Source organism: Mangrovactinospora gilvigrisea (genome assembly GCF_001879105.1).
Classification (GTDB): domain Bacteria; phylum Actinomycetota; class Actinomycetes; order Streptomycetales; family Streptomycetaceae; genus Mangrovactinospora; species Mangrovactinospora gilvigrisea.
In genome coordinates this window covers 1-54,624 of sequence record NZ_MLCF01000017.1, presented here as the reverse complement: position 1 = coordinate 54,624, position 54,624 = coordinate 1, and the positions used below count along the sequence as shown (strand labels likewise).

53 protein-coding genes and 1 pseudogene (1 of these 54 only partly in view) are annotated in these 54,624 nt (G+C 73.5%); 29 read left to right on the top strand and 25 right to left on the bottom strand.

All coding sequences use genetic code 11. The features are described from left to right. The 3 genes from BIV57_RS05085 to BIV57_RS05075 form a co-directional block, all read right to left on the bottom strand. A protein-coding gene (locus BIV57_RS05085) for a dipeptidase (RefSeq protein ID WP_071655423.1) crosses the window boundary here: on the bottom strand, positions 1-369 show its beginning. Its footprint begins 816 nt before the window's first position; 369 of the gene's 1,185 nt are visible here — the first part of the coding sequence; its start codon is at positions 367-369; its stop codon lies beyond the left edge, outside the window. Positions 370-435: 66 nt separating this feature from the next. After that, on the bottom strand, positions 436-900 hold the full coding sequence (purE, locus tag BIV57_RS05080) for a 5-(carboxyamino)imidazole ribonucleotide mutase (protein ID WP_071655459.1): 465 nt from the start codon (positions 898-900) through the stop codon (positions 436-438). Between the two features lie 73 nt (positions 901-973). Continuing rightward, the gene (locus BIV57_RS05075) at positions 974-2,122 is read right to left on the bottom strand and encodes a 5-(carboxyamino)imidazole ribonucleotide synthase (RefSeq protein ID WP_071655422.1); all 1,149 of its coding nucleotides are present in this window, start codon (positions 2,120-2,122) and stop codon (positions 974-976) included. 143 nt (positions 2,123-2,265) lie between these two features. Here BIV57_RS05075 and BIV57_RS25820 point away from each other — a divergent pair. Next, positions 2,266-2,826, top strand: a pseudogene (locus tag BIV57_RS25820) (GtrA family protein); the annotation flags it as partial. Here BIV57_RS25820 and BIV57_RS05065 read toward each other — a convergent pair. Next, the gene (locus tag BIV57_RS05065; protein WP_079170017.1) at positions 2,780-4,132 is read right to left on the bottom strand and encodes an ATP-binding protein; all 1,353 of its coding nucleotides are present in this window, start codon (positions 4,130-4,132) and stop codon (positions 2,780-2,782) included. The pseudogene BIV57_RS25820 and the gene BIV57_RS05065 overlap by 47 nt on opposite strands. A gap of 10 nt (positions 4,133-4,142) precedes the next feature. Then, the gene (locus BIV57_RS05060) at positions 4,143-4,826 is read right to left on the bottom strand and encodes a response regulator transcription factor (protein WP_071655419.1); all 684 of its coding nucleotides are present in this window, start codon (positions 4,824-4,826) and stop codon (positions 4,143-4,145) included. A 196-nt stretch (positions 4,827-5,022) separates the two neighbouring features. Between BIV57_RS05060 and BIV57_RS05055 the strand changes: the two genes are divergently transcribed. Next, positions 5,023-6,540 carry a peptide MFS transporter gene (locus tag BIV57_RS05055; RefSeq protein ID WP_071655418.1) on the top strand — a complete coding sequence of 506 codons (1,518 nt, stop codon included), beginning with the start codon at positions 5,023-5,025 and terminating at the stop codon, positions 6,538-6,540. A 65-nt stretch (positions 6,541-6,605) separates the two neighbouring features. Here the strand turns inward: BIV57_RS05055 and BIV57_RS05050 are convergent, their stop codons facing one another. Together BIV57_RS05050 and BIV57_RS05045 are read right to left on the bottom strand one after the other, a co-directional pair. Further along, on the bottom strand, positions 6,606-7,085 hold the full coding sequence (locus BIV57_RS05050) for an ATP-binding protein (RefSeq protein ID WP_071655417.1): 480 nt from the start codon (positions 7,083-7,085) through the stop codon (positions 6,606-6,608). Positions 7,086-7,207: 122 nt separating this feature from the next. Continuing rightward, positions 7,208-7,591: an STAS domain-containing protein gene (locus tag BIV57_RS05045; protein ID WP_071655416.1), complete on the bottom strand. Its 384-nt coding sequence runs from the start codon at positions 7,589-7,591 to the stop codon at positions 7,208-7,210. Positions 7,592-7,753: 162 nt separating this feature from the next. Here BIV57_RS05045 and BIV57_RS05040 point away from each other — a divergent pair, with 162 nt between their 5' ends. Both BIV57_RS05040 and fdhD read left to right on the top strand, forming a co-directional pair. Further along, positions 7,754-8,671, top strand: coding sequence for an RNA polymerase sigma factor SigF (locus tag BIV57_RS05040; protein ID WP_071655415.1), 918 nt, complete (start codon positions 7,754-7,756; stop codon positions 8,669-8,671). 114 nt (positions 8,672-8,785) lie between these two features. Then, on the top strand, positions 8,786-9,613 hold the full coding sequence (gene fdhD, locus BIV57_RS05035) for a formate dehydrogenase accessory sulfurtransferase FdhD (RefSeq protein WP_071655414.1): 828 nt from the start codon (positions 8,786-8,788) through the stop codon (positions 9,611-9,613). Positions 9,614-9,665: 52 nt separating this feature from the next. On the opposite strand, the gene BIV57_RS05030 is transcribed toward fdhD, so the two are convergent. Then, positions 9,666-10,568 carry a YceI family protein gene (locus BIV57_RS05030; protein WP_079170016.1) on the bottom strand — a complete coding sequence of 301 codons (903 nt, stop codon included), beginning with the start codon at positions 10,566-10,568 and terminating at the stop codon, positions 9,666-9,668. A gap of 139 nt (positions 10,569-10,707) precedes the next feature. Here BIV57_RS05030 and BIV57_RS05025 point away from each other — a divergent pair, with 139 nt between their 5' ends. After that, entirely contained in the window at positions 10,708-11,169 is a 462-nt protein-coding gene (locus BIV57_RS05025) for a PPOX class F420-dependent oxidoreductase (RefSeq protein ID WP_071655413.1), read from the top strand. Between the two features lie 56 nt (positions 11,170-11,225). Here the strand turns inward: BIV57_RS05025 and BIV57_RS05020 are convergent, their stop codons facing one another. The 4 genes from BIV57_RS05020 to BIV57_RS05005 all read right to left on the bottom strand — a co-directional run bounded on the left by BIV57_RS05020 (position 11,226) and on the right by BIV57_RS05005 (position 16,416). Next, positions 11,226-12,662 (bottom strand): GGDEF domain-containing protein, encoded by a 1,437-nt coding sequence (locus tag BIV57_RS05020; RefSeq protein ID WP_071655412.1) that lies wholly within the window; start codon positions 12,660-12,662, stop codon positions 11,226-11,228. 79 nt (positions 12,663-12,741) lie between these two features. Continuing rightward, complete coding sequence (locus BIV57_RS05015; protein ID WP_071655457.1) at positions 12,742-13,521, bottom strand: enoyl-CoA hydratase/isomerase family protein; 780 nt, start codon at positions 13,519-13,521, stop codon at positions 12,742-12,744. Positions 13,522-14,139: 618 nt separating this feature from the next. Beyond that, positions 14,140-15,375, bottom strand: coding sequence for an adenylate/guanylate cyclase domain-containing protein (locus BIV57_RS05010; protein WP_071655456.1), 1,236 nt, complete (start codon positions 15,373-15,375; stop codon positions 14,140-14,142). A gap of 171 nt (positions 15,376-15,546) precedes the next feature. Beyond that, positions 15,547-16,416 (bottom strand): biotin--[acetyl-CoA-carboxylase] ligase, encoded by an 870-nt coding sequence (locus tag BIV57_RS05005; protein ID WP_071655411.1) that lies wholly within the window; start codon positions 16,414-16,416, stop codon positions 15,547-15,549. Between the two features lie 153 nt (positions 16,417-16,569). Between BIV57_RS05005 and BIV57_RS05000 the strand changes: the two genes are divergently transcribed. The 4 genes from BIV57_RS05000 to BIV57_RS04990 all read left to right on the top strand — a co-directional run bounded on the left by BIV57_RS05000 (position 16,570) and on the right by BIV57_RS04990 (position 19,292). Beyond that, on the top strand, positions 16,570-18,156 hold the full coding sequence (locus BIV57_RS05000) for an acyl-CoA carboxylase subunit beta (protein ID WP_071655410.1): 1,587 nt from the start codon (positions 16,570-16,572) through the stop codon (positions 18,154-18,156). A gap of 11 nt (positions 18,157-18,167) precedes the next feature. Then, the gene (locus BIV57_RS04995; protein ID WP_071655409.1) at positions 18,168-18,380 is read left to right on the top strand and encodes an acyl-CoA carboxylase epsilon subunit; all 213 of its coding nucleotides are present in this window, start codon (positions 18,168-18,170) and stop codon (positions 18,378-18,380) included. 59 nt (positions 18,381-18,439) lie between these two features. Next, a complete protein-coding gene (locus tag BIV57_RS24905; RefSeq protein WP_175548668.1) occupies positions 18,440-18,580 on the top strand; it encodes a hypothetical protein in 141 nt (46 codons plus the stop codon). Between the two features lie 115 nt (positions 18,581-18,695). Then, positions 18,696-19,292 (top strand): nucleoside triphosphate pyrophosphatase, encoded by a 597-nt coding sequence (locus tag BIV57_RS04990; RefSeq protein WP_071655408.1) that lies wholly within the window; start codon positions 18,696-18,698, stop codon positions 19,290-19,292. Here BIV57_RS04990 and BIV57_RS04985 read toward each other — a convergent pair. Continuing rightward, positions 19,276-19,743, bottom strand: a complete 468-nt coding sequence (locus BIV57_RS04985; RefSeq protein ID WP_071655407.1) for a hypothetical protein — start codon at positions 19,741-19,743, stop codon at positions 19,276-19,278. The two genes, BIV57_RS04990 and BIV57_RS04985, sit on opposite strands and share 17 nt — an antisense overlap. 292 nt (positions 19,744-20,035) lie before the next feature. On the opposite strand from BIV57_RS04985, the gene BIV57_RS04980 reads away from it, so the two are divergent. The 6 genes from BIV57_RS04980 (at position 20,036) to BIV57_RS04955 (ending at position 30,071) form a co-directional block, all read left to right on the top strand. After that, a complete protein-coding gene (locus BIV57_RS04980) occupies positions 20,036-21,796 on the top strand; it encodes an acetyl/propionyl/methylcrotonyl-CoA carboxylase subunit alpha (protein ID WP_071655406.1) in 1,761 nt (586 codons plus the stop codon). A gap of 157 nt (positions 21,797-21,953) precedes the next feature. After that, complete coding sequence (locus BIV57_RS04975; protein WP_079170013.1) at positions 21,954-23,477, top strand: peptide MFS transporter; 1,524 nt, start codon at positions 21,954-21,956, stop codon at positions 23,475-23,477. A 51-nt stretch (positions 23,478-23,528) separates the two neighbouring features. Next, positions 23,529-25,586 carry a CocE/NonD family hydrolase gene (locus BIV57_RS04970; protein ID WP_071655405.1) on the top strand — a complete coding sequence of 686 codons (2,058 nt, stop codon included), beginning with the start codon at positions 23,529-23,531 and terminating at the stop codon, positions 25,584-25,586. A 273-nt stretch (positions 25,587-25,859) separates the two neighbouring features. Continuing rightward, positions 25,860-26,345: a MarR family winged helix-turn-helix transcriptional regulator gene (locus tag BIV57_RS04965; RefSeq protein ID WP_071655404.1), complete on the top strand. Its 486-nt coding sequence runs from the start codon at positions 25,860-25,862 to the stop codon at positions 26,343-26,345. Between the two features lie 80 nt (positions 26,346-26,425). Then, on the top strand, positions 26,426-29,134 hold the full coding sequence (locus BIV57_RS04960) for an MFS transporter (RefSeq protein ID WP_245797431.1): 2,709 nt from the start codon (positions 26,426-26,428) through the stop codon (positions 29,132-29,134). A gap of 97 nt (positions 29,135-29,231) precedes the next feature. Then, positions 29,232-30,071: a YceI family protein gene (locus BIV57_RS04955; protein WP_071655402.1), complete on the top strand. Its 840-nt coding sequence runs from the start codon at positions 29,232-29,234 to the stop codon at positions 30,069-30,071. A gap of 31 nt (positions 30,072-30,102) precedes the next feature. Here the strand turns inward: BIV57_RS04955 and BIV57_RS04950 are convergent, their stop codons facing one another. Further along, a complete protein-coding gene (locus BIV57_RS04950) occupies positions 30,103-30,954 on the bottom strand; it encodes a DeoR/GlpR family DNA-binding transcription regulator (protein ID WP_107409452.1) in 852 nt (283 codons plus the stop codon). 215 nt (positions 30,955-31,169) lie between these two features. Then, positions 31,170-32,603, bottom strand: coding sequence for an NAD(P)H-quinone dehydrogenase (locus BIV57_RS04945; RefSeq protein ID WP_071655401.1), 1,434 nt, complete (start codon positions 32,601-32,603; stop codon positions 31,170-31,172). A 138-nt stretch (positions 32,604-32,741) separates the two neighbouring features. On the opposite strand from BIV57_RS04945, the gene BIV57_RS04940 reads away from it, so the two are divergent. The 4 genes from BIV57_RS04940 to BIV57_RS04925 all read left to right on the top strand — a co-directional run bounded on the left by BIV57_RS04940 (position 32,742) and on the right by BIV57_RS04925 (position 36,071). Continuing rightward, positions 32,742-33,182 (top strand): gamma-glutamylcyclotransferase family protein, encoded by a 441-nt coding sequence (locus tag BIV57_RS04940; RefSeq protein WP_071655400.1) that lies wholly within the window; start codon positions 32,742-32,744, stop codon positions 33,180-33,182. Between the two features lie 108 nt (positions 33,183-33,290). After that, complete coding sequence (locus BIV57_RS04935) at positions 33,291-34,115, top strand: purine-nucleoside phosphorylase (protein ID WP_071655399.1); 825 nt, start codon at positions 33,291-33,293, stop codon at positions 34,113-34,115. Positions 34,116-34,117: 2 nt separating this feature from the next. After that, positions 34,118-35,716, top strand: a complete 1,599-nt coding sequence (locus BIV57_RS04930) for a phospho-sugar mutase (protein WP_071655398.1) — start codon at positions 34,118-34,120, stop codon at positions 35,714-35,716. Positions 35,717-35,795: 79 nt separating this feature from the next. Then, positions 35,796-36,071 (top strand): hypothetical protein, encoded by a 276-nt coding sequence (locus BIV57_RS04925; RefSeq protein WP_071655397.1) that lies wholly within the window; start codon positions 35,796-35,798, stop codon positions 36,069-36,071. 31 nt (positions 36,072-36,102) lie between these two features. On the opposite strand, the gene BIV57_RS04920 is transcribed toward BIV57_RS04925, so the two are convergent. Beyond that, positions 36,103-36,798, bottom strand: coding sequence for a PH domain-containing protein (locus BIV57_RS04920; RefSeq protein WP_071655396.1), 696 nt, complete (start codon positions 36,796-36,798; stop codon positions 36,103-36,105). 78 nt (positions 36,799-36,876) lie between these two features. Between BIV57_RS04920 and deoC the strand changes: the two genes are divergently transcribed. From deoC to BIV57_RS04905, 3 genes are read left to right on the top strand one after another with little or no spacing between them, the layout of a single operon-like run. Beyond that, the gene (gene deoC, locus BIV57_RS04915) at positions 36,877-37,839 is read left to right on the top strand and encodes a deoxyribose-phosphate aldolase (RefSeq protein ID WP_071655395.1); all 963 of its coding nucleotides are present in this window, start codon (positions 36,877-36,879) and stop codon (positions 37,837-37,839) included. A gap of 24 nt (positions 37,840-37,863) precedes the next feature. After that, positions 37,864-39,354 carry an aldehyde dehydrogenase family protein gene (locus BIV57_RS04910; protein WP_079170011.1) on the top strand — a complete coding sequence of 497 codons (1,491 nt, stop codon included), beginning with the start codon at positions 37,864-37,866 and terminating at the stop codon, positions 39,352-39,354. Then, complete coding sequence (locus tag BIV57_RS04905; RefSeq protein WP_071655394.1) at positions 39,347-40,165, top strand: aldehyde dehydrogenase family protein; 819 nt, start codon at positions 39,347-39,349, stop codon at positions 40,163-40,165. The genes BIV57_RS04910 and BIV57_RS04905 overlap by 8 nt, the downstream gene beginning before the upstream one ends. An 84-nt stretch (positions 40,166-40,249) precedes the next feature. Here the strand turns inward: BIV57_RS04905 and BIV57_RS04900 are convergent, their stop codons facing one another. From BIV57_RS04900 to BIV57_RS04880, 5 genes are all read right to left on the bottom strand, one after another. After that, on the bottom strand, positions 40,250-41,044 hold the full coding sequence (locus BIV57_RS04900) for a hypothetical protein (RefSeq protein ID WP_079170010.1): 795 nt from the start codon (positions 41,042-41,044) through the stop codon (positions 40,250-40,252). After that, the gene (locus BIV57_RS24900; RefSeq protein WP_071655393.1) at positions 41,041-41,961 is read right to left on the bottom strand and encodes a hypothetical protein; all 921 of its coding nucleotides are present in this window, start codon (positions 41,959-41,961) and stop codon (positions 41,041-41,043) included. The genes BIV57_RS04900 and BIV57_RS24900 overlap by 4 nt, the downstream gene beginning before the upstream one ends. After that, the gene (locus tag BIV57_RS23930; protein WP_071655392.1) at positions 41,958-42,677 is read right to left on the bottom strand and encodes a hypothetical protein; all 720 of its coding nucleotides are present in this window, start codon (positions 42,675-42,677) and stop codon (positions 41,958-41,960) included. Before BIV57_RS23930 ends, BIV57_RS24900 begins: the two co-directional genes overlap by 4 nt. 157 nt (positions 42,678-42,834) lie before the next feature. After that, the gene (locus BIV57_RS04885; protein WP_071655391.1) at positions 42,835-43,194 is read right to left on the bottom strand and encodes a lipase chaperone; all 360 of its coding nucleotides are present in this window, start codon (positions 43,192-43,194) and stop codon (positions 42,835-42,837) included. Between the two features lie 341 nt (positions 43,195-43,535). Next, positions 43,536-44,288, bottom strand: a complete 753-nt coding sequence (locus BIV57_RS04880) for a SigE family RNA polymerase sigma factor (RefSeq protein ID WP_245797430.1) — start codon at positions 44,286-44,288, stop codon at positions 43,536-43,538. Positions 44,289-44,553: 265 nt separating this feature from the next. On the opposite strand from BIV57_RS04880, the gene BIV57_RS04875 reads away from it, so the two are divergent. The 4 genes from BIV57_RS04875 to BIV57_RS04860 all read left to right on the top strand — a co-directional run bounded on the left by BIV57_RS04875 (position 44,554) and on the right by BIV57_RS04860 (position 48,330). Continuing rightward, entirely contained in the window at positions 44,554-45,231 is a 678-nt protein-coding gene (locus BIV57_RS04875) for a response regulator transcription factor (protein ID WP_107409456.1), read from the top strand. After that, positions 45,228-46,961, top strand: coding sequence for a sensor histidine kinase (locus tag BIV57_RS04870; protein WP_071655390.1), 1,734 nt, complete (start codon positions 45,228-45,230; stop codon positions 46,959-46,961). Before BIV57_RS04875 ends, BIV57_RS04870 begins: the two co-directional genes overlap by 4 nt. Next, positions 46,958-47,512, top strand: a complete 555-nt coding sequence (locus tag BIV57_RS04865) for a hypothetical protein (protein ID WP_071655389.1) — start codon at positions 46,958-46,960, stop codon at positions 47,510-47,512. The genes BIV57_RS04870 and BIV57_RS04865 overlap by 4 nt, the downstream gene beginning before the upstream one ends. A gap of 179 nt (positions 47,513-47,691) precedes the next feature. Beyond that, entirely contained in the window at positions 47,692-48,330 is a 639-nt protein-coding gene (locus BIV57_RS04860) for a VanZ family protein (protein WP_079170009.1), read from the top strand. Between the two features lie 30 nt (positions 48,331-48,360). On the opposite strand, the gene BIV57_RS04855 is transcribed toward BIV57_RS04860, so the two are convergent. After that, positions 48,361-48,939 (bottom strand): NADPH-dependent FMN reductase, encoded by a 579-nt coding sequence (locus BIV57_RS04855; RefSeq protein ID WP_071655388.1) that lies wholly within the window; start codon positions 48,937-48,939, stop codon positions 48,361-48,363. 248 nt (positions 48,940-49,187) lie between these two features. Here BIV57_RS04855 and BIV57_RS04850 point away from each other — a divergent pair, with 248 nt between their 5' ends. Then, a complete protein-coding gene (locus BIV57_RS04850) occupies positions 49,188-49,406 on the top strand; it encodes a PspC domain-containing protein (RefSeq protein ID WP_071655387.1) in 219 nt (72 codons plus the stop codon). A gap of 229 nt (positions 49,407-49,635) precedes the next feature. On the opposite strand, the gene BIV57_RS04845 is transcribed toward BIV57_RS04850, so the two are convergent. From BIV57_RS04845 to BIV57_RS04835, 3 genes are all read right to left on the bottom strand, one after another. Then, positions 49,636-50,211 (bottom strand): hypothetical protein, encoded by a 576-nt coding sequence (locus tag BIV57_RS04845; RefSeq protein WP_071655386.1) that lies wholly within the window; start codon positions 50,209-50,211, stop codon positions 49,636-49,638. A 221-nt stretch (positions 50,212-50,432) separates the two neighbouring features. Next, the gene (locus BIV57_RS04840) at positions 50,433-51,623 is read right to left on the bottom strand and encodes an adenosine deaminase (RefSeq protein WP_071655385.1); all 1,191 of its coding nucleotides are present in this window, start codon (positions 51,621-51,623) and stop codon (positions 50,433-50,435) included. A gap of 15 nt (positions 51,624-51,638) precedes the next feature. After that, positions 51,639-52,487: a hypothetical protein gene (locus tag BIV57_RS04835; RefSeq protein WP_071655384.1), complete on the bottom strand. Its 849-nt coding sequence runs from the start codon at positions 52,485-52,487 to the stop codon at positions 51,639-51,641. Positions 52,488-52,641: 154 nt separating this feature from the next. Between BIV57_RS04835 and BIV57_RS04830 the strand changes: the two genes are divergently transcribed. Further along, positions 52,642-53,907: an RNA-guided endonuclease InsQ/TnpB family protein gene (locus BIV57_RS04830; protein ID WP_071655383.1), complete on the top strand. Its 1,266-nt coding sequence runs from the start codon at positions 52,642-52,644 to the stop codon at positions 53,905-53,907. 75 nt (positions 53,908-53,982) lie between these two features. Further along, the gene (locus BIV57_RS04825; protein ID WP_079170008.1) at positions 53,983-54,621 is read left to right on the top strand and encodes a hypothetical protein; all 639 of its coding nucleotides are present in this window, start codon (positions 53,983-53,985) and stop codon (positions 54,619-54,621) included. Positions 54,622-54,624 lie beyond the last annotated feature (3 nt).

Here is a 54,624-nt window from a genome sequence, read left to right as displayed (position 1 = left end):
CGAGGCGATCCGGCCCTCGGCGCGGGCCGTCTCCATGTCGGCGGCGGTCAGCGCGCGGGCCAGGTGGTCGGGGTAGCGGTCGATCAGCGCCCGGACGCAGTCGATCTGCTCCAGCGTGGCGCTCACCGCGTCGTCCCCGGCGAGCGAGCACGGCACGAAGACCGACCAGAACTGCGCGCCGACGCCGCCCTCGGCGAGCCGGGCGAGGTCGGTGTGGGTGCGGTCCGAGGTGTCCTCGGCGATGTCCAGCCGGTCCAGGTCGTAGCCGACCTGCTCGCGCAGCGCCCACGGCAGGTCATTGTGGCCGTCCACCACCGGGAACTCGCTCAGCAGGGTCTTCGCGGTCTCAAGAGCCTCGTCGTCAACCATGCCGATCAGTCTCTCAGCGGGGGTGCGCCTACCGCGAGGCAGCCACCGCCGCGCACCGCACGGCGGTCACTCCCCGCGCAGCCTCGCCCCCTTCGCCTCGGCCTGGGCCTTCAGCTCCGCCTGGAACTCCGCCATCCGCGCCCGCAGCTTCTCGTCCGCGACGCCCAGCATCCGCACCGCGAGCAGCCCCGCGTTGCGGGCCCCCGCCACGGAGACCGTCGCCACCGGGACCCCGGCCGGCATCTGGACGATGCTCAGCAGCGAGTCCATCCCGTCCAGATACTTCAGCGGGACCGGCACGCCGATCACCGGAAGGGCCGTCACCGAGGCCAGCATGCCCGGCAGATGGGCCGCGCCGCCCGCGCCCGCGATGACGACGCGCAGGCCGCGGGACTCCGCCTGCTCGCCGTAGGCGATCATCTCGCGGGGCATCCGGTGCGCCGAGACGACGTCCTTCTCGTAGGGGACGCCGAACTCCTCCAGCGCCTTCGCCGCGGCCTCCATGACCGGCCAGTCGGAGTCGGAGCCCATCACGATCCCGACCAGAGGGGTGCTCACCTGTCTGACTCTCCTTCTCGGTTCTTCGGTCTTCCCGGTGCCTGCGTCACTCGGTGATGTCGCCGCGCAGATACGCGGCCGCGTGCAGCGCGCGCTCCCGGACCTCGTCCAGGTCGGAGCCGCAGACCGTGACGTGCCCGACCTTGCGGCCGGGCTTCACGTCCTTGCCGTACATGTGCACCTTCAGCCCGGGGTCGCGGGCCATGACGTGCAGATAGGGCCGGTACATGTCGGGGTAGTCGCCGCCCAGCACGTTCACCATCACCGTCCACGGCGCGCGCGCCGACGGCTCGCCCAGCGGGAGGTCGAGCACCGCCCTCAGGTGGTTCTCGAACTGCGAGGCGACCGCCCCGTCGATCGACCAGTGCCCGGAGTTGTGCGGGCGCATCGCCAGCTCGTTGACGAGCACCCGGCCGTCGGCGGTCTCGAACATCTCCACCGCGAGGTGGCCGGTGACGCCCAGCTCGCCGGCGATCCGCAGCGCGATCTCCTGGGCCTCGGCGGCGCGCCCCGCCGACAGGCCGGGCGCGGGGGCGGTCACCTGGAAGCAGACGCCGTCCACCTGGAGGCTCTCCACCACCGGGTAGGCGACGGCCTGCCCGTGCGGGGAGCGCACCACGCTCGCGGCCAGCTCGCGGACGAAGTCGACCTTCTCCTCGGCGAGCACCGGCACCCCGGCGCGGAACGGCTCGGCGGCCTCCTCCGGGCCGCGGACCACCCAGACGCCCTTGCCGTCGTAGCCGCCGACGGTGGTCTTCAGGACGACGGGGAAGCCGGCTGCGCCCTCGTCCTCCTCGGCGAAGCGCACCACGTCGGCCGGGTCGGCGACGATGCGGTTGCGCGGGCACGGCACGCCCAGCTCCGCGAGGCGCTTGCGCATCACGCCCTTGTCGTGGGCGTGCAGCAGCGCGTCCGGGCCGGGGCGGACGGCGACGCCGGCCGCCTCCAGGGCGCGCAGGTGCTCGGTGGGGACGTGCTCGTGGTCGAAGGTGACCACGTCGCAGCCCGCCGCGAAGGCCTTGAGGGTGTCGAGGTCGCGGTAGTCGCCGACCACCACGTCCCCGGCGACCTGGGCCGCCGAATCGCTGGAGGTGTCGGCCAGTACGCGGAAGCGGACGCCGAGGGGAATGCCTGCCTGATGGGTCATGCGTGCGAGCTGGCCGCCGCCGACCATGCCGACTACCGGGAAAGTCACGCTGGACAGGGTACCGATGGCCGAGCAAGGCAACCTCAGGGTGCCTCCCGCTCGTTATGGTGGGCAGGGCGACCGGACCCTGCCCACGGGCCGGGTCGCCGCTTCCCCGTTCCCTCTGAGTCCTCTCCGAACGGACGCGATCGATGACCTCCTCCGAGTCACCCGAAGAACCCGCAGCACCGCGCGGGCCCGTCCCGGGCGGCCTCGCCGGCCTGTTCCGGCGGGGCGGGATGGGCCGCGAGATGACCAAGTTCGCGATCGTCGGGGCCATCGGCACCGCGGTCAACTTCCTGGTCTTCAACCTGGCCATGCACGCCTTCGGATGGCAGACCGTCCGCTCCAGCGTCTTCGCCACCGTCGTGGCGATCGTCACGAACTACATCGGCTACCGCTACTGGGTCTACCGCGACCGCGACCGCAGCTCCCGCACCCGGGAGATGGGGCTCTTCCTCTTCTTCAGCCTCATCGGGCTGGTGATCGAGAACGGTGTGCTGTACGCCACCCACTACTGGGTGGGCTGGGACACCGCGCTGGAGGACAACGTCTTCAAGTTCGCCGGCATGGTGGTGGCGACGGCCTTCCGGTTCGCCTCCTACCGCACCTGGGTCTTCCGGGTGGTGCCGGCCGAGCAGCAGGACGGGGCGACGACGGCCCCGGCTACGCCCGCGGCCCCGAGCCGCCTCGAGGAGCCCCCCCAGGCCCCGTCCCCGGCTCCGGCTCCGACGTCGCCGTCGACGCATCCGCCTCGGTCTCAGGATCGGGCTCCGGCTCGGAATCCGGCTGGCGACTGAGGAACATCGCGAAGACCGGCGGCCGCATGCTGACCAGCTCCAGCCGGCCGCCGTCCGCCTCGGCGAGGTCCCGGGCCACCGCGAGCCCCAGGCCCGTCGAGTTCCGGCCGCTGACGGCGCGTTCGAAGACCCGCGAGCCCAGCTCCGGGGAGACCCCGTCGCCCTCGTCGGAGACCTCCAGCACCACCGAGTTGCCGGCGGTGCGGGTGCGCAGCACCACCGTCCCGTCCCCGTGCATCAGGGCGTTCTCGATGAGCGCGGCGAGCACCTGGGCGATCGTCCCCGGGGTGCCGACCACCCGCAGCCGGCCCTGGCCCTCGCGCTCCAGGGCGCGTCCGGCGGCGGCCGCGGCGGGCCGCCACTCCTCCATCTGCTGCTTGATGACGTCGTCGAGGTCGAAGGCGATGCCGGTGTCCCCGCGGTGGTCGCGGCTGTTGGTGAGGAGCCGCTGCACCACGTCCGTCAGCCGCTCGACCTGGCCGAGGGCGATGGACGCCTCCTCCTTGACCGTCTCCTCGTCGCCGGCCGTCTCGATGATCTCCTCCAGCCGCATGGAGAGCGCGGTGAGCGGGGTGCGCAGCTGGTGGGAGGCGTCGGCGGCGAGCCGCCGCTCCGCGGTGAGCATCCGGGCGATCCGCTCGGCGCTGGCGTCCAGCACCTGCGAGACCCGGTCGAGTTCGGGGACGGCGTAGCGGCGGTCGCGGGGCGTGGCGTCGCCGGAGCCGAGCCGCTCGGCGGTCTTGGCGAGGTCGACGAGCGGGCCGGAGAGCCGGTTGGCCTGGCGGACGGCGAGCACCACGGCGGCGGCCACCGCGGCGGCCGCGATCCCGACGATCACCAGCAGGATGTCGTAGATCTGCTTGTGGACGGTGGACTGCGGCTGCACCACCGTCACCGAGACGCCCTGGGTGCCCTGTTCGGTGTCCTTGAAGACGGAGGTGCCCGCGGGCACGGCGGGGCCGATCCGCTCCGCCGGGCGCCCCGGGGTGCGCACCCAGGCGGTGCGGTCCTCCCCGATCTGCGCCTCCAGCGAGGAGGCGTCGAGGTCGCCGCCGCCGCGGGTCTCGACCACGGTGAGCAGCCGGACGGCGTCCGCGGTCACCTGGTCCCGGGCGTTGGAGGTGATCGAGTTCACCTCGACGACGGCCAGCGGAATGCCGAAGACGGCCACCACCACCAGCACCACCGCCAGGGTGGAATTGATCATCCGCCGTCTCATCGGGCCGCCCTCACTGGACGGTGCGGCTCTTCTCGAAGCGGAACCCGACGCCGCGCACGGTGGCGATGTAGCGGGGGTGCGCCGCGTCGTCGCCGAGCTTCTTGCGCAGCCAGGAGATGTGCATGTCGAGGGTCTTGGTGGAGGACCACCAGGTGATGCCCCACACCTCGCGCATCAGCTGGTCGCGGGTGACGACCCGTCCGGCGTCCCGCACCAGCACCCGCAGCAGGTCGAACTCCTTCGCGGTGAGCTGGAGCTCCTCGTCGCCGAGCCAGGCCTGGTGGCCGACGGCGGAGATGCGCACCGGCGGGGCGCCGGGCGTCGTCTCCACGGGGCCGCGCCGCAGCAGGGCCCGCACCCGGGCGAGCAGCTCGGCGAGGCGGAACGGCTTGGTGACGTAGTCGTCGGCGCCGGCGTCCAGGCCGACGACCGTGTCGACCTCGTCGGCGCGGGCGGTGAGGACGAGCACCGGGAAGCCGTGGCCCTCGCTGCGGAGCCGGCGGCACACCTCGAGGCCGTCCATCCCCGGCAGGCCGAGGTCGAGGACGCACAGGTCGACGCCGCCCTCCAGGCCGGCGGCGAGGGCGGTCGGTCCGTCCTCCCGGATCTCGACCTGGTAGCCCTCGCGGCGCAGGGCACGAGCCAGTGGTTCGGAGATCGAGGCGTCGTCCTCGGCGAGCAGCACACGGGTCATGGGGCGATCGTAGTCCGATCACGCCGCCGCTCGGGAGCGTGTGGAGGTACCGCTCGCGATCGGCCCACCAGGGTGATTACGCAAATACGCCATTCATATGGCACTATTTCCCGACTCTGACCCGGAGACAGGCGCCGAACTGCAATATCGCGCCTTCCGGCAGGGCCTCCGACACCGACAGCAAGCGAGCACCACCATGCCGTCCACCAGCCTGACACCGGAAACGCCCGCCTCCGCGGCGACCGGGAACTCATCGGCCCCCGGCGCAACTTTCTTCGGCCACCCGCGAGGCCTGGCCACACTTTTCCTGACGGAAATGTGGGAGCGCTTCAGTTTCTACGGCATGCGCGCCCTGCTGGCCCTGTTCCTTGTGACTCCCGTCTCGCACGGCGGAATGGGCTTCGCCCTCGCAACGGGCGCCGCGGTCTACTCCGTCTACAACGCGATGGTGTATCTCCTCACCCTGCCGGGCGGCTGGGTGGCGGACCGGCTGTGGGGCCCGAAGAAGACGGTCGCCGTGGCCGGCGGCGTCATCATGGTCGGCCACTTCCTGCTCGCCGTGCCGATGACCGCGACGTTCTTCGTCGGCCTGTGCTTCATCGCGGCGGGCTCCGGGCTGCTCAAGGCGAACATCTCCACGATGGTCGGGCATCTGTACCCGGACCGGACGGACGCCCGCCGGGACTCCGCGTTCACGATCTTCTACATCGGCATCAACCTGGGCAGCTTCTTCGCCCCGCTGGCGATCGGCACGGTCGGCCAGCAGGTCGACTGGCACCTGGGGTTCGCGCTCGCCGGCATCGGCATGGCGCTCGGCCTGGTCATCTATCTGATCGGCGGACGCAGCCTCGCCGCGGAGAGCGACGTCGTCACCAACCCGCTGCCGCGCGCCGAGCGCAATGCGGTGCTGCGCAAGTCCGGGTTCTGGGCGGCGCTGGCCGCCGTCTTCTACGCGGTCGTGCTCTTCACCGGGTCGTTCACGGTGAACTGGGTGATCTGGCCGCTGACCGTGCTCGGCCTGGTGCTGCCGGTGCTGCTCTTCGTCCGCATCAAGCGGGACCGCGATCTCGACACGGACGAGCAGAAGAAGATGTCCGGCTACATCTGGATCTTCGTTGCCGCGGCGCTCTTCTGGATGATCTACGACCAGTCCGGCTCCACGCTGAACGTGTTCGCCGCGGACTCCACCAAGGGCACGCTCTGGGGATTCCACTTCCCCTCGACCTGGTTCCAATCCCTCAACCCGCTGTACATCATGGCGCTCGCCCCGGTGTTCGCCTGGCTGTGGATGTGGCTGAAGGGCCGCAATCCCTCCACGATGACCAAGTTCTCGCTCGGCCTGCTGGGGATCGGCATCTCCTTCGGCGTGATGATGATGGCTCAGGCGGCGGCCGCGGGCGGCGTCAAGGTCACCCCGCTGTGGCTGGCGCTCGTCTACTTGGTGCAGACGGTGGCGGAGCTGTGCCTGTCGCCGGTGGGCCTGTCGGTGACGACGCGGCTGGCGCCGCGGAAGTACTCCAGCCAGATGATGGGCATCTGGTTCCTCGCGGTGACCGCGGGGGACTGCGTGGCGGCGCTGATCCAGCAGGTGATGGGGAGCGCGACGGGCGGCGAGGTGTACTTCGCCATCCAGGGCGCGATGGCCGTCGCGGCCGGCGTCGCGGTGTTCTTCGCCCGCGGCCGGATCAAGCGGCTGATGGGCGACGTGCACTGACCCTGCGGGGCGGGGCGCCGGGGCGCGGGGCGGCGAACCGGGCCTCGCCCCGCGCCCGAGAGCGCTCAGCGCCGCCGGACGACCGCCCACACGGTCTTGCCGTCGCGGTCCGGGGCCACGCCCCACGCCGCGGAGAGCCGCTGCACGATGAAGATCCCGTGCCCGCCCGGCCGCCCGCTCCGATGCGGCCGGCTCGCCTCGGGACGCTCCTCCGTCCCGTCGGCGACCTCCACACGGATCTCGTCGTCACCGCCCCCGACGAGCCGCAGCTCCCGCGGGCCCCCCGCGTGCAGGCACGCGTTCGTCACCAGCTCGGAGACGACCAGCAGCACATCGTCCACCGCCGCCTGCCGGTCCGCCCGGCTCTCCTTGGGCCCCGGCGTCAGCCACTCCCAGTCCGCCAGCGCCGTGCGCGCGAACTCGCGGCAGCGCGCCACCACTCCGCCCGCTCCCGGCTCCAGCACCAGCCGCCGCACCTGAGGCGCCGCGGGCCGATGCGGCGAACGCCGCGGCCGCAGCGGCGCGACCCCCGGCTGATCGCTCATCACCGCTTCTCCTCACCGCTGCTCGACGGGCCGAACCGCACGGTCCTGCGAATGCTCCTGCCCCAAGAGCGCGATCGAACACTCCCAGTCTCCCGGAGTTCGACGAGCGGGCCAGTCGACGTTCACGACGGCGACACCGATCCCAGCGCCTCGTCGAGGGTGGCGTGCACCCCGAAGACCGCGGCCGCGCCTGTGACGTCGAACACTCTCGCCACGGCCGGCCGCATCGCGACCAGATGGACGGCTCCGCCGCGGGCCTCCGCCCGCAGCCGGGCGCCGAGCAGAACGTTGAGTCCCGTCGAGTCGCAGAACTCCAGACCCGAGCAGTCGACGACGAGATGCGGGCCGGCGGAGGACTCCTCCGTCCGCTCCAGCACCTCCCGCAGCTGGTCAGCGGTGTCGTGATCGAGTTCGCCCGCAGGTGCCACGACCGGGGTACCCGCGTGGTCGCGGACCTCGACGGACAGCCGTCCCCCGGACGCGGACTCAGGCCCGCCGACGCCCATTCCCTGCCTCCTGCTGCGTTGCTGACGATCGCCCATGGGCCACCCGGAATATCCGTATTGCCGGACACAATCCGGCATGACCGGGGGCCGGTTCATCTTTGCATGAGCGGAGGAACGTGGGGTAGGCCAGTAGGTCACTAGTCCGTCCGAGAAAGGAGCATCATGGCACCCCAGCTCGACGGCACGCGCACCGGAGCGCCCCTCCCGGCCGGGACCCTCGATGCCGGAGAGGCCACCGGGGCCGCCGAGGCCGGGACTCCCACGAGCTCGCTCACCGCGGAGCTCGGGCTCCCCGACGTCCCGTTCGACCAGGTGGCGCCCCCGGACGCCCGCGCACTCTCCAAGTCCCTCTTCCAGCGGCTGTGCCGCCTCGAGGAGGGCACCCACGACTACTCCTACGTGCGCAACACCCTGGTCGAACTGAACCTGGCGCTGGTCAAGTTCGCCGCCTCCCGCTTCCGCACCCGCAGCGAGCCGATGGAGGACATCGTCCAGGTCGGCACGATCGGCCTGATCAAGGCGATCGACCGCTTCGACCCGGACCGCGGGGTGGAGTTCCCCACCTTCGCGATGCCCACCATCGTCGGCGAGATCAAGCGGTTCTTCCGCGACACCAGCTGGTCGGTGCGGGTGCCGCGCCGCCTCCAGGAGCTCCGCCTCGACCTCGCCAAGGCCACCGACGAGCTCTCCCAGCAGCTGGACCGGTCGCCGACCGTCGCCGAGCTGTCGGAGCGCCTCGGGCTGCCCGAGGACGAGGTGGTCGAGGGCATGGCCGCGGCCAACGCCTACACCGCCAGCTCGCTGGACGCGCAGCCGGAGGAGGACGAGAGCGAGGGCGCGCTCGCCGACCGGATCGGCTACGACGACCACGACCTCGAGGGCGTGGAGTACCGCGAGACGCTCAAGCCGCTCATCGCCGAGCTTCCGGAGCGCGACCGCCGCATCCTCAGCCTGCGCTTCACCGCCAATCTGACGCAGTCGCAGATCGGCGAGGAGCTGGGCATCTCGCAGATGCACGTCTCCCGGTTGCTGAGCCGCACACTCGGACGACTCCGCCAGGGGCTCCTCGCCGAGGGATGAGAGCAGACTGATAAGTTCTGCGTCAGCCGCAGGAGGACCCGGCACGCCTGTCACGTGCCGGGCACTCCGCGTGCCGGGCGTATCGTGGCCCGCATCAGTGAAGGCGAGGCCGCAATGGGACGCGTGACGGACCGTCGGAAGATACTGCGGCTGCGCGACGGCGGCGCCGTCAAGGCCATGGACACCCTGGCCGGCGAGGAGCCGCTGGAGATCCGCACCGCCGGCGAGACGCTGACCGTCACCATGCGCACCCCCGGCGACGACTTCGACCTGGTCGCCGGCTTCCTGGTCGGCGAGGGCGTCGTCGCCTCCTCGGACGAGCTGCGCGCGCTGCGCTACTGCGCGGGCACCGACGAGAACGGCGCCAACCTCTACAACACCGTCGACGCCCAACTCGGGCCCGGCGCGCGCTCGCCGCTCTCCGCGACCCGCAACCTGATCACCACCGGGGCCTGCGGCATCTGCGGCCAGGACACCATCGACGCGGTGCGGCGGGCGTCCCGCTGGCAGGTGGACGGCGACCCGGTGCGCATCGACCCCGAGGTGCTCTTCGCGCTCCCCGAGCGGCTGCGCGAGGCGCAGCGGGTCTTCGCCCGCACCGGCGGGCTGCACGCGGCCGGGCTCTTCACCGCGGACGGGCGGCTGGTCGCGGCGCGCGAGGACATCGGGCGGCACAACGCGGTCGACAAGGTCATCGGGCACGCCCTGACGGAGGGCCTGCTGCCGCTGCGCGGGCATGTGCTGGCGGTCAGCGGCCGGGCGTCCTTCGAGCTGACGCAGAAGGCGGCGATGGCCGGCATCCCGGTGCTGGCCGCGGTCTCGGCGCCGTCCTCCCTCGCGGCCGACCTCGCCGAGGAGCTCGGCCTCACCCTCGCCGGCTTCGTCCGCGGCCGGGGCGCCAACGTCTACACCCGCCCGGACCGCATCGGCGACGGCTTGTAGGCGCCCCGCACGGGCGCGGAGAACCGCGCGAGCGGCCCCGGCCACCGGTCCGTCAGGACCAGTGCGCGGGGGGCTGCTCGCCCTGGTAGACCGCCTGGACGTCCAGCTCGATGCGGATCGTCGCGCCGACCACGGCGATGCCCTTGGCCAGCATCTTCCGCCAGTTGAGGGTGAAGTCCTCGCGGTGCAGCTCCGCCGAGGCGAAGCAGGCCACCCGGGTCTCGCCCTCCATGCCGCTGCCGTTGCCGAGGTAGTTCGTGTCCAGCTGCACCGACCGGCTGACGCCGTGCAGCGTCAGCGTCCCGCCGATCTGCCAGCGCGCGCCGCCGCGGTGCTGCATCCGGTCGCTGACGAAGTGCAGGTAGGGGTAGCGCTCGACCTCCAGGAAGTCCGCGGACCGCAGATGGTCGTCGCGCATCTTCACACCGGTGTTGATGCTGGCCGCGTCGATGGTGATCTCCACCGAGGAGTCCTCGACCCGCTCCGCGATGAAGAGGCTGCCCGCGAAGTTCTCGAACCGGCCGTGCACATTGGCCATCCCGATGTGCTGCGCGATGAAGCGGATCGCGGTGTGCGCCGGGTCGATCTCCCAGTAGCCGCGGGACGGCAGCTCCGGCGGCGGGGCCAGCTCCATCGACAGCCGCCCCAGCGGGGTGACCGAGCCGGCGGCTATCTGCGCGCCGAGGCGCAGCGTCTGGAAGCTCTCCGCCTGCAGCGCCAGCCGGTACTCGCCGGGCGCGACGGACGCGGCGAGGGTGCCGTAGGGGTCGGTGGCGCCCAGCTGCAGCACGCGTCCGTTGGCCGAGTCGGTCGCCGTCACCTCGACCTCGGGCAGCGGCATCCCGACCTGGTCGACCACCTGCATGCTGAGCAGGCCGGCGCCTTCCGGGATGGACGGGAATTCGGCCGCACTCCGGCCCTGGCCCTGATTGCGTCGGCCTCGTCCGAAAGCCATGGATGATCCCCAATCGTTGGTGCGGCCGTGCGTGTGTGCGACCCGGTGCGCAGTTTATGCGTTGTTCGTCCGGGCGCCGATCGATCTGACGCGGGGTTAGAAAGCGTCGGTAATGGGGGCGGGGATTAAGGTGCGGTGCATGGCACGCAGTATCGCAACCAATACCAAGGTCGACCTTGAAGGGCTGCTGGAGTTCGTGCGGCCCCGCCACCACGGCATCCTGCTGACCGTCCGCGCGGACGGCACGCCCCAGGGCTCGCCCGTCACCTGCGGCGTCGACGACTCGGGGCGGATCGTCGTCTCCACCTACCCGGACCGGGCGAAGGCCCGCAACGTGCGGCGGACGCCGCGCGCGTCGGTGATCGTCCTCTCCGACGACTTCAACGGCGCCTGGACGCAGGTGGACGGGCCCGCGGAGGTGCTGGACACGCCCGAGTCGGTGGACGCGCTGGTCGAGTACTACCGCAACATCGCGGGCGAGCACCCGGATTGGGCGGAGTACCGCCAGGCGATGCTCGACCAGGGCAAGAGCATCGTCCGTGTGACGCCGGAGCGCTGGTCCCCCATCGCCACCGGCGGCTTCCCCGCCCGCCTCGCCTAGCCCCCTGCCGCCCCTCAGCCCCCGGCACCACCCGGGGGCCGGGGCGGTGCCGGGGTTCAGGGCGGCACCACCGCGGCGGCGACGAGCACGCGCAGCACCGTTCCCAACTCGCGCACCCCCACCGCCCGCTCGTCGCCCATCACCCGCACCGTCCAGCCGCCCCCGGAACCCGACGCCACCACGGGGTACGCGCCGCCCTCCACCGGTGCGGGCCGCTGCACCGCCGCGTCCCGCACCGCCTCCCCCTCCCGCACCTCCCACGCCGCCGCGTCCGACATCCGCCCCACCGTCTCCGCCACCGCGGCCAGCCGCGCCCCCGCCCCGTCCACCGCGTCCATCGCCGCCAGGCCGGCGTCCAGCAGCCGGCCCGCGTCCGCCCCGTGCACCCGCACCCCGCGGAACCGCCGCCGGTCCCGGGCCTCGCTCACCACCGGCGCCTCCGCCGACGCCAGCCGCAGCACCGCCGCCGCCCGCTCGCCCCGTCCCGCCACCACCGGACGCGCCGACCGCGCGGCCTTTGCGCGGTACTGCGCCGCGTCCGCCAGCCGGAACAGCCGCGCCGGGCTCTCCACCGGGCCCACCGGATCCTCGGTGGACGCCACCCCGCAGGCCACCCCCTCCCCCTCCGGGAAGCGGAGGGCGGCCCGGCAGACCTCCTCCGCCGCGCGCACCACCTCGTCCGCCGGCGCGCCGTCCACCACCACGCAGAACTCGTCGCCGCCCAACCGGGCCGCCAGCGCGCCCGGCAGCGTCGCCGCGACCAGCGACAACTGATCGGCGAACCGTTCCAGCATGCGGTCGCCCGCCTCGTGGCCGCGCTCGTCGTTGAGCCGCTTCAGCCCGTTGACGTCGCAGACGATCAGCCCGGCCGGCGAGCCCTCCTCCACATGGCGCCGCACCGCCTCCGCCAGCCGGCCGTCCACCGCGCGCCGATTCGCCAGCCCGGTGAGCGGATCGGTGAAGGCCAGCCGCCGCACCGCGGCGAGCCGCTCGGTCTGCGCCAGGCCCGCCGAGACCTGCCCGGCGAGCACCGCGGCGAACTCCGCGTCCGCCGAGTTCAGGTGAGGCGCTCCGGCCTTGCGTGCGGCGTACAGCTCGCCCCAGGCCCGGCCCTCCAGCAGGACGGGGGCCACCACGCAGCAGCACCGGCCGCGGCTGCGCAGCCCGGCGGCGCGGGGGCCGTCACCCTCCGTGGTCTCGATCCAGGCGCGGGGCAGCGGGCCGTTGGGGCCGTCCTCGGCGATCTCCGGGAAGTGCGCGACCGGGTAGGACTCGTCGGCGGGCAGCGGCTCCTCGCCGGCCGCCAGATCGCCGTCGTTGACCAGGATGCGGAGCCGGCCCTGCGCGCGGTCCCAGGTGGAGATGGCGGCCATCGAGGCGTCCAGGGCGACCCGGGCGTGGTCCGCCGCCACCCGCGCCACGTCCAGGCCGTCGGGCGCCGCCGCCATGGCCTGCGCCATCCGGACCACGGCGCGCAGCCGATCCTCGCTCATACGTCCAGCGTATGCGCGGACCCGCTGGTAGCGGGATAAATACGGACTTGCGTGGCAGAGAGTCACCGCCGCCCGGCGGTCACGGCCAGCGCGGCCTGCGCTTCTCGTTGAAGGCGGCGACGCCCTCGGCGCGGTCCGGGGAGAAGGCGATGGCGTGCCAGGCGGCGTCCTCGACCTCCAGGCCGGCGTCCAGGGTGAGGCCCTGGCCCAGCCGGAGGGCGCGCTTGGCGGCGCGCAGGCCGACGGGTGAGTTCGCGGCGATCCGCTCGGCGAGCTCCAGCGCGGCGCTGCGGGCTTCGCCCGCGGGGACGAGGTGGTCGACGAGGCCGAGCTCCCGGGCCTCGTCCGCCTCGACGCGGCGGGCGGTGTAGATCAGCTCGGCGGCGCGGGCGGCGCCGACCCGGCGGGGCAGCAGCTGGGTGCCGCCTCCTCCCGGAATGACGCCGACGCTGACCTCGGGGAGGCCGACGACGGCGGTGGCGTCGGCGACGATCAGGTCGCAGGAGAGGGCGAGCTCGAAGCCGCCGCCGAGGGCGTAGCCGTGCACGGCGGCGACGGCGGGGACGGGGAGCGCGAGGACGCTCGCGTAGCCGGCGCGGGAGGCGGGGCGGTGGCGGGCGAGTTCGGCGTCCGTCATGCCGTTGCGCTCTTTGAGATCGGCGCCGACGCAGAACGCCTTCGGCGAGGCCGAGGTGAGCACGACGGCGCGTACAGCGTGGTCTGCGGCGAGGCTCGCGGTGGCCTCGACCAGCGCCGCGGACATCTCCGTCGACACGGCGTTCAGCGCGCGCGGGCGGTTCAGCACAAGCTCGGCGACGTTGCCGTGACGCCGCGTCAACACCAGGGGTTCGTCCGTCATGCCGCCCACGTTAACGCTCGTTCGCCGCGGTGGTCACTGTCCGCCGCCCCAAAGCCCCGGCACCCCACCCGACGTCGCCCCGGTGCCGGCGCCGTCGGCAGCCGCCGGGCCCGCGCGGAAGTGGGCGGGCAGGATGCCGCCTCCGAGGACGGGGCGACGCTGGCCGGTGGGCACGGTGCCAGCACCAACGATGGCCGGCAGCGCCGCGGGAGTGGGCCGACGCCAACGCCGCAAGCGCGGCACCGCGGGGATCGGTGAGAGCGGCCCAAGCGCTGCCAGGCAGGGGCGCGCGAAGCGCCGCGGCCGTGGGTGGGGCGGACTCCGACCACGGCGATGGATCGGCACCGAAGCCGCGCGCGGAGCGCCGCGGTGTCCGGTGGGAGCGAGCCAAGCGACCATCCGTGGCCGGGGCCTGCGCGCGAAGCGCTCCGGGAGTGGGTGGACGGGCTGCCACCCAAGCCGCGCGCGGAGCGCCGCGGCGGTCAGGACGGGCGCGGCGGTCAGGGCTGGCGCCGCGTGGAGTGTAGGGGCGTCGGGGGGTGACGGGCCGTTGGCTGCCGACGACGTGGGGACCGCGGCGGCCCCGGGTGGGGTGCCGGGGCGGAGGGGCGGCGGCGGCTACTCGGCGAGGGACCCGCGGCGGGTGAGGAGCCAGGGCTCGACGAGACCGAGCCCGCGGACGGGGCGGCGCCACATCGGCTGCAGCCGGTAGCGCGGGTCCTCGACGGCTCCCTCGCCCGCGTCGACCTCGACCGCCGTCGAGGCCGCCGACGCCGCCTCCTCGCCCGCCGGCACCATCCCCGACGGCGGCACCGCCGACGCCTTCTCCAGCGCCACCACCATCTCCCCGTCCACGAGCATCGAGTCCCGGGGGGCGATCGACGTCAGCCGCGACGCCAGGTTCACCGTCGTGCCGAAGACGTCACCCATCCGCGCGGTCACTGTGCCGAACGCCATGCCCACCCGCAGCGCCGGCATCGCCTCGTCGCCGATCATGCTCTCGATCAGCCGCAGCCCGATCTCCGCCGCCGTCACCGGATCCTCCGAGACGAACAGCACCTCGTCGCCCAGCGTCTTCACCAGACGGCCCCCGTGAGCGGCAACGATGTCCGCGGCCGTGCCCTCGAACGCCTCGACCAGCTCCCCGAGCTCCTCCTCCTCCATCCGCCGCGACAGCCGCGTGAAGCCGACCAGATCGGCGAAGCCGACCGCCAGCCGGCGGTCCACGGTGTCCGCGTCGTCGGACTGCACCACCCGGCCGGTCGCCGCCGCCAGCTGACGCCGCCACACATAGACCAGGAACTGCTCCAGTTCGGGGAGCATCAGCTCCATCAGCGGATAGGCCACCTCGGCCCGGCTCATCCCGGGCTCGGGCGACTCCACCAGCTGCTCCAGCAGGGTGTCGACCTGCCACTCGGCGAGCCGCGCGGTGGTCTGCCCGGTGGAGCGGGCGACCTGCACCGCCATCGCCTCGCTGAGCAGCCCGGCCTCGACCATGCCGCCGAGCCGGCGCAGCGCGATCACGTCGGCCTCGGTGAGCACCTTGTTCTGGCCGATGTCGGCGAAGCCCATGGCCCGCCAGAAGCGGGTGGCCAGCTCGATGGGGACGTCGGCGGCGCGCGCGGCCTGGAAGGGCGTGTAGTGCCGGGGCGCGCCGAGGATCAGCTGCTCCAGCTCCAGCGACAGATGCGAGACCTGGGGCCCCTCCTCGACCTCTTCCTCGCCGACGCCTTCGGCCTCGGCCTCGGCCTCGACCTCGGGCGACTCGCCCCCGGGCGCGTCCGCGGGAACGCCGGACCCCGCCGGGGCCCCCGCGGCCCCCGCGTTCTCCTCGCCACCCTCACCGGCTGTCATCATCGTTCGCCCCTGCCTCGCGCCGGGCTCCGCGGTACGGTCCGGCCCCACGATGCGGACGCCCCTCCGGCCCCGGTGGTTGCGTCCGCGCTGCAGCACTGCGATTGCAGCATTGCGCATGTCGGAGCCGCGCAACGACACCCGACACGGCCATGCCCGGCCACGATCCCGCTATCCGGCGTAGTCGCCGCCCTCGCCGCGCAGATGCACCACGTCCGCCGCGTCCACCGCCGTCGGCCCGTCACCGCTCCCGTCCTCGGCGATCAGCAGCCGCCCGTCGCCGTCCACGCCGACCGCCTCGCCGGTGAGCGTCCGCCCGCCCGGCAGCTCGGCCCGCACCCGGCGCCCGAGCGTCGCGCAGTGCGACTCGTACACCTCCCGCAGCCGCCCCGCCTCGGGGTCGCCGCCGAACTGACGCCAGCTCAGGTAGCGCGCCGCCAGCGCCCGCAGCAGGTATCGCAGCAGCGGATCGCGGTCGGCCGCCTTCGCCCCGCCGAGCGCCAGCGAGCCGGCCGTCGGCACCGGCAGCTCCTCCTGGCGGAGCGAGACATTGACGCCGATGCCCACCACGACCGCAGGACCGGCGGCCTCGGCGAGGATGCCGCCGGTCTTGCGGTCCTCCCCGTCCACGGCGACCAGCAGGTCGTTGGGCCATTTGAGGCGGACGTCCGCCCCGGAGACGGCGGAGAGCGCCTCCGCGGCCGCCGCCCCGGCGAGCAGCGGCAGCCAACCCCACCGCTCGGGCGCCACCGGATCGGCGCCCGTCCCCGGGCGCAGCAGCACCGAGACATGGAGCCCGGAACGCGGCGGCGCGCTCCAGGTGCGGCCCAGCCGTCCGCGGCCGGCGGACTGTGACTCGGCCACAAGGACCGCGCCCTCCGCCGCGCCCCCGCGGGCCCGCTCCACGAGGTCCGCGTTGGTGGAGCCGGTGGTCTCGACCACGTCGAGAGACGTCCAGGGTGAGTCGCCGCCGACCAGCGCTCGCCGCAGGCCCGCGGCGTTCAGCGGGGGGCGGTCGAGGTCGGAGTAGGGTCCGTTCACGGGGTCAAGCCTAGGGCGTGGCGGTTGTGCCGTTCCCACGAACGCGCGGCCAGGATTCGGTGCGGGACTACCAGGGTCCCGACAAGATCGCGCGATTACCCTCAGAAGGTCGAAGGAAGTCCACGTACCCATCCCCGTCTGGAGTGCACGCCGATGCCCGAGTCCGAGCCGGATATCGATATCCACACCACGGCCGGCAAGATCGCCGACCTCCAGCGGCGCATCGACGCGGCCGTGCACGCCGGGTCCGAGCGGGCCGTCGAACGCCAGCACGCCAAGGGCAAGCTGACGGCGCGCGAGCGCATCGACCTCCTCTTCGACGAGGGCTCCTTCGTGGAGCTGGACGAGTTCACCCGGCACCGCTCCACCAACTTCGGCATCGACGCCAACCGCCCGTACGGCGACGGCGTGGTCACCGGCTACGGCACCATCGACGGCCGCCCGGTCTGCGTCTACTCCCAGGACTTCACCGTCTTCGGCGGCTCCACCGCCGAGGTGCACGGCGAGAAGATCACCAAGCTGATGGACTTCGCGGTGCGCAACGGCCACCCGATCATCGGCATCAACGACGGCGGCGGCGCCCGCATCCAGGAGGGCGTCCTCGGCCTCGCCCAGTTCGGCGAGATCTTCCGCCGCAACACCCGGGCCTCCGGCGTCGTCCCGCAGATCACCCTGATCATGGGCCCCTGCGCGGGCGGCTCGGTCTACTCCCCGGCGATCACCGACTTCGTGGTGATGGTCGACAAGACCTCCCACATGTTCATCACCGGCCCGGACGTCATCAAGACGGTCACCGGCGAGGAGGTCGGCTTCGAGGAGCTGGGCGGCGCCCGCACCCACAACGCGGTCTCCGGCAACGCCCACTACATGGCGGCGGACGAGAAGGAGGCCGTGGAGTACGTCAAGGCGCTGCTCTCCTACCTGCCGTCGAACAACATGTCGGAGCCGCCGTCCGAGCCCGAGGAGGCCGACCTCGACCTCGCCGACACCGACCGCGCGCTGGACACGCTGATCCCGGACTCCCCCAACCAGCCCTACGACATGCACCAGGTCCTGGAGGCCGTGGTCGACGAGGGCGAGTTCCTGGAGACCCAGCCGCTCTTCGCGCCGAACGTGCTCACCGGCTTCGGCCGGGTGGAGGGCTGCCCGGTCGGCATCATCGCCAACCAGCCGATGCAGTTCGCGGGGACGCTGGACATCGACGCCTCCGAGAAGGCGGCGCGGTTCGTGCGGCTCTGCGACGCGTTCAACGTCCCGGTGCTGACCTTCGTGGACGTGCCGGGCTTCCTGCCGGGCACGGACCAGGAGTACAACGGCATCATCCGGCGCGGCGCCAAGCTGATCTACGCGTACGCGGAGGCGACGGTGCCGCTGGTCACCGTCATCACGCGGAAGGCGTACGGCGGGGCGTACGTGGTGATGGGCTCCAAGAACCTGGGCGCGGACATCAACCTCGCCTGGCCGACGGCGCAGATCGCGGTGATGGGCGCGCAGGGCGCGGTCAACATCCTCAACCGCCGGGCGCTGGCCGCCGCGCAGGACCCGGACGCGCTGCGCAACGAGCTGATCACCGAGTACGAGGACGCCTTCGCCAACCCGTACGTGGCGGCCGAGCGCGGCTACGTCGACGCGGTGATCATGCCGCACGACACCCGCCGGCACGTCGTCAAGGCCCTGCGGCAGCTGCGCACCAAGCGCGAGTCGCTGCCGCCGAAGAAGCACGGGAACATCCCGCTGTGAGGAGTGCCGCGATGAGTCAGCCGGTCATCCGCATCGAGCGGGGCGCCGCGACGCCGGAGGAACTGGCCGCGGTGCTCGCCGTGGTCACCGCCCGGGCGGCGGCCGCGGCCGCCGCGGCGGAGGCGCCCGCGCCGGCGCCGGCGTCCGCCTGGACGGACCGCGCCCGCACGATGACGCGGACGCCGCGGGTCGGCGCGGGCGCCTGGAAGTCGTCCGCGTGGTAGCCGCGATCTGAGTAGGCGTACTCAAGCGGGGCCAGGGCGGCCGGGCGGACCATCGAAGCATGTTGTGGTCCGACCGTCGGCAGCACGAGCGGGAGGCGCTCGTGGACGCCGAATCGCTGCGCGAGTTGAGGCTGTTCCGGGTGATCTGGCCCATCCTCATCGCCGCCGCGGCCGTCGCCCTGTTCGTCATCCTCACCTGACCCCCGCGCCCCCGAAGGGGCGCGGGGAACCGCGCGAGCGGCCACCGCCGGCCCGCCGCCCGGCAAGCGTCCCCGCACCGCACGGCGCGCACCCGCCGACCATTAACATCAGCGCATGCGCCCCCTCGTGCTCGCCTCCCAGTCCCCCGCCCGGCTCGGTCTGCTGAAGCAGGCCGGCCTGCGGCCGCACGTGCTGGTCAGCGGGGTGGACGAGGATGCGATCACCGCGCCGACCCCCGGCGAGCTCGCCCTCGCCCTCGCCGTCGCCAAGGCGGCGACCGTCGCCGCCCGCGACGGCGAACTGCCCGCCGACGCCCTCGTCGTCGGCTGCGACTCCGTCCTGGACCTGGACGGCGCCGCCCTCGGCAAGCCCTCCGACGCGGACGAGGCCCGCGCCCGCTGGCGCGACATGCGCGGCCGCACCGGCGTGCTGCGCACCGGGCACTGCGTCATCGACACCGCCACCGGGCGGCGCGCCGCCGAGACCGCGTCGACCACCGTGCGGTTCGGCACCCCGGACGACGCCGAGGTCGAGGCGTACGTGGCGACCGGCGAACCCCTGCACGTCGCCGGGGCGTTCACCCTGGACGGCTACGCCGCGCCCTTCGTGGACGGCATCGACGGCGACCCCGGCAATGTCATCGGCCTCTCGCTGCCGCTGCTCCGCCGCCTCCTCGCCGAGCTGGACGTGCGGATCACCGACCTCTGGTGACCGCCGTCGCCCGCGGTCCGCGCGCCGCCCCGGGCGGCGGCGCCGCGAAGAGCACCACCCCGATCAGCAGCACCACCACCGCCAGCACCCCGAACGCCGTCCAGCCCGAGCCGCCGAAGGCGAACGCCGCCAGCAGCGCCTGCACGACCAGGCTGGCGACGAGGACGATGCGCCCCATCCGGCGCAGCGGCCGCAGCCGCACCGCCAGCAGGATCAGCCGGACGGCGACGAGCAGCAGCAGCACCGCGGCGATGCCGCCGCCCACCCAGGCGCCCCCGGAGATCATCCCGTCCCCGATCGGGCCCATCTTCATGTGCTGGTCGCCCGCCGCGACCCCCAGCACCGCCGCGCCGGCGGCCAGCGCGAACGCCTCGCAGCCCAGCAGGACGCCCGCCGCACCGGCGGCCAGCCGGGTGAGGGTGGATTCGTTCAACCACGTCCAACGGCCCATGTGTTGACGCTACGCGCCGGTAGACACCGGGGACAAGACCACCGCCGCCCGTCCCGCCGGCCCCGGGGCTCGATCCACGTGATCCGAGAAATTTGACGTCCACGTTCATGGGGACCCTCCAAACCGCCCCCGGGCCTCCCCTGCCCCTCGCATCGCCCCCGGGGCGCCCTGGCTTGGGAAGAAGCCCCCGGGGCCGCCGTCCGCCCGATGCGGTGCGGACACCGCCCCAGGGGGAAGACCGTGTAGAGGGTGTCTAAAATCGCCCAAGGCCGAAAGAGGAAGGGAGCCGACCGTGCGCAAGGTGCTGATCGCCAACCGCGGGGAGATCGCGGTCCGTGTCGCGCGGGCCTGCCGGGATGCCGGCATCGCCAGCGTGGCCGTCTACGCCGAGCCGGACCGGGACGCGGTGCATGTGCGCGCCGCCGACGAGGCGCATGCGCTGGGCGGCACCACCCCCGGCGACAGCTACCTGGACATCGGCAAGGTCCTCGCGGCCGCGGCCGCCTCCGGGGCCGACGCCGTCCACCCCGGCTACGGATTCCTGTCGGAGAACGCCGAGTTCGCGCAGGCCGTGCTGGACGCCGGGCTGACCTGGATCGGCCCGCCGCCGAAGGCGATCCGCGACCTGGGCGACAAGGTCGCCGCCCGGCACATCGCGCAGCGCGCCGGCGCCCCGCTGGTGGCCGGCACGCCCGACCCGGTGGCGGACGCCGACGAGGTGGTGGCCTTCGCCCAGGAACACGGGCTGCCGATCGCCATCAAGGCGGCCTTCGGCGGCGGCGGGCGCGGGCTGAAGGTGGCCCGCACGCTGGAGGAGATCCCCGAGCTGTACGAGTCCGCCGTCCGCGAGGCGGTGGTCTCCTTCGGCCGCGGCGAGTGCTTCGTCGAGCGCTACCTGGACCGCCCCCGGCACGTGGAGACGCAGTGCCTGGCGGACGTCCACGGCAATGTGGTCGTCGTCTCCACCCGCGACTGCTCGCTGCAGCGCCGCCACCAGAAGCTGGTGGAGGAGGCCCCGGCCCCCTATCTGACGGACGCCCAGGTCGAGCAGCTGTACACGGCCTCCAAGGCGATCCTCAGCGAGGCCGGCTACGCCGGCGCCGGCACCTGCGAGTTCCTCGTCGGCCAGGACGGCACGATCTCCTTCCTGGAGGTCAACACCCGGCTCCAGGTCGAGCACCCGGTCTCCGAGGAGGTCACCGGCCTGGACCTGGTGCGCGAGCAGCTGCGCATCGCCGACGGCGAGGAGCTCGGCTACGGCGACCCGGAGCTGCGCGGCCACTCCTTCGAGTTCCGCATCAACGGCGAGGACCCGGGCCGCGGCTTCCTGCCCGCCCCCGGCGCGGTGACGGCCTGGCGGCCGCCGTCCGGCCCGGGCGTGCGGCTGGACGCGGGCGTCGAGGCCGGCAGCGTCATCGGCCCGGCGTGGGACTCGCTGCTCGCCAAGCTGATCGTCACCGGCGCCACCCGGCAGCAGGCGCTGCAGCGCGCCTCCCGGGCGCTGGAGGAGTTCGGCGTGGAGGGGATGGCCACGGCGCTCCCGTTCCACCGCGCGGTCGTCACCGACCCGGCGTTCGCCCCCGAGGTGCACGGCACCGAGGGGCCGTTCACCGTCCACACCCGGTGGATCGAGACGGAGTTCGACAACACCATCCCGCCGTTCGCCGGCGGCGGGGACGGCGACGCCGAGGCCGAGGCGCGCGAGACCGTGGTCGTCGAGGTCGGCGGCAAGCGCCTGGAGGTGTCCCTGCCGGCCGGGCTGGGCGCCTCGGCGATGCCGGCGAAGAAGGCCAAGAAGGCCCGCCACTCGATGGGCCGCGGCGGCTCGGCGGCGACCGGCGACGAGCTCGCCTCGCCGATGCAGGGCACCATCGTCAAGGTCGCCGTGGAGGAGGGCCAGCAGGTCGCCGAGGGCGATCTGATCGTGGTCCTGGAGGCGATGAAGATGGAGCAGCCGATCAACGCCCACAAGGCCGGGACGGTGACCGGGCTGGCCGCCGAGGTCGGCGACGCGGTCGGCAACGGCGCTCCCATCTGCACCATCAAGGACTGACCCGGCGTCGGACGGGCCGCCCGCGGGGCTGCTCCGTCCGGCCCAACCGGATGCGCACCCGGGCACGTGACCTCGGAGACTGAGGTCTCGTGCCCCTTGCGCGTCCGGCTCAGGGCCGGGCCCGGGGCACCTGTTCCGTCCGACGAAGGGACACCAGGTGGCCTCGCCCGAGACACCCTCCGGCACGAGCCCGGACGCCGAGCTGGACCCGGTGGACGACAGGCTGCGGAGGGACCACTCCTTCCTCGGCCACCCGCGGGGCCTGGCCACGCTCTCCGGCCTGGAGATCTGGGAGCGGTTCTCCTTCATCGGGATGCAGACCATCCTGACGCTGTATCTGGCCGCCTCGGTGGCCCACGACGGCCTCGGGATGTCCCCCAGCTCCGCGGCGTCCGTCTCGGCCGCCTACGGCACCCTGGTGTACCTGGTGTCGGTGGCCGGCGGCTGGATCGCCGACCGGATGCTCGGCGGCTACCGCTCGGTGCTCTACGGCGGCATCCTGATCGCCCTGGGCCACTACTGCATGGCGATCCCCACCAACTGGGCCACCTGGACGGGCCTCGGCCTGATCAGCGCCGGCACCGGCCTGCTGAAGCCGAACGTCTCCACGCTCGCCGGAAAGCTGTACCGCAGCGACGACGAGCGCCGCGACGCCGGCTTCGCCATCTACTACATGTGCATCAACATCGGCGCCTTCCTGGGCCCGCTGATCACCAGTTGGCTCGCCGATCACAAGGGTTACCACTGGGGTTTCAGCGCCGCGGCGATCGGCATGACGCTGGGTCTGATCCAGTACGTCTTGGGCCGCAGGACCATCGCCGGGCGCAACGAGCACGCCGCGCACCGGCTCCCGCCGGAGAGGATGCGGCGGGCGGTGCGCTGGATCGCGGTCGGCGCGGTGGTCGTCGCGGCGCTCGCCGTCGGCCTGGCGCTGCCCGGCGTGCTGACGCTGGCCCGCTTCGTGGACGTGCTCACCTGGATCTCGGTGGCGGCGCCGATCGCCTACTTCATCGTGCTCTTCCGCAGCCCGCAGGTGACGGCCGAGGAGCGGGGGCGGCTGCGCCCCTACATCGTGCTGTTCATCGGCTCGGCCGCGTTCAACATGATCCTCTTTCAGGCGTACTCGACGATGATGCTGCTGGCCACGTCGAACGCGCAGAACACGATCTTCGGCTACACCTTCCCGTCCGGCTGGTACAACTCGGCGCTGGGCGCCTTCGAGGTGATCCTCGCCCCGATCACGGCCTGGGTGTGGACGCGGATGGGCCGCCGCCAGCCGCACGTCTCCAACAAGATCGCGCTGGGCGTGGTGCTCGGCGGTCTGTCGTTCGTGGTGCTGATCTTCCCCACCTCCGGGCACTCCGGGAGCGACTGGAAGATGTCGGCCTGGTGGATCGTGCTCTGCTACGTGCTGCTGGGCCTCGGCGACGTGCTGCTGGAGAGCAGCGGCCTGGCGGCCACCACCAAGCTGGCGCCGCAGGCGTTCGCCAGCCAGACGATGGCGCTGTGGTTCCTCTCCCTGGCGCTCGCCAACGGGGTCCAGGCGCAGATCGTCAAGCTCTACGGCCATGTCTCCTACCCGGTGTACTTCGGGGTCAACGGCGGCATCGCGATCGTCGTGGGACTGTTGATCATGGCGGCGGCGCCCTGGCTGCGCCGCACCATGCACCCCGTCAGGTAGTCACCCCGTCAGGCAGTACCGCCCAGCCCTTTTGTGAGGACGCGTCGCACCATGCGCTACCGCACCGATCTCCCGCACCCGACCACCGTCGAGGACACCTGGATCCCGCTCCCGGACGGCACCCGCCTCTACGCCCGGATCTGGCGGCCCGTCACCGAGGAGCCGGTGCCGGTGCTGCTGGAGTACCTGCCGTACCGGCTCGGCGACTGGACGGCCCCGCGCGACCAGCAGCGCCACCCCTACTACGCGGGCCACGGCTACGCCTCGGTGCGGGTGGACGTGCGCGGCGCCGGCAACTCCGACGGCGTCGAGACGGACGAGTACTCGGCGCAGGAGCTGGCGGACGGCGTCGAGGTGGTGAACTGGCTCGCCGCGCAGCCCTGGTCGACCGGCCGGGTGGGGATGTTCGGGATCTCCTGGGGCGGCTTCAACTCGCTGCAGATCGCCGGGCTGGCGCCGGAGCCGCTGAAGGCGATCGTCACCGTCTGCTCGACGGACGACCGCTACGACAACGACGTGCACTACACCGGCGGCTCGGTGCTCGCCGTGGACATGCACGCCTGGGCCGCCACGATGCTCGCCTTCACCGCCCGTCCCCCGGACCCGGCGGCGGTCGGCGACCGCTGGAAGCGGATGTGGCTGGACCGGCTGGAGCAGCACGAGCCGTTCCTGCACACCTGGCTCGCCCACCAGACCCGGGACGACTACTGGAAGCACGGCAGCGTCTGCGAGGACTACGGCTCGATCAAGGCCGCGGTGCTGGCGGTCGGCGGCTGGCACGACCCGTACCGGGACACCGTCTTCCGGCTGCTGGAGCACCTCGGCGCGCCGTGCCACGGGCTGGTGGGGCCCTGGTCGCACCAGTACCCGGACCGCGGGCTGCCGCCGGGGCCGTCCATCGGCTTCCTCCAGGAGACGCTGCGCTGGTGGGACCGCTGGCTGAAGGACGACACGTCCACGGGCGTCGAGAAGGACCCGAAGCTGCGGGCGTACATCTCCGACCCGCTGCCGCCGGCCACCGTGTGGGAGACCCGGCCGGGGCGCTGGGTGGGCGCCTCGTCCTGGCCGTCGCCGGACGTGGCGATCACCGCGTACGGGCTGGGCGGCAGCGTCGCCGCCGACGGCGAGCTGCATCCGCTGGACGCGGTGGACGGCGACGGGTTCGTGGCCGTCGACTCCCCGCAGCAGACCGGGGTGGACGCGGGCCGCTTCTTCCCGTTCGGGAACAAGAGCGACCTGCCGCCGGACCAGCGCGAGGAGGACGGCCGTTCGGCGTGCTTCGACTCGGCGCCGCTGGGGGCGCGGGTGGAGATCCTGGGCCGGGCGAAGGTGCGGCTGCGGCTGCGCTGCGACGCGCGGCGCGGGCAGGTGGTCGCGCGCCTCTGCGACGTGGCCCCCGACGGGTCGTCGACGCTGGTGACGCGCGGGGTGCTGAACCTGTCGGCGCGGCGCGGGCGGGACCGCGTCACGGAGTGGGAACCGGGGGCGGTGGAGGAGGTCGAGTTCGAGCTCAACGCCGTCGGGGCGGCGTTCCCCCCGGGGCATCGGATCCGGCTGGCCGTCTCGAACGCGTACTGGCCGTGGGTGTGGCCGCAGGCGGACTCGGGGGTGCTGGGGGTGGATCCGCTGGCGAGCCTGGTCGAACTCCCGGTTCGCGATCCGGCGGCCGACGCCGGGTACCCGCCGATCGCGTTCGGCGAGCCCGAGCAGACGCCTCCGCTGGAGGTGGCCTACGGGACGCCGGAGGAGCCGCGGCCGGAGCGGCGGGTGGTGCGGGATGTCGCCGAGGGCGAGTGGCTGCTGGAGGTCGACCCCAACTACGGCGGCTCGCGGACGTATCCGGACGGGCTGGTCTTCACCGAGGAGGCGCTGGAGCGGTACTGGATCACCGAGGGCGATCCGCTCTCCGCGCGGACCCGCTCGGACTGGTTCGTCCGGCTGGAGCGGGGCGAGGGCGCGGACCGGTGGGATGCGTCGCTGCGGACGCGCAGCGAGATTCGCTGCGACGGTGAGCGGTTCCTCACGTTCAACTCGGTGACCTGCTGGGACGGCACCGAGGTGGTCTTCGACCGGACGTGGGAACGCGAGATCCCGCGGACGGCGGGCTAGTCGTTGCACGGCGGCCCCGCGCCGCGCGGCGTGGGGCCGCCCCCCTCTCACGGTCCGCTGTGCTCGCTCGCGCAGTTCCCCGCGCCCCCGGGGTGGTCACTCGCCGCTCTCGTCCTGGGCCGGTTTGGCTGGGCTGATCAGGACTTTTGACCATTCCTTGGGGGGATCTTGGTCAAAGCTTTACCTGCTTGCCGAATGCAACAATTTGCTTCCGGCAACCAACTGGGACTATCGTTGCCAACGGCAACCACTCTTCCAGCGAAGCCGGACCCCATGGCCACCTCCGAAACCTGCGCCGAGCTCGTCCTGCAGCTCGGCGCGCTCGGCGCGATCCGCCGCGGGATGATCCGCGCGGCGCGCGGCCTCCCCGAGGACGGCCCCGAGCTGCACCCCGCGGCCTACGGCGTGCTCGCGATGCTCGGCAAGTACGGACGCCTCCGCCTGAGCGAGCTCTCCGACCTCCTCGACGTCGACCTGTCGGTGACGAGCCGCCACATCAGCCACCTCGCCAAGCGGGGCCTGGTCGCCCGCCACCGCGACGCCGACGACCGGCGGTCCCGCGTCATCGCCCTCACCGACGAGGGCACCGCGGCGCTCGACCAGCTGATGGGCCGCTACGCCGGCTCCGTCGCCGAGCGGCTGCGCGACTGGAGCGACGAGGACGTCGCCCGCCTCGCCGAGCTCATCGCCCGGCTGCGCGCCAGCTTCGAGCCCCACCCCCACCGAACGATCCCCCAACCGCTCACCGCGGAACGATAAGGAAGCGTATGACCACCACCGCACCGCCTGACGTGCGGACCGCGGGGAGCCCTGCCGGCGCCCCGGCCGGATCTGCCCCGATGTCCCACGGGCAGGTCCTCCGGGCCATGTCGGGGCTCATCATCGGCATGTTCGTGGCGATCCTCTCCTCGACGATCGTCACCAACGCGCTGCCCACGATCATGCGCGACCTGCACGGCAGCCAGACCGCGTACACCTGGACGGTCACCGCCGCCCTCCTGGCCACCACCGCGACCACCACCATCTGGGGCAAGCTCGCCGACCTGTTCAGCAAGAAGCTGCTGGTGCAGCTCGCGCTGGTCATCTACGTCATCGGCTCGGTGGTCGCCGGGCTGTCGCAGAACACCGGAATGCTGATCTCGGCCCGCGTCATCCAGGGCATCGGCGCCGGCGGGCTCTCCGCGCTGGCGCAGACGATCATGGCGGTGCTGGTCTCGCCGCGCGAGCGGGGCCGCTACAGCGGCTACATCGGCGCGGCCTTCGCGCTCGGCACCATCACCGGCCCGCTGATCGGCGGCGCCATCGTGGACAGCTCGCTCGGCTGGCGCGGCTGCTTCTACGTCTGCGTGCCGGTCGCGATCGTCGCGCTGATCATCCTTCAGCTCACCCTGCACCTGCCGAAGCAGAAGAAGGACGTCAAGGTCGACGTGCTCGGCGCCTTCCTGATCACCGCCGCGGTCTGCGCGCTGCTGATCTGGGTCTCGCTCGCCGGCAGCGGCGCCAGCGCCAAGTGGCCCTGGTGGGGCTGGCAGACCGGCGCCTTCGTCGGCGGCGCCGCGGTGCTGGTCGTGCTCTTCCTGATCACCGAGTCCAAGGTGAAGATGCCGATCGTCCCGCTGCACTTCTTCAAGGTGCGGACGATCGCGCTGGCCTCCACCGCCTCGCTCTTCGTCGGCGTGGCGATGTTCGCCGGCACCATCTACCTCAGCGAGTTCTTCCAGGACTCGCGCGGCAAGTCCCCGACGATGGCCGGGCTCTCCACGCTGCCGATGGTGGTCGGGCTCTTCCTCGCCTCCACCGTCTCCGGGCAGATCATCACCCGGACCGGCCGCTGGAAGGCGCTGCTCTGCTCCGGCGGCGTGGTGGTCACCGCGGGCTCCGGCCTGCTGAGCATCGTCCGCTACGACACGAACTACTGGCTGATCGCCGTCTTCATGTTCCTGCTCGGCGCGGGCGTCGGCATGATGATGCAGAACCTGGTGCTCTCGGTGCAGAACCAGGTCGCCCCGCACGAACTGGGCGCCGCCAGCTCGCTGGTGTCCTTCTTCCGGACGCTCGGCGGCGCCATCGGCGTCACCGCGCTGGGCGCCGTGATGGCCAACAAGATCTCCGACTACATCAAGGACGGCCTGGTCTCCCACCACGTGACCAAGGTGCCCGCCGCGCTCTCCGGGGGCGCTGCCCCCAGCCCGGAGTCACTGCCGCAGCCCTTCCGGGGCATCATGGAGTCGGCCTACGGGCACGGGATCGCCGACATCTTCCTGTACGCGGCACCGTTTGCGTTCCTCGCGCTGTTGTCGGTGTTGTTCATCAAGGAGGTGCCGCTGCGCACCAAGTCCGGGAACGAGCGCGCCGCCGAGGCGGAGCTGGGGAGTGACATGCAGGACAGCCAGGAGAGCAGCACCGCGACAGGGGACCAGGCAGCAGCACAGGACGCTTCGGCGCCGGCGGGCCTGCCCGCCGCCCGGGTGTCGCAGGCGCCCGCGATGGCGATGGCGATGGCCGCCGCCAACGGGCGCACCCACCACAACGGACACGGCCGGCATGCGGCGGCGTCCGCGGCCGGCACCCCGGTGCCGCCCGGCGGCACCGGCGGGTACGGCAGCAACGGGTACGGCGGCCAGTACGGCTACGGCGCCGGCTTCGCACAGCAGCGCGACGCGGCGGCGGCGCTCCCCGGCAGCGGTTCGGGCGGCTTCGGGACCGCGGACGGCGGCTCCGGCGGCGGCTTCGGCGGCTCCGGCGGCTCGGGCGGCGGCGCCCCCATCGAGGGCCACGTCCGGCGCGGCGACGGCAGCCCGCTGGAGGCGGCCACCCTCACCCTGATCGACCTGTCGGGCCGCCAGCTGGCCCGCTCCGCGGTGGACGGGCAGGGCGGCTACCGCCTCGACACCCCCGGCCAGGGCTCCTACGTCCTGATCGCCGCCGCGGACGGGCACCAGCCGCAGGCCTCCACCGTCACGGTCGGCCCGGAGGGCCTCCTGCACGACCTGGTGCTCTCCGGCACCTCCGGCCTCGCCGGCATCGTGCTGGGCGGCGCCGGCGGCACGGCGGTGGAGGGGGCGACCGTGGTCGTCACCGACGCCCGCGGCGAGGTGCTGGCCACCGGGCGCACGGGCGCCGACGGCCGGTTCCGCTTCGGCGAGCTGACGGCGGGCGCCTTCACCCTCGCGGTGAGCGCGGACGGGCACCGTCCCACCGCCGTCCCCGCAGTGATCTCGTCGGACCCGGGCGCCGGAACCACCGAGATCGAGGTGCGGCTGCGCCCCGGCGCCACGCTCACCGGCGTGGTGCTGGCGGCCGGCGCGGGCACCGCGGACGGCCAGGAGCAGCCGCTCGGCGACGCCCGGGTGACCCTGGTGGACGCGGCCGGCAACGTCGTCGGCGCCACCACCACCGACGCGGACGGCTCGTACGCCTTCGCGGACCTGGACGCCGGCGAGTACACGGTGATCGCCAGCGGCTATCCGCCGGCGGCCACCGGGGTATCGGTGCAGGACGACAGCGAGTCCGGGTTCGACCTGAGGCTGAGCCACCCGGAGGAGTAGCGGGCACGGGGGCGGTCCCCGCGGAACTCCCGCGGGGACGGCCCCCGTTCGGCATACGGCAAGCCCGCCACCGACCAAGCAAGGAGCGCACACGGCAATGCAAGACCGTTCAGGGGACGCGCCCGGCCTGAGGGCCCGCGTGAGGGGGAACGACGGGTGGGCGGTGCCCGGCGCCGTACTGACCGTCACCGACATGACCGGCAGTCAGGCCGCCCGCGCGGTCGCGGGGGACGACGGCACGGTCCGCACCGAGCCGGTGTCCGCCGGCGTCTACACGGTCATCGTCACCGCGCCGGGCTACGCGCCGGCCGCGTCGACGGCGATCGTGCCCGCCTCGGGCTCGTCCGACCTCGGCAATCTGACGGTGGAACGGCTCGGCGGGCAGCAGCTGCCGCCCCCGGGCGTGTGGACCATCGACCCGGCGCACTCCTCGGTGGCCGCGTCCGCGCAGCACCTGGGGATGTCCAGCGTGCGGGGCCGGTTCACCCGGTTCAGCGGCAGGATCGAGGTCGGCGGGCGGGCCGAGGAGTCCTCCGTCAGCGCCGAGATCGACGCGGACAGCATCGACACCGGCAACGGGATGCGCGACAAGCACCTGCGCTCCGCGGACTTCATGGACGTGGAGAAGAACCCCGTCATCACCTACGCGGGCAGCCGGGTGACCCCGCTGGGGCCGGACCGCTACACCGTCCACGGGGATCTGACGCTGCACGGCGTCAGCCACGCGGTGGACCTGGACCTCACCTACATGGGGACCGGCCCGGACCCGTGGGGCGGCACGCGGCTGGCGCTGCGCGCGGTGACGGAGCTGCAGCGGTCGGACTTCGCGATGAACTACAACCAGATGGTGCGGGCGGGGATCGCGGCGATCGGCACGACGCTGAAGATCGAGCTCGACATCCAGGCGGTGCAGGGGGATTCGCTCCCCCAGGCGTGACCTCGCCCCCGCGCCCCGGCACCCCGCCCGACTACCGGGCGGGGTGCCTCGGCGCGGTGGGGGCGCCGGCGCGGCGCGGGGCGGGGACGGGGGCCGCCCGGGGCACCGGGGCCACGGAGACCTGCACGCCCTGGTCGGCGAGCGACTGCAGCTCGGCCGCGGCCTGGTCGTCGACGCCCGCCGGGTCGTCCGTCACCAGGTGGGTGATCCCCTCCGGGGGCACCGTCTGGAACATGGTGTCGGTGCCCAGCTTGCCGTGGTCGGCCAGCACGATCACCTCCCCCGCCGACTGCACCAGCGCCCGGTCGACGCTCGCCACCAGCATGTTGCTGGTGGACAGGCCCCGCTCGGCGGTGAGCCCGCTGCCCGAGAGGAAGGCCTTGCCGACCCGCAGGCCGCCGAGGCTCTGCTCCGCCCCGCTGCCCACCAGGGCGTAGTTGGAGGAGAGCAGGGTGCCCCCCGTCATCACCACCTCCGCCCGGTTGGCGTGCGCCAGCGCCTGGGCGACCAGCAGCGAGTTGGTGACCACGGTGAGGCCCGGGATCCGCACCAGCCGGCGGGCCAGCTCCTGCGTGGTGCTGCCGGCACCGACGACCAGGGCGTCACCCTCGTTGACGAGGGTGGCGGCCAAATCGGCGATGGCGGACTTCTCGGCCGAGGCGGCCTGCGGCTTGCCCGGGAAGCCGGGCTCGCGCGAGAGCGCGCCCGGCAGCACCGCACCGCCGTGCCGGCGGTCGAGCAGGCCCTCGGACTCCAAGGCGCGGACGTCCCGACGCACCGTCACCTCGGAGGTCTGCACGACGCGTGCAAGCTCCCGGAGGGACACGGCGCCGTTGGCGCGCACCATTTCCAGAATCAACTGACGACGTTCCGCTGCGAACACGGGACTGACAGTAACCCTCCTGACCGCGAGCTTTCAGCGCTTTGCGGATTGGGACGATACGTGCCCGGGGCTGGCCGTAGCATGGCGGGTAGTGTGCGCCGTCACGCGCCGGGGCATGCGCCCTCCCGTCACCCGCCGCCGCCCTTCCGCGGAAGCGCTCCGCGCGCCTCCGTGCGCCTGGCGGCCGTCCTCCGACCGGGCCACTGTACTGATCGCTACTCCCTGGTGTGCAGCAGTCGGGCGACTTCGGCGAGCGAGCCCGAGAGCGACGGGTAGACCGTGAACGCCTGCGCCACCTGCTCCACCGTCAGATGGTTGTCCACCGCCAGCGACAGCGGGTGGATCAGCTCGCTGGCGCGCGGCGCCACCACCACGCCGCCGACCACGATGCCGGTGCCGGGGCGGCAGAACAGCTTCACGAAGCCGTCCCGGATGCCCTGCATCTTGGCCCGCGGGTTGCGGGAGAGCGGCAGCTTCACGACGCGGGCGTCGATCCGGCCGTTGTCGAGGTCGGCCTGGGTGTAGCCGACGGTGGCGATCTCCGGGTCGGTGAAGACGTTGGAGGAGACCGTCTTGAGGTCCAGCGGCTGCACCGCGTCGCCGAGCGCGTGGTACATCGCGATCCGGCCCTGCATGGCGGCGACCGAGGCGAGCGGCAGCACGCCGGTGCAGTCGCCGGCCGCGTAGACGGCCGGGACGCTGGTGCGCGAGACGCGGTCGGTCTTGATGTGGCCGGAGTCCTTGAGGACGACGCCGGCCTCCTCCAGGCCCATCCCGTCGGTGTTGGGGATGGAGCCGACCGCCATCAGGCAGTGGCTGCCGCTGACGGTGGAGCCGTCGGTGAGCGTCACCTCGACGCGCTCGCCCTTGCGGGTGACGGAGGCGGCGCGGGAGCGGGACATCACGCGCATGCCGCGGCGGCGGAAGACGTCCTCCAGCACGGCGGCCGCGTCCGGGTCCTCGCCGGGCAGCACCCGGTCGCGCGAGGAGACCAGCGTCACCTTGGAGCCGAGCGCCTGGTAGGCGCCGGCGAACTCGGCGCCGGTGACGCCGGAGCCCACCACGATCAGCTCCTCGGGGAGCGTCTCGAGGTCGTAGACCTGCGTCCAGGTGAGGATGCGCTCGCCGTCGGGCATCGCGTCCGGCAGCTCGCGGGGGTGCGCGCCGGTGGAGAGGAGCACGGTGTCGGCGTGCAGCGAGCGGGTGTCGCCGTCCGTCATCTCGACGTGCACGGTGCGGGAGCCGCAGTGCCCGGAGGCCGGGTCGAGGCGGCCGGAGCCCTGAAGAACCGTCACTCCGGCGCGGGTGACGGACGCCAGGATGTCCTTGGACTGGGCCACGGCCAGCGCCTTGACCCGGCGGTTGACCTTGCCCAGGTCGACGCCGACGACCCGGGCGGACTGGTGCTCCGGCGGGGTGTCGTCGGCGACGAGGATGCCGAGCTCCTCGTAGGAGGTGTCGAAGGTGGTCATCACCTCGGCGGTGGCGATGAGCGTCTTGGACGGCACGCAGTCGGTGAGGACGGCCGAGCCGCCGAGGCCGTCGCGGTCGACGACGGTCACCTCCGCGCCGAGCTGGGCCGCCACCAGGGCCGCCTCGTATCCGCCGGGTCCACCACCGATGATCACGATCCGAGTCACGGTGGCCATTGTTCCTCATCCTTGGGGCCGGGCGTCCCACGGACGGCCGGAGGGGGCGGTTCCGGCGGGGCGGGTGGGGCGTTCGGGGCGGTTCGGGTCGGAGTTTGCTGCGGGGATGGGCGGGGCGGGGGTCGTAGGCTGTGGTTCATGTCTCTCTACGCCGCGTACGGCACGAACCTCGACGCGCGGCAGATGTCGCGGCGGGCCCCGCATTCGCCGCTGCGCGGGACCGGATGGCTCAACGGCTGGCGGCTCACCTTCGGGGGCGAGCAGCTGGGCTGGGAGGGGTCGCTGCCCACGGTGGTCGAGGACCCGCTGGCGTCGGTGTTCGTCTCCCTCTACGAGCTGGCCTCCTGGGACGAGCCGGCGCTGGACCGCTGGGAGGGCGTCCCGCTCGGCTTCTACCAGCGGCTGACGGTGCGGGTGGCGACGCTGGACGGGGAGTCGACGGCGTGGCTGTACGTCCTCAACGACTACGAGGGCGGCCTGCCGTCGGCGCGGCACCTGGGCATGCTGGCCGACGCGGCGGAGTCGGCGGGCGCGCCCCACGACTACGTGATGGAACTCCGCAAGCGCCCCTGCGGCTGAGGCGGCCCGCTCCGCCGCGGCAAGCGGCTCCGACCGCCCGGCGAGTCGGGCCAACCGCTTGTGCGGACGGCTCCGCCCCGCTGGTCTACGCGCGTTACGCTCTCCCCTGTGAACGCTCATCAGGAGGACAGCGCCCCCGACCCGTTCCAGGCCGCGCGCCGCGCCGCGGACGCGTTGCGCCGCCTCGCCGGCGACGCCGCCGCCCATGACGTCGCCCTCGTCCTCGGCTCCGGCTGGGCGCCGGCCGCGGACGCGCTGGGCGCGCCCGACCACGAGTTCCCCGTCACCGACCTGCCCGGCTTCAGCGCGCCCGCCGTCGCCGGGCACGCCGGGAAGGTCCGCTCGATCGCGCTGCCCGGCGGCCGGCGCGCCCTGGCCTTCCTCGGCCGCACCCACTACTACGAGGAGCGCGGCGCCGACGCCGTCGCGCACGCCGTCCGCACCGCCGCCGCGGCCGGCTGCAAGACGATCGTCCTCACCAACAGCAGCGGCGGGCTGCAGCCCCACTACCGGGTCGGGCAGCCGGTCCTGATCAGCGATCACATCAACCTCACCGGCGCCTCGCCGCTGCACGGCCCGGCCTTCGTCGACCTCACGGACGTCTACACGCCCCGGCTGCGCGAGCTGTGCAAGCAGATCGACCCCTCCCTGGAGGAGGGCGTCTACGTCCAGTTCCGCGGCCCGCAGTACGAGACGCCGGCCGAGATCGGCATGGTCCGGGCGATGGGCGGCGACCTGGTGGGCATGTCCACCGCGCTGGAGGCGATCGCCGCCCGCGAGGCCGGCGCCGAGGTGCTCGGCATCTCGCTGGTCACCAACGCGGCCGCCGGGATGAGCGGCCATCCGCTGGACCACGAGGAGGTGCTCGCCGCCGGGCGGGACGGCGCCCGCGCGATGGGCGAGCTGCTGGCCCGCGTCCTGGAGCGGCTGTAGCCATGGCCGTGGAGAGTCCGAAGGAGTGGCTGGCGAACGACCCCGATCCGGAGACCCGCGCCGAGCTGGCCGCGCTGCTCGCGGCGGGCGACGAGGCGGAACTGGCCGACCGGTTCTCGGGGTTCCTGCAGTTCGGCACGGCCGGGCTGCGCGGCGAGCTGGGCGCCGGTCCGAACCGGATGAACCGCGCGGTGGTGATCCGCACGGCCGCCGGGCTGGCGGCGTGGCTGCGCGCGCACGGGCACCCGGACGGGTCGGTGGTGATCGGGTACGACGCCCGGCACAAGTCGGACGTCTTCGCCCGGGACACCGCCGCGGTGCTCGCCGCGGCCGGGCTGCGGCCGCTGCTGCTGCCGCGGGCGCTGCCGACGCCGGTGCTCGCCTTCGCGATCCGCTGGGCCGGCGCGGTGGCCGGGGTGCAGGTGACGGCGAGTCACAACCCGCCGCGCGACAACGGGTACAAGGTCTACCTCGGCGACGGCGTGCAGATCGTGCCGCCCGTGGACGCGGAGATCGCGGCGGCGATCGACGCGGCGGGGCCGGTGCGGGGCATCGCGCGCGCGGACCTCTGCGAGGTGCTGGACGAGTCCGTGGTGGAGGCCTACCTCGACCGGGCCTCGACGGTGCTGGAGGCGGACGGGGCTCGGGAGGTCTCCGTCGTCTACACCCCGCTGCACGGGGTGGGCCGCACGGTGCTCGGGGCGGCGTTCGCGCGGTGCGGGTTCCCGCCGCCGGCGGTCGTCCCCGAACAGGCCGAGCCGGACCCGGACTTCCCCACCCTGCCGTTCCCCAACCCGGAGGAGCCGGGCGCGCTGGATCTGGCGTACGCGCTCGCGGAGTCGCTGCCGGAGCGGCCGGACGTGGTGATCGCCAACGACCCGGACGCGGACCGCTGCGCGGTGGCCGTGCCGCTGGACGGCGGCGCCTGGCGGATGCTCCGCGGGGACGAGCTGGGTGCGCTGCTGGCGACGCGGCTGGTGGAGCGGGGGGCGGTGGGGGCGGAGGGTGTCCTGGCGACGACGATCGTCTCGTCCGCGCTGCTGCGGCGGATCGCGGAGCGGGCGGGCGCCGGCTACGCGGAGACGCTCACCGGATTCAAGTGGCTGGCGCGGGTGCCGGGGCTGCGCTTCGGGTACGAGGAGGCGCTCGGCTACTGCGTCGACCCGGCCGGGGTGGCCGACAAGGACGGCATCACGGCGGCGCTGCAGATCGCCGAGTACGCGGCGGAGCTGCGGGCGCGGGGGGAGCGGCTCACCGGCGTGCTGGACCGCCTGGCGGCGGAGTTCGGGCGCCACACGACGGATCAGCTGTCGCTGCGGGTGGACGACCCGGCACGGATCGGCGCGGCGATGCGGCGGCTGCGGGAGGCGCCGCCGAAGCGGCTGGGCGGCTTCGCGGTGACGCGGGTGGAGGACCTCCTGGACGGCGCGGCCGGCCTCCCCCCGACGGACGGCCTCCGCCTGACGCTGGAGCGCGGCTGGGTGGTCATCCGCCCCAGCGGGACCGAGCCCAAGCTCAAGTGCTACTTCGAACTCGTCGACGCCCCGGCGGCGGCCCTCGCCGCGGTGAAGTCGGATCTCGGGTCCGCTCTCGCGGTATGACGTCGACCGGTGTACCGGCACCCGGCCGCCGGTACGCTGGACGGCAACGTAGCGCGATGCGAGTCCCCGGAGGCATCACATGAGCTGGCGCGTGGTGTTCACCACCGAGACCGCGTCCGAGCGCGAGAAGATGCCGCCCGAGCGGCGCGAACTGCTCGACAAGGGCCTGGCCCGGCTCGCCAAGGACCCCCTCAACGACCGTGCCACGCAGCCGTACCGGCTCGGCGGCGACGACACCCGGCTGCGCCTGGCGAACGTGGCGCCCGGCCTCCTGATCACCTACGCCGCCCACGAGGGCGTGCTCATCGTCGTGGTGCTCCGGATCATCGACGAGACCTTCCTCGTCGACGAGTGAGCACGGCGTCGCCGCCGCGCGTCCGCGACGCTCAGACGATGTTGAGGACGACGAGGGCGACGGCGCCCACCGCGAAGGGGACGTAGATCGGCCAGGACCACCGCACCCGCTTGCCGTCGGCCGACGGCTCCGCCTCGCCGCCGAGCGCGCGCTCCCGCAGCGAGCGCAGCTCGTCCAGCGCGTTGTCGGCCCACGACCGGTTCGGGTCGTGCCCCGGCTGCCCCGCCAGGGGATCGCGGGAGGGCCGGTCCACCGGCGTCCGGCCCGACAGGTCGGACATCGCCGCCTTGCGCTGCCGCGACGACGCCCGCCGCCGGGCCCGCATCGAGACGGGGATCGACCACAGCTGGTACTTCTTGCCGTCCACCGTCCGCACCTCGGACGAGTAGCCCGCCGCGAAGTCCGAGACGGCCCGCCACGGCAGCTCGATGGTCCGGAACGGGTTCCGCACCAGCAGCCCCTCGCCGCCCGCCCGGACCACCGGGCGCATGGTGAACGCCACGATCAGCGGCGCGGCCGTCACCACCCCGGCCAGCACCGTCAGCCACAGATGCAGCTCGCTGTTGAAGAGCGCGTCCACCAGCATCACCGCGGCCAGCAGCAGCAGGGCGACGCCGCACACGAACGCGGGCACGGAGCGGTAGACGCGGTCGGCGTACGCGGGCCGCGACGGGGTGCCGTCCCGGTCCGTACGTCCGGTCGACCCGGTAGAGGAGGACGAGGTCATGAGGCCGATTCTGCACGACGTCCGAACACAAGCACAGCGACCCTGGTCTCGTACTACGCGAGTAGATACGGTGATTGCGTGAGCAGATCCGGGACAAACCCGCGCGCGGTCCCCCGCGAGCCCTTCGCCACCGACGCCGAGCTGCGCCGTTTCCTGCACGGCCTGCCGGGCGTGGACGCGGTCGGGCTGGCCGCCCGCGCCGCCGCCCTCGGCACCCGTTCGATCAAGACCACGGCGAAGGCCTTCGCCCTCGACCTCGCCGTGTCGATGATCGACCTCACCACCCTGGAGGGCGCCGACACCCCCGGGAAGGTGCGGTCGCTCTGCGGCAAGGCGCGGCTGCCCGACCCGTCCGACCCGCAGTGCCCCCGTCCGGCGGCGGTCTGCGTCTACCCCGACCTGGCGGCCACCGCCAAACGGGCGCTGGCCGGCACGGGCGTGAAGGTCGCGGCCGTCGCCACCGCCTTCCCCTCCGGCCGCGCCGACCTGGACGTGCGGCTCGCCGACGCCCGCGCGGCGGTCGCCGCCGGCGCCGACGAGGTGGACATGGTGATCGACCGGGGCGCCTTCCTCGCCGGCCGCTACCTGGAGGTCTTCGAGCAGATCCGGCGGGTGCGGGAGGCCGTCGCCCCGCAGGCCCATCTGAAGGTGATCCTGGAGACCGGCGAGCTCCTCACCTACGACGCGGTGCGCCGCGCCTCCTGGCTGGCGATGCTCGCCGGGGCGGACTTCATCAAGACCTCCACCGGCAAGACCGGCGTCAACGCCACCCCGCCCGTCACCCTGCTGATGCTGCAGGCGGTACGGGACTTCCGGGAGGCGACGGGCCGCCAGGTCGGGGTGAAGCCGGCGGGCGGCATCCGCACCGCCAAGGACGCGCTGAAGTACCTCGTCCTCGTCAACGAGACCGCCGGGGACGACTGGCTGAGCCCGGAGTGGTTCCGCTTCGGCGCCTCGTCGTTGCTCAACGACCTGCTGATGCAGCGGCAGAAGATGGCCACGGGCGCCTACTCGGGCCCCGACTACGTGACGGTGGACTGAGTGGGCAGGGACGGCAGGAGCGGCATGGACGGCATGGACGCAGGCATGGGCAAGCTGTTCGAGTACGCCCCGGCGCCGGAGAACCCGGCCGCGGCCGGGGAGATCGCGGCGTCCCAGGGGATGTTCGTGGACGGGGAGTTCGCCCCGGCCGCCGACGGCCGGGTCTTCGGCACGCTGAACCCGGCCACCGAGGAGCAACTCGCCGAGGTGGCGCTGGGCGGCGAGGCGGACGTGGACCGGGCGGTGCGCGCCGCGCGCGCCGCGCTGCCGTCCTGGGCGGCCCTGCCGGGCGCGGAGCGGGCCAAGTACCTCTTCCGGATCGCCCGCATCCTCCAGGAGCGCTCCCGCGAGCTGGCGGTGCTGGAGACGCTCGACAACGGCAAGCCGATCCGCGAGTCGCGGGACGTCGACCTCCCGCTGGTGGCGCAGCACTTCTTCTACCACGCGGGCTGGGCGGACAAGCTGGCGTACGCCTGCCCAGGGCGGAGCCCGCAATCAGACCGCAGCGGCCCGGACCCGCGTCCGGTGGGGGTGTGCGGGCAGATCATCCCGTGGAACTTCCCGCTGATGATGCTCGCCTGGAAGGTGGCGCCCGCGCTGGCCTGCGGCAACACCGTGGTGCTCAAGCCGGCCGAGACGACCCCGCTCACCGCGCTGCGGTTCGCCGAGGTGTGCCGGCAGGCGGGGCTGCCCCGGGGGGTCGTCAACATCGTGACGGGCGACGGCGGGACGGGCGCGGCGCTGGCCGGCCACCCCGACCTGGACAAGGTGGCGTTCACCGGCTCCACCGAGGTGGGCCGGGAGATCGCCCGGACGCTCGCCGGCACCGGCCGGCGGCTCTCGCTGGAGCTGGGCGGCAAGGGCGCCAACATCGTCTTCGACGACGCCCCGCTGGACCAGGCGATCGAGGGCATCGTCGACGGGATCTTCTTCAACCAGGGCCAGGTGTGCTGCGCGGGATCGCGGCTGCTGGTGCAGGAGTCGGTGGAGGAGGAGGTGCTGACGGCGCTGCGGCGGCGGATGGCGACGCTGCGGGTCGGCGATCCGCTGGACAAGAACACCGATGTGGGGGCCGTCAACTCGGCGGCCCAGCTGGCCCGGATCGAGGAGCTGGCGGCGGCCGGCGAGGCGGAGGGCGCGGAGCGCTGGACGGACGCCGGCTGCGAACTGCCGCGGCAGGGCTACTGGTTCGCGCCGACCCTGTTCACCGGGGTCGGCCAGTCGGCGCGGATCGTCCGCGAGGAGGTCTTCGGGCCGGTGCTGGCGGTGCAGACGTTCCGCACGCCGGACGAGGCGGTGCAGAAGGCGAACAACACCCCCTACGGGCTCTCGGCGGGGGTGTGGACGTCCGACGGGGCGCGGGCGCTGGACGTCTCGGGACGGCTGCGGGCGGGCGTGGTGTGGGCCAACACCTTCAACCGCTTCGACGCGGCGTCGCCGTTCGGCGGGTTCAAGGAGTCGGGGTACGGGCGCGAGGGCGGCCGGCAGGGGCTGAAGGAGTATCTGAGTGTCTGACCGGCTGGCAGTGCTGAAGACCTACAAGCTGTTCGTGGGCGGGAAGTTCCCGCGCTCGGAGGGCGGACGGGTGTACGAGGTGGCGGCGGAGAGCGGGGAGTGGCTGGGGAACGCGCCGCTCGGCACGCGCAAGGACGTCCGGGACGCGGTGGCCGCGGCGCGCAAGGGCTTCGGCGGGTGGGCGGCGGCGACCGCCTACAACCGCGGCCAGGTGCTCTACCGGGTCGCGGAGATGCTGGAGACGCGGGGCACGCTGGGCGGGGAGGACGTCGCCGCGGCGGTGGACCGGCTGGTCTGGTACGCCGGGTGGACGGACAAGCTGGCCCAGGTCGCGGGGTCGATGAACCCGGTGGCCGGGCCGTACTGGAACGTCTCGCGCCCGGAGCCGTGCGGGGTGGTGGGCGTGCTGGCGCCGCCGCGCGGCGGGCTGCTGGGGCTGGTGTCCGTGCTGGCGCCGGTGCTGGCCGCCGGCAACGCGGCGGTGGTCGTCCCGGCGGAGGGCGCTCCGCTGGGGGCGCTGGAGCTCGGCGAGGTGCTGGGCGTCTCGGACGTGCCGGCGGGCGTGGTCAACGTGGTGTCGGGGCCGGTGGCGCAGTTGGCGCCGGTGCTGGCCGCGCACGCGGATGTGGACGGGGTGGACCTGACGGGCGCGGCGCCGGAGGCGGTGGCCGAGCTGGAGGGGCTGGCGGCGGGGACGCTGAAGCGGGTGTGGCGGGGGGATCCGGCGGAGGCGTGGGGCGCCGACCCGGGGACGGCGCGGCTGCTGGCGTTCACCGAGCTGAAGACGGTGTGGCACCCGGCGAGTTGGTAGCCGCGCGGCTGCCCCGGTGCCGCCCCTTCGCCCCGGCACCCGCCCGGACGGCTTCGCCGTCCGAGGATGCCGGGGCGGTCGGCATCAGGCGAGCAGCCGGTTCTGCAGGACGGCCGTCTGGTGGAAGGGGAGCGGCGGCGTGTACGCGCGGTGCCACTGGGCGACGACGGCGACGGTGTCGCCCATCACGCTGTAGGCGATGCGCACCTGCTCGTCGCCGTACGGCTCCGCCTCGGCGTAGGCGATCGCCTTGGCGCTGTGCGGCGCGATCGTCTGCTCGTCGTCGTCGCTGCGCACCTCCGCCGCCTTCGCCAGCGTCGGCGTGTCCATGCTGCGGACGTCGAGGTGCTCGGTGAGCAGCGACTCCGCCTCCGCGCCGGTCTTCGCCTGGAGCAGCACCACCACCGTGTGGGTGCCGTCCGGCATCGACCAGGCCTCGGCGGCCGACGAGCGCAGCCGCTCCTCGGAGATCGCGGCCGACATCTTCGTGCGGCCGCCCGGCTGGTAGAGCGCGAGCAGGGTCGGGACGGCGCCGCCCCTGGCCGTCGCCTCCCGGACGGCACCCCGGGGCAGCGGCACCAGCAGGCCGCCGAGGGCGGCGAAGTGACGGCCCGCCGGGTTGGCCCGCCGGTCGCCGGGGAGCGGCTCCCCCGGCTGCAGCGCGGGCGGCGCCGTCCTGGGGAACGCCCATCGTCCGTCGGAGGCGGTGTGCAGTCCGGGGAGCCTGCCGCGCTGCAGCGTGGTGATCCCGTAGCCGGTGCCGCCGCCGATCGCCAGGCAGAGCAGCACGGCGAGCGTCCACCGCACCGCGTTGGGCGCGCCGCGCTTGGGCCGCGGGGCGGCCTGCCGCGGGCCGTAGACGGGCAGTTGGGTCGTCATGTGCTGCTCCCCTGCGGTGCGAGCCGGTCCAGCTGGTCGCGGAAGACGCCGACGGCCGGGGTGAGGCTCTCGTCGGCCGGCGCGGTCACCGTCAGCTCGGCGATGAGGTTGCCGCGTCCCCCGATGCAGTCCATCTCCGTCAGGCCCTTCTCCGGGCGGGTGGGCAGCAGGCAGGAGGCGTTGGCGTGCCCGGGGACCTTGGGGCCGGCGCGCATCGACAGCTGGCCGTAGGCCGTCAGGGTCCGCATCAGCCCGCCGAGCCGGGCCACGACGTCCTGCCGCTTGCTGGTGGCGACCCGCACCTCGTAGAAGGCGCCGGACGGATCCGTGAAGGTGCGGACGGCCTCGCCGGTGACGCCGATGCTCGCCGACGCGGCGAGCCCGCCGGTGATCGACTGGTCTCCGGCGAGGTTCTGGGCGGCGCCGCCGGTGAGGGCGACGTCGTTGCCGTAGCTGCCGACGTCGGGCCCCGGTGCGAACCCGGCCGGGATCGGCACCAGTTGGGCGGCGAGCCCGGTGCGGCGGGCGGGCGGGGCGGACGGCTCGTGGTCGTGGCGCGGCGACGCCCGGTAGACGACGGTCGGGGCGTGGGTCTTCGCCTTGGTGAGCGCGTAACCGCCGCCGCCGAGCACGCCGGCGACCAGGACGAGCGCCAGGACGCCGGTGAGCACGGCGCCGCGCCGGGAGCGCGGCGGAGCCGGCGCCGACGGGGGCGGGGGCGGGGGTGGCGGCGGCGCGGCGTAGGGCTGCGGGTAGCCGTAGCCCGCCGGCGCCTGGGGATGCGGATAGCCGTAGCCGGCGGGGGCCTGCGGCTGCGGATAGCCGTAACCGGCGGGGGCCTGCGGCTGCGGATAGCCGTAACCGGGCTGCGCCGGGCCGGGGTTGTCGCGGTACGGGTTGGGGCGCGGGTCGCTCACAGCCGCCTCCACTGCTTCTCGCCCAGGGCGAGGACGTACGACTCGCTCAGCGTCTCGCCGGAGGCGATCCACATGTCCATCACGATGTCGCCGCGGCGGGCCAGCACGTTCGCCTGGCGGTGGTCCGCGCCGACGAAGAACACGGCGCCGGTGGCGGTGCCGGGGAGCGGGACGGACCCGTCGGTGACGAGCGCGCTGTTGCGCTCGCCGGCCTGGAAGCTCTTCGCCTCGTCGTGCGCCTCGGCCGCGTCGAGGTCGCGGTACTGGACCAGTTCGATCTCGACGACATGCGCGTCGTCCCGCCAGGTGACGGTCGCCCCGCGGCGGTACTCGTCCTGGGCGAGGCCGGTCATGACCGCGCCGGGCCTTCTGAAGTGCGATGCGAACTGCGCCGGGGTGAGGAACCCGTCCACGCCGTCGTCCGCCTTGGTGGCGCCGGGCGGCAGCGGCAGCAGCAGGGTGCGCAGGTCGCCGTCGGACGGCAGGCGCTGGGCGTCGGCGGCCGAGGTGGCGGTGCGGCTGTAGTGGTACGCCGCGCGGTCCCCGGCGAGCGGCGGCAGCGGTGACGGCCTGCGTCCGAACTGGACGGTGTAGCCGCCGACGAGCCCGCCGAGCAGGCCGAGGAGCACGGCGGCTCCGACCAGTGCGCCGGTGGGGACGCGGCGGCGCCGGGGTACGAGGGGTTCGGGGTCGGGGGCCCCGGGACTCGGGTGCATGACTCCTCGTCGGTCTCGGGTTTCGGGTGAGGAAGATGGGATCCGAGACCGACGCGGCAGCCGAATGGTTGTACGACTCCGGAAACCCGCGGTGTTTGCGGGGCTACGGGCGGTATTTGCGCGTGGAGTTGACGCTGTGCTAGTGCCGTGCGCTCCGCTACATCAGGTCGCCGAGCTTCAGCGCGGAGAGCGGCGCGGTGAGGTCCGTGGTGGAGACCGGGCGGAAGTCGGCGACCTTGGTGCCGACGCCGTTGGTGAGCGGGTCGGTGCCGGTGCCGTTGAGCGGGTTGAGCTTGACGGCGCCGATGCCCTGCAGCCCCTGGGCGAGGCCCGAGGTGGCCGAGGTGAGGCCGGAGAGCGCCTGCGAGGAGCCCGAGCCCTGCTGCTCCGGCGCGGTGTGCGGCGGGACGGCCGGGCGGGGGGCGGCCTGCGCGGAGGCGGCGGCTCCGGCGACGAGCGCGGCGGCGCCGGCGACGACGAGGGCGGCTGATCCGGTGCGGTGGGTGCGGAGTCGCATGACAACGGACGCTAGCGGTGCGGCGGGCCGGCGCGGCGGCGCCGTGCGGGGCGATCCCCCGGACGAGTGAGGCCGAACGCCGGAGCGGCCAAGGAGGGCAAGGGAAAGCGGGGCGGCGCCCCCTCGGCATCCGCCCCGCTTCCCGGTCTCTCCGGGGGAGTCCCCCGACGCCCCCCGGATCCCCCGGTTCCCCCCTCGTTCCCCTCCCTGGTCGGTGTGCTCCGGCCGGGGCCTGCCCCGTTTCCCCCGTGATCCCCCGTCAGGACCCCGACCGGTTCCCCCCGCTCCCCCGTGCTCCCCCGATTTCCTCGGCGCTCCTCCCTGACCGCCAAGGCGCTTTCTCAGGCGACCAGCTCGCCGAAGGCGTGGTCCTCGCCGAAGTTCAGCTGGTCGTCGTCGCGCAGCCGGCGCAGCGCGCGCCAGATGCTGGACTTGACGGTGCCCACGCTGATGCCGAGCACATCGGCGATCTCGGGGTCCGTCCGGCCGTCGTAGTAGCGGAGCACCAGCATCGTCCGCTGGTTCTCCGGAAGCTTGGAGAGCGCCTTCCAGAGCACCGTCCGCAGTTCCGTGCCGCGCATGGCGTCGGTGTCGCCGACGACCTCGGGCATCTCCTCGGTCGGGTACTCGCTGACGCGGCGCCGGCGCCAGGCCGAGATGTGCAGGTTGGTCATGGTGCGGCGCAGGTAGCCGCCGACGGCCTGCTTGTCGGCGATCCGGCCCCACGCGCGGTAGGTGGAGAACAGCGCGCTCTGCAGCAGGTCCTCGGCCTCGTAGCGGTCGCCGGTCAGGTGGTAGGCGGTCGCGTAGAGGGAGGCGCGGCGCTCGCGGACGTAGGCGGTGAAGTCCGCCTCCGCGGCGCGCTCGGTCTCGCGCCGGTCCTGCTCGCGCTCCTCGGCGGCGCCGGTGCGCTGCTCGGGGATGCGCCGGTCGGCGAGGCGGGTGGCCGCCGCGGGAACCGCGACCGGGCCCGTCGTCGTCGTGGGGACGGCGGCCAGCGGGCCACGGCGCACCGGGGTACGGCGCGCGGGACGCGCATGGTGCCGTGCCGGTGCGGCCGGAGTGTCCCCCTTGGCCATCAGCGCCGTGGTCATGTGCGCCTCCCCAATTCCGTCGGTGGCCGGCGGCCGCCTGGTGCTGCCGTCGTGGTGAATACCTTGCCCGCGCTCGGTCATGACGGTGTCCGGCGACTGTCACAGGCGTGCAACAGGATGCGGGGTCGCAGGTCGGCGCATGCGCCTCCGCCGTGAGCCGCGCCACCAAGAAATGCCCAACTTTGCGGTAGTTGGCCCTATATAAGCGACGCGAGTAGCGCCGGTGGACTCGAACTCGCGCCCCCCGGTGGGCCAGAATGTCGCCGTGTCCAACCTTCTGCTCATCGAGGATGACGACGCCATCCGGACCGGTCTCGAACTCGCGCTCACCCGCCAGGGCCACAAGGTCACCGCGGCGGCGAGCGGCGAGGACGGATTGGCGCGCCTGCACGACGAGCGACCGGATCTGATCGTCCTGGACGTGATGCTGCCCGGGATCGACGGCTTCGAGGTGTGCCGCCGCATACGTCGCACCGACCAGCTGCCGATCATCCTGCTCACCGCGCGCAACGACGACATCGATGTGGTCGTCGGGCTGGAGTCCGGCGCGGACGACTACATCGTCAAACCGGTGCAGCCCCGTGTCCTCGACGCCCGCATCCGCGCCGTGCTGCGCCGCGGCGAGCGCGACGCCAGCGACTCCACCGCCTACGGCTCCGTCACCATCGACCGCGCCGCCATGACCGTCACCAAGAACGGCGAGGAGCTCCAGCTCACGCCCACCGAGCTGCGGCTGCTCCTGGAGCTGTCGCGCCGCCCCGGCCAGGCCCTCTCCCGCCAGCAGCTGCTGCAGCTGGTCTGGGAGCACGACTACCTCGGCGACTCCCGGCTGGTGGACGCGTGCGTGCAGCGGCTGCGCGCCAAGGTGGAGGACATCCCCTCCTCGCCCCAGCTGATCCGCACGGTGCGCGGCGTCGGCTACCGCCTGGATCCGCCGGCATGACCGCTGCGCCACCACCCGGGCCGTCCGAGGCCCCGTCCGCTCCCGGACGGCTGCGCCGCGCGCTGCGCCGCGTCCGCCTGGGCAGCCTGCGGGTGCGCCTGATCGCGGTCTTCGGGCTGGTCGCGCTGGTCGCCGCGTGCTCCGCGAGCGGCATCGCCTACTGGCTCAACCGCGACGCGCTGCTGAAGCGGACCGAGCAGTCGGTGGTGGACGACTTCCGCAAGAGCCTCAAGGAGAACGTCGGCGCCATGCCGGCGAACCCCGACTGCAGCCAACTGGGCTGGGCCGCCAAGCAGATCAACGCCGGCACCGCCCTCGGCTACCAGGTGGTGCTGCACACCCCCTCCTGCTCCACGCCCGCCGCGGACGCCTCCGACGGCGCCTCCGGCAGCGGGTCCTCGGCCGGCGCCTCCCCGGACGGCTCCCGGACCACCGGCTTCACCTACCCCGACGTGCCGGCCGGGCTCATCGACGCCGTCGGCCACAAGCGCTCCGTGGACGCCGCCAACGCCTGGGCGTACCACATGTACTGGCAGCGCATCACCGTCGGCGGCGCCCCCTACCTGGTGGTCGGCACCCGGGTGGAGTCCTCCTCGGTGACCGGCTACGCCTTCAAGTCTCTGCGCGCGGAGAGCGAGGACCTCTCCTCCCTCGCTTGGTCGCTGGGCATCGCCACCACCCTGGCGCTGATCGCCGCCGCCCTGCTCGCCCAGGCCTCCTCGACGATGGTGCTGCGCCCCATGCAGCGCCTCGGCGACGCGGCCCGCCGGCTGGGCCGCGGCGAGTTCGACGCCCGGCTGCCGGTGCGCGGCACCGACGAACTCGCCGACCTGGCCCGCACGTTCAACGTCACCGCCGAGTCGCTGCAGGGCCGGGTGCAGGAGCTGAAGGACCGCGAGGAGTCCTCCCGCCGCTTCGTCGCCGACATGTCCCACGAGCTGCGCACCCCCCTGACCGCCATCACCGCGGTCACGGAGCTGCTGGAGGACGAGGTGCAGGCGCTGGAGCCGGGCCTCGGGCAGGCGGTGGAGCTGGTCGTCAGCGAGACGCGCCGCCTCAACGACCTGGTCGAGAACCTCATGGAGGTGACCCGGCTGGACGCGGGCACCGCCCGCCTGGTGCTGGACGACGTGGACGTCGCCGACCAGGTGACGTCCTGCATCGACACCCGCGCCTGGCTGGACGCCGTCCAACTGCACGCCGCCCGCGGCATCGAGGCCCGGCTCGACCCGCGCCGCCTCGACGTCATCCTCGCCAACCTGATCGGCAACGCGCTCAAGCACGGCGGCTCGCCGGTGCGGGTCGCGGTGCGCCGCGAGACGGCCGCGCGGGCCGCGCACTCCGGGGAGCGCGCCCGGCTGGAGCGCCCCGGCCCGCTCACCGTGGTCTCCACCAACACCGCGGAGTACCCGGCCGGCACCGAGCTGCTCATCATCGAGGTGGCGGACAGCGGCCCCGGCATCCCCGACGCGGTGCTGCCGCACGTCTTCGACCGCTTCTACAAGGCCGACAGCGGCCGGGTGCGCAGCGCCGGCCTGGGCGGCAGCGGCCTGGGCCTCTCCATCGCCCTGGAGAACGCCCGCATCCACGGCGGCGAGCTGAGCGCCACCAACTCCGCCGCCGACGGCGAGGGCGCCGTCTTCACCCTCACCCTTCCGCTCCGCCCGGTCGCCGCGCCGGCCGACGGGCCCGAGCCGGGCAGCACCACCCCCGAGGAGGCCCCCCAATGAGGGGACGCTCCACCCGCAACCGGCGCACCGCCGGGGCACTGGGCGTGCTGGGCGTGCTCGCCGCGCTCGCGGGCTGCGGGATACGGCCCACCGCCTACCCGGTGGACGCCGGCGCGCCCGCCGGGCGCGCGGACTGCCCCTCGGCGTCCCGGCCGACCGCCGAGGCGGCCGCGGCCACCGAGTCCGCCTCGGTGCTCTACCTGGTGTGCGGGGACCGGCTGGCGACCGTGGCCCGGCTCACCGACACCCCGCCGACCGCCGCCTCGCTGCTGTACCTGCTGCGGCAGGAGGCGCTGCCCTACACCACCGCCGTCCCGCAGGGCCTGTCCACCGCGGACGCGAAGGACGGCGACCCGGCCGGCGCGATCCGGCTGAGCACCGACCCGGCGCGGCTGTCCGGCTGGGCCCGCGCCCAGCTGGTCTGCACCTTCGCCACCAACCTGCACCGCGGCACCGGCGGCATCCCCCTCGGCGGGCCGGACGGCGCCGTCCACGAGGAGGACTGCGCCCAGGCGACCCGCCTCGCGGAGCACGGCGCGGGCGCCGGCTGAACCGCCGCCCCCGAGGCGGTCCGAGGCCGCTCCGGGGGCGCCTCGGGGGGCTTTCGGGGGCGCCGCGGGGGCGTCCGGCTCGGCCCGGTACGTCACTGTTTCGTCACCGGACCCACCCATCGGTGTGACAACGCCCGCCCCCGGGAACCATCGGCGAGCCGCGGCACGTCTTCCGGGGCGTGCAATCAGGAGGCTCCGGAGCACCCGGGGGGACGAACCCGCGCCCGCGCGTCCACGTCGACGCGCCCGCCGTTCGCGTTCTCGGATTCGCGCTGCTCATCGCCTATCTGGCGCTGGTCGCCTGGATCGCGCTGCGGCCCCGCCCGGTGCCCTGGGTCTACGACGCCAACCTGACCCCGTTCGCCTCCGTCCGCCGCAATCTGGCCGAGGGGCCGTGGCCGGCCTTCAAGGCGATCGGCGGGGAGCTGGCGCTGCTGGCGCCGCTCGGCGTGCTGCTGCCGATGCTCTCGGCGCGGCTGGAGTCCTCCGCCGTCGGGTCCTTCCTGCGCAGCACCGCGGCGACCGCGCTGGTCGCCGCGGTGCTGGCGATGGCCCAGTCGTCCGTGCCGGGGCGGATGTTCAACGTCGACGACGTGCTGCTGGGCACCGTCGGCTCCGCACTGCTGCACCTGGCCGTGGTGCCGGCGGCACGCCGCCGGATGCGCCGGCGGGCGGCAGCCGAGGGCACGGCCCCCTCGGACGGCCGCGGCGTGCGGACCCCCGCCGCGGGCACGCGAACGGGGACGGCGCCGCAGCCGACCGCGGCACCGTCCCCGTTCACCGCGCGGCCGACCGCAACGGCCCGGCCGCACAAGTAGCCTCCGCCCCCGCCGGGGCGTGAGCCTCCGTCAGGCGGCGTGCTTGGCGCCGGTGTTGTCCTGGACGGCCCGCTCCAGCGAGTCCAGGTTCTTGGCGATCATGCCGCGGGTGGCCTCGTTGGCGAGCACCGCGGGCGAGTCCGCCTGCACGGCCAGCGCCGAGTGCACCTCGGGGATGGAGACGATCGGGCCGCCGACCACGTAGGCGTTGACCACGCTCAGCAGGTTCCGCAGCTGCAGGTTGGCGGTGAGGCCGCCCGCGTTGCTCGGAAAGGCCGAGAGCACCACCACGTTCTTGCCGGTGAGCACGCCCTGGGCGTAGGGGCGGGAGGCCCAGTCGAGGGCGTTCTTCAGCACCCCGGGGATGTGCCGGTTGTACTCGGGGGTGGAGATGACGAGTCCGTCGGCCTCCTGGATCGCCTGGCGCAGCCGCAGCACCTGGGCCGGCGGGTTGGCCTCCAGGTCCTCGGAGAAGTGCGGGAGCTCCTCGATGCCCTTGTAGACCTCGACCAGCATCCCGGCCGGGGCCAGGGACTGCAGGTTGTGCAGGACGTGGGTGTTGAAGGAGTTGGCGCGGATGGAGCCGGATATGGCCAGCACACGAGACATCGAAGGAGCGTTTCCTCTCACGGAACGTCAGATTGTTCAGAACTCAACAAACGGAGGCTACACCGCCTCCGGGACAACCCCTGACGCGCGCCCCGGAACTCCCCCGAGCCGCAGGTCCGGGTCGGATCGCCCGGCAGGTCGACGCCTCGGGACCCGCCGAGCCGGAGGATGGAGCCATCGACTTCGGAGCCTTTCCGGAGACCGCAGACCACCGCCCCGGCAGTACCGGGGAGAAAGCGAGAATCGCCATGGCCGCCCCGCTCACCCGCCCCACCGAAGGCCGGATGATCGCCGGCGTCTGCGCGGGCCTTGCCCAGCGCTTCGGCATCTCCGCCACCACGATGCGCATCATCGCCGTGCTGTCCTGCCTGCTGCCCGGCCCGCAGTTCGTGATCTACCTCGCGATGTGGGTGCTCATCCCGCAGGAGGGCAGCCCGCGCGCCGCCCGCGGCGGCGTCGGCTTCTGACCCGACCGCACGAACGAGCAAGGGCCGCGCCCCCGGAGCGATCCGGGGGCGCGGCCCTTTGCGCTGCGCGCGGCGGGGCCGGCGGACGGGTCGGTCGTCCGGGCCTCGCGCGGCGGTGCTGTCCTGCGGTGATGCGTGTGATGCGTGTGATGCGTGTGATGCGAGTGATACCGGTGATGCGGTGATGCGGTGACACCGCGGCTGCGGCGCCGGGGCGCCGTGCGGCGTGTCAGCCGCCGATCGGCAGCCCGCCGAGGCCGCCCGGGGCGGCCTGGCTCGCGCCCTGCTGGGCGGCGCCGCTCGCGGACTGCGCCACCTTGCCGACCACCTTGGTCGCGTTGGAGACGGCGCCGGTCACCGGGCCGGTGGAGTCGCCGCCGGGCACCAGGCCGCGGGTCTGCGCCTGCGGCGCGTTCACCGGCAGGCCCTGCAGCTGGTGGGTGGCGCTGGTCACGGCACCGACGACGTCGCCGGCGGGGAGGGAGTGGGTGGCGTTCTCCACCGGGGCGGAGAGGTTGCCGAGGCTGGAGACCGGGCCGGCGAGGGGGCCGGCCGCCGGGATCGGGAGGGCGCGCTGCTGGCCGCCGGCCGGAACCAGGCTGCCGGCCTTGCCGAGCGTCGACACGGTGTCGCCCACCGCGCTCTGGGCGTTCGGCAGTCCGCTGTTGTCCGAGGCCAGGTTCGGAAGCCCCTGGCCCGGGACCAGACCGTCGGCCACGGCGGCGTTCGCAGGGACGGCTGCCGCCGCCGCGAAGGCGACGCCGAGCGCGGCGGCGCCGGCGAGCTTGATGGTTCCCGTCTTCATGTGGGTCCTCGCGTTCGGGATGACTGGGACGAATTCTCCGCCGCCGATTCCTCATGGGGTTCGGGGCGGGGAATACCGGATGACGTTGGCACATCCCCCGGGGCCGGGCAAACACCCCGACATGCGCCCGACACCCGTCGCCGAAGGGCCCGTTCGCGCGGGCGCGCGAGGCCCCGAAGTGTCCGGGGCGCGTCCGCACCCCGTCCCGGGCAGCATCCGGATCAGGCGGTTCCCTGCTGTTCATCGCGGTGTCCGGCCCCGTCCGGGGAGGATCCTGACGCCGTGTCGGCAAACAGCCACTCCGACTTCAGTTCCGCATACCCCGGCTTGATGACGTCATTGATCATCGCGAGCCTTTCACCGAAAGGAATGAAGGCGGACTTCATCGCATTGACGGTGAACCATTGCATGTCGTCGAGCCCGTATCCGAATGCGTCGACGAGATGTGCGAATTCGCGGCTCATCGACGTCCCCGACATCAGCCGGTTGTCGGTGTTGACGGTCACCCGGAACAGCAGCCGGCGCAGCAGCCCGATCGGGTGCGCGGCGTAGGAGGAGGCCGCCCCGGTCTGCAGATTGGACGTCGGGCACATCTCCAGCGGGATCCGCTTGTCCCGCACATAGGCGGCCAGCCGTCCCAGCTCGGCGCCCTCGCCGGCCGCGCCGCCCTCGCGGCCCTCCGTCACCTTGATGTCGTCGATGATCCGCACCCCGTGGCCGAGCCGGTCGGCGCCGCACCACTGCAGCGCCTGCCAGATCGACGGCAGCCCGAAGGCCTCCCCGGCGTGGATGGTGAAGTGGTTGTTCTCCCGCTTCAGGTACTCGAAGGCGTCCAGGTGCCGGGTGGGCGGATGGCCCGCCTCGGCGCCCGCGATGTCGAAGCCCACCACGCCGTCGTCCCGGTGCCGGTTGGCCAGCTCGGCGATCTCCAGCGAGCGGGCGGCGTGCCGCATCGCGGTGAGCAGGGTGCCCACCCGGATGCGGCTCCCGGCGGCGCGGGCCCGCCGCTCGCCCTCCCGGAAGCCCTCGTTGACGGCCCCGACCACCTCGTCGAGCGTCAGCCCCTGCTCCAGGTGCTGCTCGGGGGCATAGCGCACCTCGGCGTAGACGACGCCGTCGGCGGCGAGGTCCTCCGCCGCGTCGCACGCCACCCGCGCCAGCCCGTCGCGGGTCTGCATCACCGCGACGGTGTGCGCGAAGGTCTCCAGGTACCGCTCCAGCGAGCCGGAGTCGGCCGCCTCGCGGAACCAGGCGCCGAGCGCCCCGGGATCGCCGGCGGTGCCGGGCGGCAGGCCCCGGTAGCCCTGCTCGGCGGCGAGCTCGACGATCGTCGACGGCCGCAGGCCGCCGTCGAGGTGATCGTGGAGCAGGACCTTGGGTGCTCGGCGGATCTGATCGTCCGTGATTCTCATCTCCCCACGGTACGCCTACGCGTGTAGATCCGGCTGCGGGAGCACCCAGCCGAGTTCCTGGAAGAGGTCGGCGGCGAGCGTCCGGAGCTGGGGGTCGGCGGCGGCGCGAGTAACAAAGGCGAGCGCGGAGCGCTTCACTGCAAGGGCGGTGGTGGGCGACGGGCGGGAGAACTCGGCGGGCGAGCCGGGGTGGTCGAAGAGGGCGCGCAGCCGGGCGGAGCGGGCCAGCAGGCCGGCGAGCAGCTCCGGCTGCGGGCCGGCCGGCAGCGGGACGTCGCCGTCGCCCTCGGCGGCGAGCACGCCGGTGCGGTGGACATAGAGGAAGGCGCCGTCCAGCGCGGTCCCGTCCGGGAGGGCGACGGGGCCGCGGGCGGGCCGCCGGCGGTAGGTGAGCTCGGTGGCGTCGACGGCGGCGAGCTGCTCGGGGTCGAGCCAGGTCGCTGTGAGGGCGGCGCGGGCGCCGGGCGCGGCGAACGGCGCGGCGGAGATGTAGCCGGCGCGGCTGATGTGCGCGGAGACGCCGACGCCGAGGCCGTCGGCGCGCACCGGGCAGAGCGGGACCGCGCGGGCGGCCGGCGGGAGGGCGGCGAGCTTGTGGTGCAGCTGGGCGGGCGCGGCGTTGGAGCCGACGGCGAGGACGGGCGTGCGGGCGGCCAGCGGGGGCGCGCCGGCCTCGGCGAGGAGGCCGTCGACGGCGGCCCCGTCCCACCGCTGAAGGACCGTCAGGCCGTCCCCCAGCAGGACCGCGGGTCCCGGCGCGGGGCGCCCGGGGTAGGCCAGGGGTTCGAGAAGCGGCACGGCGCCCAGGCCCCAGTCGGCGAGGGGGCGGCTCCCAGGGGAGCCGGCGTCGATGTTCGTGTTCATCCGAAGCCTTTCGTGAGCACCCGGCACCCGGGCCGGGAGGGCGGCACAGGCTCCGCGAAAACGGGGAGGGTCGCCGGGCGGGTCGCGCAGTACGGTGTCCACCGTCCACCGGTTGACAGCCTCCGCTCACACAGAAACTGATAAATTGTGAGATGTGACCCTGCACGTCAAGCGGGCCTTCAAGTACCGCTTCTACCCCACCGACGAGCAGGAAGCCGAGCTGGCACGCACATTCGGCTGCGTCCGCCTGGTCTACAACAAGGCGCTTGAGGAACGCACACGGGCCTGGCGCGGCGAGCAGCGCCGCATGACCTACGTACAATCGTCCGCCAGTCTGACGGAGTGGAAGAGGGCCGGGGAGCTGGCATTCCTCAGGGACGTGTCCTCTGTCCCACTCCAGCAGGCGCTCCGCCATCTTCAGACGGCCTTCACCAACTTCTTCGCCCAGCGGGCCAAGTACCCCCGCTACAAGTCCCGAAAGAAGTCCCGCGCGTCGGCCGAGTACACCCGCAGTGCCTTCACCTGGCGCGGCGGGCGGCTGACTCTTGCCAAGATGACCGCTCCCTTGGATATTCGCTGGTCGCGTCCCTTGCCGGACGACACGGAGCCCACCACGGTTACTGTTTCCCGCGACAGCGCCGGGCGCTGGTTCGTCTCCATGCTGTGCAGTGACCGCGTCGCCCCGGCAGCGGTCACGGCAGACGCGGTCGGCATTGATGCGGGCATCACCTCGCTGGTGGCCCTCTCCACTGGAGAGAAGGTCAGCAACCCCCGGTACGAGCGCCGTGACCGCGGTCGCCTTGCCAAGGCGCAGCGGCAACTGTCACGGAGGGCAAAAGGTTCGGCGAACCGCGAGAAGGCCAGGCGCCGTGTCGCCAGAGTCCACGCCCGGATCTCGGATCGGCGCAAGGATTTCCTGCACAAACTGTCAACTCGACTCGTCCGCGAGAATCAAACGGTCGTGATCGAGGATCTCGCCGTCCGCAGCTTGATCAAGAACCACTCGCTTGCACGAGCAATCAGCGATGCGTCATGGGCGCAACTGCGCTCCATGCTGGAGTACAAGTGCGCTTGGTACGGGCGCGAACTGGTAGTGATCGACCGTTGCTTCCCCAGCTCCAAACTGTGCGGAGCCTGCGGCATCGTCCGAGAAAGCTTGCTGCTGAGCACCCGGGAGTGGACATGCCGGTGCGGCACCGTGCATGACCGCGACGTGAACGCCGCACGCAACATCCTGGCCGCCGGGCTGGCGGCGTCTGCCTGTGGAGGCGACGTAAGACCTCAAAGGGAGTCCTCCCGGACCGGGCGGTCGTCGATGAAGCAGGAATCCCGACGGGCAACCGTCGGACTCCCCCGCCTTCGGGCAGGAGAGGATGCCAAGCCGTGTGTCGTTCCCCTGTCGGGTACGTCTCAGGTCTGATTGAGTTCGCTCATGGTCCATCAGGAGAGGGTCCGGACAAGGGAGTCCGGAGCGGCGGGGCCCGATGTCCGGGCGGTGCTGCTCCTGCTGGTGCCCCGCCGGCGGCGAAGGCGGGCCTGGCCGCTGGGTCCGCTGGAGGAACGGCTGACGCGCTCGGCGCGGGCCGCGGGGGCGGCGGTGCGCAGGGTCGAGGTCGGGCCGTCGGATGCGCCGGCGGCGGTGTCGGCGGCGCTGGGCGCCGCGCTGGGCGGCGTCGCGGACGGGGTGCCGGTGGTGCTGATCGGCGCCGGCGCGTCGGCGCGTCCCGCGCTGTGGGCGGCGGGGCATCCCGCGGTGCGCGGCGTCGGTCTGGTGGGGCTGCGGCTGCCCGCGGCGGGGCCGTCCGGGGAGGAGGCCGAGACGGTCGACCAACTGGCGGGGCGCCGCCTGCTGATGGTCGACGGCGGGCGCGATCCGTGGGCGGACCCGGAGCTGGGGTACCGCTTCGCGGTGCGGGCGCTGGACGCGGCGGACGAGGTGGTGCGGTTCGAGGTGCACGGCGGCCGCAATCCGCTGCGCGCTCGGGCGGAGGATGTGCGCGAGCTGGTCACCGACTGGGCCCTGGCGGTCGCGGTCGACGCGGCCCCCGCACGCGCGCTGGCCGACGCGGCGGCCATCCCCGGCACGGCGGGCCTCCGCATGCCCCTCCAGGACGGCTTCACCTCACGGCACTAGCGG

What these genes read in the sequence shown, in the direction of transcription:
- purE (WP_071655459.1), bottom strand. Translation starts at nt 900, where the DNA reads ATGGGCTCCGACTCCGACTGGCCGGTCATGGAGGCCGCGGCGAAGGCG.
- BIV57_RS05065 (WP_079170017.1), bottom strand. Translation starts at nt 4,132, where the DNA reads ATGAGACGGCGGATGATCAATTCCACCCTGGCGGTGGTGCTGGTGGTG.
- BIV57_RS05060 (WP_071655419.1), bottom strand. Translation starts at nt 4,826, where the DNA reads ATGACCCGTGTGCTGCTCGCCGAGGACGACGCCTCGATCTCCGAACCA.
- BIV57_RS05055 (WP_071655418.1), top strand. Translation starts at nt 5,023, where the DNA reads ATGCCGTCCACCAGCCTGACACCGGAAACGCCCGCCTCCGCGGCGACC.
- BIV57_RS05050 (WP_071655417.1), bottom strand. Translation starts at nt 7,085, where the DNA reads ATGAGCGATCAGCCGGGGGTCGCGCCGCTGCGGCCGCGGCGTTCGCCG.
- BIV57_RS05045 (WP_071655416.1), bottom strand. Translation starts at nt 7,591, where the DNA reads ATGGGCGTCGGCGGGCCTGAGTCCGCGTCCGGGGGACGGCTGTCCGTC.
- BIV57_RS05040 (WP_071655415.1), top strand. Translation starts at nt 7,754, where the DNA reads ATGGCACCCCAGCTCGACGGCACGCGCACCGGAGCGCCCCTCCCGGCC.
- fdhD (WP_071655414.1), top strand. Translation starts at nt 8,786, where the DNA reads ATGGGACGCGTGACGGACCGTCGGAAGATACTGCGGCTGCGCGACGGC.
- BIV57_RS05030 (WP_079170016.1), bottom strand. Translation starts at nt 10,568, where the DNA reads ATGGCTTTCGGACGAGGCCGACGCAATCAGGGCCAGGGCCGGAGTGCG.
- BIV57_RS05025 (WP_071655413.1), top strand. Translation starts at nt 10,708, where the DNA reads ATGGCACGCAGTATCGCAACCAATACCAAGGTCGACCTTGAAGGGCTG.
- BIV57_RS05020 (WP_071655412.1), bottom strand. Translation starts at nt 12,662, where the DNA reads ATGAGCGAGGATCGGCTGCGCGCCGTGGTCCGGATGGCGCAGGCCATG.
- BIV57_RS05015 (WP_071655457.1), bottom strand. Translation starts at nt 13,521, where the DNA reads ATGACGGACGAACCCCTGGTGTTGACGCGGCGTCACGGCAACGTCGCC.
- BIV57_RS05010 (WP_071655456.1), bottom strand. Translation starts at nt 15,375, where the DNA reads ATGACAGCCGGTGAGGGTGGCGAGGAGAACGCGGGGGCCGCGGGGGCC.
- BIV57_RS05000 (WP_071655410.1), top strand. Translation starts at nt 16,570, where the DNA reads ATGCCCGAGTCCGAGCCGGATATCGATATCCACACCACGGCCGGCAAG.
- BIV57_RS04995 (WP_071655409.1), top strand. Translation starts at nt 18,168, where the DNA reads ATGAGTCAGCCGGTCATCCGCATCGAGCGGGGCGCCGCGACGCCGGAG.
- BIV57_RS24905 (WP_175548668.1), top strand. Translation starts at nt 18,440, where the DNA reads ATGTTGTGGTCCGACCGTCGGCAGCACGAGCGGGAGGCGCTCGTGGAC.
- BIV57_RS04990 (WP_071655408.1), top strand. Translation starts at nt 18,696, where the DNA reads ATGCGCCCCCTCGTGCTCGCCTCCCAGTCCCCCGCCCGGCTCGGTCTG.
- BIV57_RS04985 (WP_071655407.1), bottom strand. Translation starts at nt 19,743, where the DNA reads ATGGGCCGTTGGACGTGGTTGAACGAATCCACCCTCACCCGGCTGGCC.
- BIV57_RS04970 (WP_071655405.1), top strand. Translation starts at nt 23,529, where the DNA reads ATGCGCTACCGCACCGATCTCCCGCACCCGACCACCGTCGAGGACACC.
- BIV57_RS04965 (WP_071655404.1), top strand. Translation starts at nt 25,860, where the DNA reads ATGGCCACCTCCGAAACCTGCGCCGAGCTCGTCCTGCAGCTCGGCGCG.
- BIV57_RS04960 (WP_245797431.1), top strand. Translation starts at nt 26,426, where the DNA reads ATGTCCCACGGGCAGGTCCTCCGGGCCATGTCGGGGCTCATCATCGGC.
- BIV57_RS04955 (WP_071655402.1), top strand. Translation starts at nt 29,232, where the DNA reads ATGCAAGACCGTTCAGGGGACGCGCCCGGCCTGAGGGCCCGCGTGAGG.
- BIV57_RS04945 (WP_071655401.1), bottom strand. Translation starts at nt 32,603, where the DNA reads ATGGCCACCGTGACTCGGATCGTGATCATCGGTGGTGGACCCGGCGGA.
- BIV57_RS04940 (WP_071655400.1), top strand. Translation starts at nt 32,742, where the DNA reads ATGTCTCTCTACGCCGCGTACGGCACGAACCTCGACGCGCGGCAGATG.
- BIV57_RS04930 (WP_071655398.1), top strand. Translation starts at nt 34,118, where the DNA reads ATGGCCGTGGAGAGTCCGAAGGAGTGGCTGGCGAACGACCCCGATCCG.
- BIV57_RS04925 (WP_071655397.1), top strand. Translation starts at nt 35,796, where the DNA reads ATGAGCTGGCGCGTGGTGTTCACCACCGAGACCGCGTCCGAGCGCGAG.
- BIV57_RS04920 (WP_071655396.1), bottom strand. Translation starts at nt 36,798, where the DNA reads ATGACCTCGTCCTCCTCTACCGGGTCGACCGGACGTACGGACCGGGAC.
- BIV57_RS04910 (WP_079170011.1), top strand. Translation starts at nt 37,864, where the DNA reads ATGGACGGCATGGACGCAGGCATGGGCAAGCTGTTCGAGTACGCCCCG.
- BIV57_RS04900 (WP_079170010.1), bottom strand. Translation starts at nt 41,044, where the DNA reads ATGACGACCCAACTGCCCGTCTACGGCCCGCGGCAGGCCGCCCCGCGG.
- BIV57_RS23930 (WP_071655392.1), bottom strand. Translation starts at nt 42,677, where the DNA reads ATGCACCCGAGTCCCGGGGCCCCCGACCCCGAACCCCTCGTACCCCGG.
- BIV57_RS04885 (WP_071655391.1), bottom strand. Translation starts at nt 43,194, where the DNA reads ATGCGACTCCGCACCCACCGCACCGGATCAGCCGCCCTCGTCGTCGCC.
- BIV57_RS04880 (WP_245797430.1), bottom strand. Translation starts at nt 44,288, where the DNA reads ATGACCACGGCGCTGATGGCCAAGGGGGACACTCCGGCCGCACCGGCA.
- BIV57_RS04870 (WP_071655390.1), top strand. Translation starts at nt 45,228, where the DNA reads ATGACCGCTGCGCCACCACCCGGGCCGTCCGAGGCCCCGTCCGCTCCC.
- BIV57_RS04865 (WP_071655389.1), top strand. Translation starts at nt 46,958, where the DNA reads ATGAGGGGACGCTCCACCCGCAACCGGCGCACCGCCGGGGCACTGGGC.
- BIV57_RS04855 (WP_071655388.1), bottom strand. Translation starts at nt 48,939, where the DNA reads ATGTCTCGTGTGCTGGCCATATCCGGCTCCATCCGCGCCAACTCCTTC.
- BIV57_RS04850 (WP_071655387.1), top strand. Translation starts at nt 49,188, where the DNA reads ATGGCCGCCCCGCTCACCCGCCCCACCGAAGGCCGGATGATCGCCGGC.
- BIV57_RS04845 (WP_071655386.1), bottom strand. Translation starts at nt 50,211, where the DNA reads ATGAAGACGGGAACCATCAAGCTCGCCGGCGCCGCCGCGCTCGGCGTC.
- BIV57_RS04840 (WP_071655385.1), bottom strand. Translation starts at nt 51,623, where the DNA reads ATGAGAATCACGGACGATCAGATCCGCCGAGCACCCAAGGTCCTGCTC.
- BIV57_RS04835 (WP_071655384.1), bottom strand. Translation starts at nt 52,487, where the DNA reads ATGAACACGAACATCGACGCCGGCTCCCCTGGGAGCCGCCCCCTCGCC.